Genomic DNA, 57,671 nt, shown 5'->3' with positions numbered 1-57,671 from the left:
TTGTCGCGACGTGGGTTCCTTTGATTTGTTGATTTAATGGAACATTCAATGTAATGTTGTCATTCGACCAAAGTGATCCGTCCGTCTCAGGTGATACATCAGTACCCAACCAAGATAGTAACCAAGAGTAAGGCGATCCAGCTGTCGACGTTAAAATATCTACTGCTTCACCACCCGCAAGCAATTCAATCGCGCTTGTCACGGGTGCCGTCGCCCCGACGTTATAGGTAGGTGTATTCACGATGCCTTCCGCTATCGATAATGATGCTCCAGGCAACGTGTTTTCCCCTCCACTCGTGAACGTATTCAGCTTGGCAGTAACCGTCCATTCAGACAACACGACACGCCGGTCTGTCACTTGTAAAAAGGGTTTTTCGTCAGTCGATTCAAAAATAGCATCACTTCCAAGAATTTCATGTGTCCCAAAGTTAAAATTCGGTGCATAATCTAATGTCAACGGTCCTGTATTACCGGTCGGTGTGTTTTCACCCTTACCTGGGTCAGGTGTGTACGAATCATCGGGATTGGCTGGATCCAGAATGTCAGGTGCTTTATTCGTCTCAAAAGTGATGGTCGCGGTTGAACTTCCTGACGACGTTTCTGCAAATACGAGGGACGGTCCACCTAGTAGTAGTGCACTAGCAAACAATGAAGTAACGGTTGACTGTTTTTTCATTCAAATCTCCCCTTCTCATGGTGCATTAACTAATGTCCATTGAATTTGCGTCTGATACGTAGTAGCTCGTGGTCGTTTCCCTGTCAAATCGAGAATGATTCCTTCACTTGGTCCATACGTCAAAATTGTTGATGTCGCTCCCATTTTCCCGGATGCAATTTCGCTATCAATGGTTTGTAACGTTTGATTTGTCGCACCGACTTTAAAGAGCAGCACGTCATCTAGTACATCACCTCCCTCGCTCGAGAGTGGTGCCGTCAACCTAGCGCGAAGTTTCCAATCATAATTCAAAGCATTTTGATGCGAGATTTCAATCGTCATCGCTGTTTTTCGATTGATTACACCTTCTCTCCCTTTGATTTCCTGTGTTCCAAAATCGAGAACTTCAGGTACTTTAAGGTTAAATACGGGACCGATTGTTAAAGTCGCCATTCCAAAACCACTATTTAAAACATCCAAATCGACTACACTACTCGTCAATGAACTTTCAAATGTATACACTGAATTTGTTCCGACCGGAAGTGGATTGACTTTGAAACTTAACGTAAAGATATCTTTTGATAAAAGTGAGAGTGCAAGCAAAGAACCGACTTTTGCATAAATTTGATTACCGTTTTGTTGAATCGAACTGGCCGGTACATTTGCAACCTTCGCGCCCAGCAATCCTGTATAGGAATAACTCAAACTGATTGTCCCTGCCTGAATCGATTGCATCACTTCCTGTGGGAGTTGAAAAATCACGTATTTGCTTCCTAATCCTAAACTCAAAACGGATTGCATATCCGCAGTCAACGTAATTTTCCTTTGCGCTGCTTCATAGGCGGCGGTCAGGTTGACCGATCCTACCAACGCGACATCGAGTGCTCCTCTTTGTTCTGCTTTTTCCGCTCCTTCGTCGACAGGTATTTCCTTATCCTCTAATGCAGGATTTTGTGACTTTGATGCAGTTGATGATTCATCCTCGGATTCTAGTGATTCTTTCTCTTCAGGTACTTGAGGATCTAGTGTCAGGGGTATGTCAGTCTCGGGTGTTGGGGACTCTTCCTCTTCTGGTGCTTGAAGTTCTGGTGTCGGGGGTATCTCAGTCTCGGGTGTTGGGGACTCTTCCTCTTCTGGTGCTTGAGGTTCTGGTGTCAGGGGTATTTCACTCTCGGGTGTTGGGGACTCTTCCTCTTCTGGTGCTTGAGGTTCTGGTGTCAGGGGTATTTCACTCTCGGGTGTTGAAGATGCTTCCGGTGACGCAGGCTCTGCGTGATCAAGTTCGTCGTTTTCTGGTGGCACGACCGCTTGATCCTCACCTTTTGCCCTATCGTCTTCTTCCTTTTTTGCTTCTTCGTTGGATTCATTTTCTGCTTCATTCAAGGTGTTTTCACAATAATCGACTACATCGATTGCATTTTGGTCAGGTGGCGGTTGTGCTTCGAGAATGCTTACACATTCTTTTAACGTCGGATTACCTTTAATCGTAATCGAAGTTGCATTCGCTAAAGCGTGTGTGCCTGACAAGAAAATAATAAGCACTAATATTGTTGGGATAGATTGGATTGGAGATTTTTTTATCAACCACTACCTCCCCCTCCTAACGACCGATTACGATTAACTCATTCACGACTTACTTCAACAATTACCTTATAAACACTAAAATAAACCAATTATTTTACAATTTAAAAGATGTATCTTTCTTATTTTTTTCCTGAAATATGTTTATATGCTTGATATAACTCATTTATTCTCTCGTATCACTTTATCAAAATTATAATTTACTGTTTAAAATCTTCAAAAAAATACACCTTCCCATCGGAAGGTGTATTCCATTACTTATTCCTTCTCTGTTTCCTGATCCGGAAGCGGCAACTGCACCATGCTGCCCGATCCACTCACAAGTGGTGACTTTCCGTCCCACTTCTTGACAGCTTCATATTGAATCATTTCGGCAGTCAACGTTTTTTGAAGTTCCTTCTGTGCTTTCGCCAAACCTTGCGCTTCAATCAAACGCGCATCTGCTTCCCCTTGTGCCTCGACACGAAGTCGTTCTGCTTCAGCTTTGGCAATCGCGAGATCCGTTTTCTTCTTATCTAGCTCTTGTGAAGCTTTAACACGAGAATCGATGGCTTCTTGTGTTTTTTCATCTGGTTTCGGAGCACCGAGTGCAACGTCCTCAATGATGAAACCGATTTTTTTAACGTCTTCTGCAAATTGCGTTTGGATGCTCGTTGAAACATTTCCTGACTCTTCACCGAACAATTCGAGTACCGTTACTTTCGAAATTTGCTCTCGTGACGCATCATATAAACGTTGTTTCAAATAGCCATCTGCGATTTCATCGATATCGATCGGTCCGAACTTATTGAATACTTTCGTGACTTGATCGGGAGAGACTGCAAAACTGTACGTAAAGTCGACAACAATGTTCTTCCCGTCTTTTGTCGCGAGTGTCATATTGTCGAGCGACTTCGTTTGTGTCCGAATCGGATACTCCGTCACACGTGTGATCGGTGAAACGACGTGCCACCCTTGCGAAAGTGTTTCGTCCTGGACACCGCTTGACGGTTTGTAGACGACACCGACTTGCCCCGGTTCAATCTGTTCGACGATGAACGGTGTCATGGCAAGGAGTGCAACGACGATGACACCGGCGATGATCATCGCTGGGTTAATTCTTTTCTTTGGTTTGATTTCTCTCATTATGAGTCCCCTTTGTCAATTTTGTCTTGGATATATTTATACAGTTCGATTCCTAACAAGGCGATGAGTGCGAAAAACAGTAAGGTAAACAATGTTGCCATGATTTCTCATCCCTCCTTCATCCTGCCTCTTTAACTTATACGGTTGATTTCAGAAAATGTTTCATGACCATGGTTGCTTATTTTTAGAATCTGTCTTAACATGTAAAGAACTTTGTCCTTGAAACGAGCCGTATCATTTTGTGGTACACTCGTAACAGCACATCACACACTAGAAACGAGGGTTCATCTCTATATGATTACAGTACAAAACGTCGGCCTCCGCTTTGCGGACCGCAAATTATTCGAAGACGTCAACATCAAGTTCACACCAGGTAACTGTTACGGTCTGATTGGTGCGAACGGCGCCGGTAAATCGACTTTCCTCAAAATTCTTGCAGGAGACATCGAAGCACAACAAGGCGATGTCATCATCACACCGGGTGAGCGTCTTGGCGTACTCCGTCAGAACCACTATGAATATGAAGAGTTCCAAGTCATCGAAACCGTCATGATGGGACACAAACGTCTGTATGAAGTCATGAAAGAAAAAGATGCAATTTATATGAAAGAAAACTTCTCGGATGAAGACGGCATGCGTGCCGCTGAACTCGAAGGAGAATTCGCAGAAATGAATGGTTGGGAAGCTGAGTCTGAAGCTGCGATGCTCCTTCAAGGTCTCGGAATCAAAGAAAGCCTGCACACAAAAACAATGGCTGAATTAACAGGTGGAGAAAAAGTTAAAGTCTTGCTCGCGCAAGCGTTGTTCGGTAAGCCGGATATTCTGTTACTCGATGAGCCGACCAATGGTCTTGATTTGAAAGCCGTCAAATGGCTCGAAGAATTCCTGATCGGGTTTGAGAACACGGTCATCGTTATTTCCCACGACCGTCACTTCCTCAACAACGTCTGTACGCACATGGCCGATCTCGACTACGGGAAAATTCAACTCTATATCGGGAACTATGATTTCTGGTATGAGTCAAGCCAACTCGCTTCACGGATGGCTGGCGACCAAAACAAGAAAAAAGAAGAAAAAATTAAAGAACTTCAAGCCTTCATCGCGCGTTTCAGCTCGAATGCTTCAAAAGCGAAACAAGCGACGTCACGGAAGAAGTTGCTCGATAAAATCACACTTGACGACATCCGTCCGTCATCACGCCGCTATCCGTTCGTCGGTTTCTCACCGGAACGTGAAATCGGAAACGATTTGTTGACGGTTGAAGGTCTCTCGAAGACAATCGATGGCGTCAAAGTCCTCGACAACGTCCGTTTCTCATTAAATAAAACAGACAAAGTGGCATTCATCAGCCAAAGCGATATCGCCATCACAACACTGTTTAAAATTTTAATGGGTGAAATGGAAGCAGACAGCGGGACATTCAAATGGGGTGTTACGACGTCACAATCGTACTTGCCAAAAGACAACTCGGAGTTCTTCGAAGGGTCTGACAAAACGATTCTCGATTGGTTGCGCCAATACTCACCAGCTGATGAAAGTGACACATTCCTCCGTGGTTTCCTCGGTCGGATGCTCTTCTCCGGAGAAGAAGTCATGAAAAAAGCGTCAGTCCTCTCTGGGGGAGAAAAAGTCCGTTGTATGTTATCGAAAGCGATGCTCAGTGGTTCAAACGTCCTCGTCCTTGACGATCCGACGAATCACTTAGACCTCGAATCAATCACAGCACTCAACGATGGCTTGATTGCTTACAAAGGTGCGATGCTCTTCAGCTCGCATGACCATCAGTTCGTCGAAACAATTGCGAACCGGATCATCGAACTCACACCAAACGGAATCGTCGATAAAGAAACGACGTACGATGAGTACCTCAACAACGATTCAATCCAACAACAATTGACTGCGTTATACGCACATTGATTTGTCGACTGTCCTCGTTAATCGGGGGCAGTTTTTTGTAAATACGTTTATATTTTTTTGTTAAGTATCATCTTCCTTACTTAAAAAGGTACGCCTATTCTCGCAGTAATCGAGAGTAAGCGTACCTTTTTATTCTTGGATTTGCTTCACTTCTTTTTCGAGCCGCTCGAGAAATCCTTTGACGATTTTCTCGTTTTCACGTTCTCCGCCTAACGATAAGAGACTGCGACCGACGAAGTTGACGCCTTCATTTTTCCCCGTGTAAATCAAACGGCAGCTCGTCGCATCGATTCGCTTCAGCGCAAACGACATCTCAAGGCGAAACATCTTCGCTAACGTAAAACCAATCGTATTTTGTTTATAGTCCGGTTCATTCGTATAAGCGAGATCGGTCACGATGTAGGTTTCAAGACGATTCCCTTGCATGTAGGTTTGCCGGTACGTCGATCCGACGACGCCCGGCTTACGTTCAATCACCTCATGCTGGACGACACCCGGAATGAGTCGTTGCAGTCGATCGTGATCAAACAGATGCCACGCCTGTTCAATTGGAATCGCAAGTACTTTTTCTTCACGCCACGTCACCATGACACCACCTCCTTTTAGTTTAAAAATACCCTGATGTCCGTCGTTCTAACGCTCGACTCCGGCACAATCAGGGTATTTTTCTTACTTCAAGTGGTTTTTGATGTTCACTTCACGGTTTGACGTTCTAACGCATGACCAAGGAATGTTGCGAGTTCCAGCATCCCGAACTTCCCAGCTGCCGCTTCAGCGTCCGAATTGTAATTCGTATTCGTATTGACGTCGTACGTATAAATCGTCCCGTCTGCATCCTTGATGAACTCAATCCCGGCGACCGCGATTTTATTTTCTTGCAGGAACGCTTCATACTGGGCGATGATCGGGTCATCGAACCCGTCGACAATTTGGAATTTCATCGGTGTCTCTGCCGCCTCTTCTCCGACCGGGCAGAACAAATCATCGATGACACAAGCATCCGCGGGGCAGAGCTCGAATCCTTCCGACGTATCGACACGGACCGCATAGACGAACTTACCACCGACGAATTCACAACGCGTAATGTAGGGTTCAGGTGCTTGAATGTACTCTTGAATCAACGTGATGCCGTCGACCGGCTCATCGAATGTCGGTCCGTCAAGATACGTCTCGAGTGCTTCAATCGAGTGGAACAATTGAACGCCGAGTCCTTTACCGGCACGATTGTGTTTCGTGATGAACGACGATACTCCGATGTTTTGAGCGGCTTGGACGATTTGATCACGTCCGACGGCTGCCGTCGTTTTCGGAACACGGATACCTGCTTTTCGTAAGGCGGTGTATTGGTTGACCTTACTGACCTCGAGTCGTAACGCACGGGTTCCGTTGAAAACGGTCCGGTCATGTTCTTCGAGCCAAGCGAGGACCCCTTCCGTCAATTCTGGTGCATAGCGGTGCCCGCGCGTATGGGACGAGGCACTCATCCGGCTGTAAAAAACGCCTTCCGGTGGTGTTTCATCGAGTGGGACGACCCCTTCGTTGAGGTGCCACTGTTCATACGGTAAGTTGAGTTCCTCGAGTCGCTTGATTAAATGATCCGTCCATTCCTGATTTTCGTGTAAGATATGAATTTTCGTCATTTTAGTTGACCTACCTTTCGTTTCGCTTCGACGCGTGGCATGACCTCGCGGGCAAAGCGTTCCATTTCTTCGAGTTGCGGAGAAAATTGAAGCAAGAGCAATGTCACGCCGACTGCTTCAAATTCAAGAATCCGTTCTGCGATTTGATCCGGCGTCCCAATCAAGTTCGGACGCAGTCCCCGGTTTGAGACGGAGTAATCATTTCGTTTGACCTGTTGTTCGAGTTGCGATTTACTGACGAAGTCGTCATACCCGGCATATCCGGCACCGTCTTCTTTAACGTTCGTAATCCGGTGCCATTCTTCGAGCGCTGCTTCTTCCGTCTCGCGACAGATGATGTAGGCCGCCAGTCCGAAACTCGCAAGCGGCTGCTTCCCGGTCGCCGCGCGGCGGGTTTTCATATCCGTAATTTTCGTCGCGACTTCATCGACCGTTCCTCCATGCATGACATAGGCATCACAGTGATTGACGATCGTCTGTTTCCCCGTCTCACTCTCACCACCAGCGTAGAGCTTGATTCCGGGACGCTGAACGGGTTTCGGGTGAAGCTCTGCCCGTTCCAGCTGATAGTAGTCCCCATCAAAACTATAGGGTGATGCGTCCGTCCATAATCCTTTCATGACCGTCACGAATTCTTCCGTCCGGGCATATCGTTCGTCATGGGCTGTAAATATCCCATTGTACTGACGGGCTTCTTCCTCCCACCAGGCCGAGACGACGTTGAGCGTGAAGCGTCCATTACTCAGCTGATCGATGTTCGCCGCCATCTTTGCTGTCGTCGCCGGATTATGAAAACCGGGCCGGACGGCTGTCATGATTTCCAACCGTTCCGTTGTCGCCGCGATGGCCGCTGCCGTCGTCCACGCCTCAAGACTCGGTTCGGCTATTCCTTTAATGTCGTTTAAGTTCAATTCTGCAATCAATGTCGTAGAAAAGCCAACCCGTTCTGCCGTCTGTGCGACTTGTTTCGCATAATCGAATGTCGCTGGCATTTGTTCATCCTCGACGTTTCGTAACCAACCCCCGAAGATTGGTAACCAAAATCCGTATTCCATCCCCTGTGCCCCCTTTTTGCATAAAAAATCGCTCTTTTCGTTTAGAAAAGAGCGACGAATGTCTACTGTCGGCTCTTATCTTCAAAGGAATAAATTCCTCTTGGAAGTAGCACCTTCCGCTCATGCGGGGTTGCTGAAGTGTCGTCGGGCCAGTCCCTCGACTTCTCGTGATAAGAATAATTGAAATTAGCGTACATCTTTTAGCAGAGTAAAGCAACCTTTAAACCTTCTTTTCCTATCGGAATTAAAAAACATTTGGAAAATCACTCTGTTTCTTGATACTTCTTTGTCTAGAAGCTAAAAACAGGAATTGCACATCGGTTTAAGATGGCAATCCCTGCTTTGTATGGTGCTGTTCAAAATCAATTCATTCTGGTGATACGAACGGTGAGTCGTTGTGATTTGCATCCATCATGGCTGTCCGGTGACCAGTCGTCGAAACTTCTTCCCCACGCACGCGATCGTAGAACTTCGCGATTGTGACGCTGAAGTACGGGCCAATCCAGAGGAAACCGATTCCGATCGTAACAATTCCGAGCAAGAACCAACCGATGAACGAAAGGACGAGGAAAAACGCCTCTTTTTTATGTCCATCCATCATTTGGCGTGAACGCGTAATGGCATCAAGGATGCCAATCGATGGTTCGTCCCGAATGATGTAATACGTCAACATGTAAGAGAATGACTTAATGATTCCTGGAATGATGAAAAGTAAGAACCATAGCCCTAAGAAAAAGGTTTGGACGATTGACACTCCAATGGCTTTCAAGAACATTTTGTACGGCTCAAACAAATCGGCGACTTTCGTCTGCTCGTCTCGGGCGACAGATAGGGTGAGCCATGACCATCCCATTGCAACCGGTAAGGTCAACACCGTCAAGAGCATACCAATCAAGTCGATAAATTGGAAATCCTCTTCGGGTGAGGACGCAAATCCGTTCGGAACGCCTTGAATGATTAAGAACAACAACATCATTAATGCCATGAAGCCCCATCGTCCCTGCAACGACTCGCGCGCTGCTAATTTTAATTGTTTTGACATCGAAAGATCCTCCTCAAAAATAAGTGCTACCTTTCTTTACGGTTTATTTTTGAGGAGGTTTCACTTTTTAACGCTCGTCTTTTAGTAAACGTTGGACCATTGCTTTTTCAAGTTGTTGCTGGCACGCCGTATACAAAGAGCGTCGTCCATCGAGTCGTTCAATCGCAAACGGAATATCGTGCTTTTTTGCTTGCACGAGAACATGTGCCGCTGCTGCGTGAGAAACCCGACTTTTGACGACGACGATCGCGTCCGTCTTTTTCGCGAGACAGGCGATTTTTTTCGCGGCTTGGGCGTCACCGCCAAGATGGATTAATTCGACTCCCGTCTCCGCAAAGAAGTCGCGGTAGACGGCGCGCTGTTGCTCATTACCGACGATGACGAGACGCATGCCGTCGTAGGAAGCAAAATCGAGTGCCGTTTTATCGACGAATTCGATTGGTTGACCTGGTAATGTCGTCGTATCGAGACGTTCGAGTTGCTGGACTTTCTTTTCCCGGAGGCGCCGCTCTTTTTTGACTTTCTTCGCCTTCGGTTTCCGTTGCATCATCTTGTCGTAGCGTCCTGTTTTCGCCTGTTTGTTTGCAGGTGACGCAGTGGCGGACTCGGGCGAACCACTCGATACGTCGCGTGCCGGTAATTCCGTCATGGTCGGTACTTCGTAATGAAATGCGTGTTTCCAGACAATCGTCAATGTCTCCGGATGACCTTTCCACATGACGAGGTCGACGAGTTGACCTGCTTTCAGTTGGAAGAACCGCATGTCTTCGAGTGGTGTCGTGTAATAGAACGGTTTTCCCGTCTCATCTTGCAGTGGACCGTCAATCGTCGCTTCGATGATGCCATGGTTCTTGACGATACACTTTTCAAAAACGATTCGCTCTGCAAGTGGTTTTACTTGATCCGTCGCGACGACGGCTAAGATTTCAAGCGACGTCCGGCGCTCATCTTGATGTAGGACTTGGACACGGACTTCCATCCCATGCTCCAGGTTCCAGTCACGGATTTCTGTTTCTGAGACATGACTGTTTGGCCATTCCCGTAACGAGCCGCCCTTTAATTGCCGTTCGAACGTATAGGAATACCGTTGTTCGACAGTCCGTTCAACTTCTTCCTTCCGTTCCTGGATCATTTTGATCGGGAGGCTAGATGGTGTTTCCGGACATTCTACTAGTTTCGTCGTTGTTTGACGTGGCGCGTAGTACTGCGACAGCTGGACCCATTCATCGATTCCGTTGATTTCTTCAAGTAACAAACCCCAGTCGTCTGCTGTCTCGACGATGTTCAGTTTGCTTGTAACTAACGCCTTCGCTCGTTCGATTACGTGATGCATCATGTTAAAAACCCCTTTGCTATTTTTTCCAACTATAGCAAGGTCAAGATGCTTCACCCGTGTAAAAAAACAACCGGGTATTTTTTTATTACGGGTTACGATTTAACTTCGACTGCGGAGTCGCCACTTCGGTATTTTTCGACGACGACAATCAAGACGGTAATGATGACGAGTAAGAACCAAGACGATAATTTGCCAAAATCGACAAGTGCCCACCCCTCTTGCTGATGCGGATAGACCCAGCCCTTAAAAAAGGTGACGATGTTTTCCGCCAGCCAAATGAACCAGGCAATTAGTAAAAATGATAAGACAAGCGGGAGACGGTAAATCGTATCCTCTAGTCGGAAGTAGACCCACGATTTAAAGAAGACGACGATGACGAGTCCCATCAAGAACCACCGTAAATCGAGCATCCAGTGGTGCGTAAAAAAGTTTAAGTAAATCAAACTCCCGACAGCAAGTGCGAGGGTCGGACGTGGAAAGGACGTAAACCGAAGATCAAGTCGCCGAAACGCCTGACAGATGTAACTCGCGACACTGGCATACATGAAACCTGCGTAGAGCGGAACACCAAACACTTTCGAAACAGCGTCTTCCGGATAACTCCACGAGCCGACGTGGACTTTAAACAGCTCAAGTCCTAATCCGATGACGTGAAAAATAAGAATCAGCTTGAACTCTTCTTTCGTTTCATAACGAGTCACGAGTAAGGCGACTTGGACGAACAGACACCACAGTAACAGGATGTCATAACGGGCAATCGGTTCACTCGGCAAATAACGTGATAAGGCGAGTGCAGCAAAGATGGCTACTGGAAAGATACAACAGAGCGCTTCAAGATATGTAAAACGGATGAGATGGCGGATCAATCGCATCGACGTCCCTCCTCTTCTTTCTTTAAGTATACGAGACGTTCGCCGTACCTCCCTCCTTCTCAAGTTGGACATTCGACAATTTGTTGCTTCTGCTTTAGTCCACGAACGTGATACAGTTAACGAATACGTATCTTATTGAATCGAGGTGACACGCAACGATGTTCAAACGTTTCCATACGTCCTGGTTGCTGCGCGCAACGTTGAAGTGGTTCTTATTTTTAAGCGGTCTCTTTTTACTCGCCGTCGGTTCCTCCATCATGATCACCGCTAACCTCGGTGTCTCGACTTGGGATGTCCTGCATCTCGGTCTTCAAAACAAAACACCTTTGTCAGTCGGGACGGTCATTCTTCTCGTCGGTCTGCTGCTCGTCCTCGTCAAATACTTACTCGACCGGATTCGACCGCAAGTCGGGACACTCGTCAATGCAATTTTCGTCGGTGTCTTCATGAACCTCGTACTTGGTTCTCATTTGCTTCCGTCGTTCTCAACTGTCTGGTTGAACGCCTTATGGCTCATCTTCGGTATTTTCATCATCGGCATGGGGGCAGGGCTATACGTCGCCGTCGGATACGGCGCCGGTCCACGTGACGGATTGACCTTGACGTTAGCCGAACGCTTCGGAACCTCAATCCGGATGATGCGGACAATCATGGAGATAACGGCATGTGGTCTTGGTTGGTTACTCGGTGGTCCCGTCTTTTTCGGGACGATTCTATCGATTTTTTTGATTGGACCGTTTCTTCAATTTTGGTTAGTCTATTTCCGCCGGATGATTGCCGCAATCGATGCTGGGGTCGTTCGACCGAACGAACAAAAAATCAGCTGAGCCGCTTGACTCGATATCGTTTCGAAAGAAATGGTATCTTTTTTTTGTGGATGAAGCAGATTAGTTGCACCTGTAAAAAATACACGTTATATTCGTTTACATATCAATCTTTGATACGTCAAAGGTTTCTTGGGACGAAGGGAAGGATGTGATGATTTGAGTATTTCTTGTACGGAAAAAGGACGCCTCATTTATGCGCTCGTCTCGGTCAATAAGACGATTGCGCAAAAATTTGATTTATGTACAGATGGCTTCAGTCAGACTCGGATGGACTTACTAGCCCAACTCGAGGTCGGAAAGACAATTAGTCAAAAAGAATTGCAGCAACGCGTCAATGTCGACAACGCTGCCGTGACGCGACATTTAAAACATCTCGAAACGAACGGAATGATTCAACGTGTCCGTTCGGAGAGCGATAACCGTGTCATCCTCGTCTCATTAACTGCAGAGGGTGCCACGCGTATCACACAATTGCGCCAGCAAAAAGATGACTTCTTGGAAAGTCTGTTAACCGGCTTTACTGAAGAAGAACAAGATCAACTCGCACAAATGATTCAGCGCATTGAAGATAACGCGTTAACATTACCTAAAACTACTGCACGATAAAAAAGGAGAGCTTACTCATGACAACACAAACATCTACTGACTTTATGGAAATCGTAAAAGGCCGTCGTTCAATCCGCAACTACGACACGGACGTAAAAATCTCAAAAGAAGAAATGACACAAATTCTTGAAGAAGCAACACTCGCACCGTCTTCCGTCAACATGCAACCATGGCGTTTCCTCGTCATCGACAGCGAAGAAGGAAAAGCGACGCTCGCTCCACTCGCGAAGTTCAACCAAGTCCAAGTCGAGACATCATCTGCTGTCATCGCTGTCTTCGGTGACATGAATGCCATCGATCAACTTGAAAACATTTACGATACGGCCGTCGCACAAGGACTTATGCCGCAAGAAGTCCGCGACCGTCAAGTTCCGGCAATCAAAGGTATGTATGAAAACGTTCCTGCTAGTGCACTTAAAGACAGCATCTTGATCGACTCAGGTCTTGCTTCCATGCAATTGATGCTCGTCGCTCGCGCACACGGTTACGATACGAACCCGATCGGTGGATACGAAAAAGATCAAATCGCTGAAGCTTTCGGCATGGATAAAGATCGTTATGTACCAGTCATGCTCCTTTCAATCGGGAAAGCTGTTGATGCAGGATACCCATCAGTCCGTCTTCCAATCAACGATATCGCAGACTGGAAATAAGTTCGATTCGCTTCATCAAAAAATAGAGAACACAACAAGGGAGATTGAATACTATGACAACTCAAACAACTACTGACTTTATGGAAATCGTAAAAGGCCGTCGCTCAATCCGCAACTACGACACGGACGTAAAAATCTCAAAAGAAGAAATGACACAAATTCTTGAAGAAGCAACACTCGCACCGTCTTCCGTCAACATGCAACCATGGCGTTTCCTCGTCATCGACAGCGAAGAAGGAAAAGCGACACTCGCTCCACTCGCGAAGTTCAACCAAGTCCAAGTCGAGACATCATCTGCTGTCATCGCTGTGTTCGGCGACATGAATGCGGTTGATAGCATCGATACAATCTACGACATGGCTGTTGAAAAAGGGCTTATGCCGCAAGAAGTCCGCGATCGCCAAGTACCAGCAATTAAAGGATTCTACAGCCCAGAAGATACAGACACACTTCGTGACAGCATCTTGATCGACTCCGGTCTTGTTTCCATGCAATTGATGCTCGTCGCTCGTGCGCACGGTTACGATACGAACCCAATCGGTGGGTACGAAAAAGATCAAATCGCTGAAGCTTTCGGCATGGATAAAGATCGTTACCTCCCTGTCATGCTCCTTTCAATCGGGAAAGCCGTTGACGCAGGATATCCATCAGTCCGTCTTCCAATCAACGACATTACAGATTGGAAATAAGTAATCCGCACGACGAAGAGAGCACCTCGTTTTAACGGGGTGCTTCGACTGTAGACAAAGTTCTATCGGGAGATAAAAGCGTCTTTTTTCGTTGCTTTCCTCGGGCGAGGCGTGACAGGGAAGCGCAAACGGATTGCCTCTCGATATAACATGTTCACGCTTCATAAGCGTTTGTCTTCACGCTGAGCACCTCGTTTTACGGGGTGCTTTTTGCTATATCTCCTGTCCCTCCTTTGCATTTAAATTCAGTTCCAGTCAATCCTTTTGTATACTGAACGAAAAAGGAGCGGATGCAGGTGTATGACGTAACGATCATCGGCGCAGGTGTCGCCGGAATTTTTCTGGCACACGAACTCGTACAGGACGGACAATCCGTCTTAGTGATTGACGCCGGAAAACCGTTAGCCGAAAGAACCGTGACAGACGCTTACCTCGGCTTTGGCGGACTCGGTAAATCAGAAGGAAAATACAATTATTCAACAGAGTTCGGGGGCGAACTGGAACAAAAGTTAGGTCCGGAAGCGACACTTCGCTTAATGCAACAAGTCGATGCTGTCCTGTGTCAGTACGGAGCACTGGAGGTCCCTTTGTATTCCACTCATAATGCGTCATTTGCGGCGCGTGCTGAAGACGCTGGTTTACATACAATCGAGACGTCCGTCCGTCATCTCGGAACTTCACTTACGAAACAGGTGCTCGCCCGACTGGAGGACATGTTGATGCAGACGGTCACGTTCCGCTTTTCGACGCAAGTCGAACAGATACAGAAACAAGCGGATACTACATTCACACTCAAAACAGCGTCAGAGACGTTCTCGAGCCGACGAGTCGTGCTTGCGACCGGACGTTCCGGAACGGACTGGATGCGCCAGCAGCTAAAGCAGCTCGGTCTGGTGCAAACGAAAACACGACTCGACCTCGGGATTCGGATTGAAATGGATGAAGCGCCTTTTCGGACTGTATTACAGGACACGTTCGAAACGAAACTGGCATACGCATCTGACGCTGGAACGGCCGTCACCTACTGCATGAATCCGACCGGTCGGATCATCCGCAAATATCAAGAAGGTCTCGTCATGCCGGACGGACAAAATTTCCGCGAACAGACGACGGGGACGGCAAATGTAAACTTCACGTTGTTTTTACCACGCTATTTCGATACGTTGACCGCAGCGAATCAATTTGCGACTTCAGTCATCGGACAAATCAACCAGGGGTCGGACCGGATTGTCGTCCAACGTCTCGGTGACTTGCTTGCCGGTGTAGCTTCTACAGCAACCGGAATCGCTCACAATCAAGTCGTCCCGACGCTCGAAGCAACACCAGGAAACCTGCTCGACGAGGTCCCGGACACAGATCTCACCGTGTTACTCGGATTTTTCGAGCGGCTCGAACGTTTGCTCGAAACTCCGCTCTCCCCTGATACATTGCTTTACGGAATGGACGGGAAGTTTTACGCTCCGGTCCTCGCGACCTCCCGCGACTTCGAAACAGACATCACGGGACTGTATGCAATCGGGGATTGTTCCGGCGCGACCCATTCGCTTTCGCAAGCAGCGGCGAGCGGTCTCCACCTCGGACAAGTCTTACAGCAAAAAACAGCCGTTTCGGGAGAGTAAAGCTCTCTCAAAACGGCTGTTTTTCATTCAGTTCTTATTTTTTAAACGCTTCATATACTTTCAGTTGTTTCCCTTTGACCTTCGTCGTCTTCATCGCGCGTAAGACGAGTGGTCCTTTACCGTTCAGAATCTCGACATACGTTACCGTATCTTGAATCGTGATGATCCCGATATCCTGAGCAGTCATCCCTTCGATTTTCGCAATCGTTCCGACAAAATCAACGGCCCGAAGTTTCTTTTTCTTCCCGCCATTGAAATAGAGCTTCATGATGTCAGCGTTCAGTTGTTGTGTTTTTGATGTGCGGACATCCGTCGTCGTGATTTTCTCTTCGAACGCATCTGCCGTCCGAATCAATTCACGTTCCGTCGGTGCTTGACGTTTTTCGATTGCTTCGCCACGGTACTGTTCGACTTCACGAAGACGGCGCATATCCGCTTCCGTCACGAGGCTGATTGCTTTCCCCATTGCGCCCGCACGCCCTGTCCGACCCGTCCGGTGCACATAACTTTCTTTTTCGACCGGCATGTCGTACTGGATGACGTGGGTGATGTTTTCGATGTCAATTCCACGTGCTGCGACGTCTGTCGCGACCAAGTAACGGAATTCGCCTGCACGGAATGCCTTCATGACCGCAAGGCGCTCGTCCTGTTCCATCCCGCCGTGAATTTTCTCGACCGGGTACTCCATCGCCGTCAGTCCTTGGGCGACAAAATCGACATGTTCTTTCGTCCGGCAGAAAATCATACAACGGTCCGGATTTTCGACGACCGTGACGTCTTTCAGGATTGCAAATTTCGTCTTATCGGTTACAGAAATATAACTGTGATCGATTTGAGCGATTTCGGTTGCATTTGTCGTGATTTCGACCTCTTTCGGCGACTGCATGTAACGTTCGCTCAGCTTGTGAATGTCTTGCGGGAACGTCGCTGAGAACAACATCGTCGTCCGTTGTGTCGGCAGTTGTTTTAAAATCGTATCGACTTGCTCGAGGAAGCCCATGTTCAGCATCTCATCCGCTTCATCCAGGACAAGGTATTTGACCTTTTCAAGCGAAAGTGTCCCTCGCTCGAGGTGATCGAGCACACGACCTGGTGTTCCGACGACGATATGGGTCTTCTGTTTTAATTCCGTGACCTGACCACGGAACGGCTGTTTCCCGAAAACGGCTGTCGCTTTAATCCGCTTGTAACGCCCGATGTTCATCACGTCTTCCGTGACTTGCAGCGCCAGTTCACGTGTCGGTGTCAAAATTAGCGCTTGTGGTTTATTTTCTTCCCACTCGACGAGTTCACAGAGTGGAATGCCGAACGATGCCGTTTTCCCGCTTCCTGTGCGTGATTTGACGATGATATCTTTTTCAGACAAGGCGACCGGAATGACGGCTTGTTGGACATCCGTCGGAGTATGGTAACCAAGTTGTTCAATCGCTTTTAAAATTGGTGAACTGAGTTGAAAATCAGTGAATGGTTTTTTTTGCATGTGAATCCCTCATTTATTATATAGTTTCGAATTGACCGTACATCTCATGACCTCTCATTATGCGCTACTTTCCGCAGGACGTCAAAAGAGCTTCCCGTCAGAGTGACAGGAAGCTCCACTTGCTTATTTTGCTGCGACTTTATCTTTTTTGATTTGTTTACTGCGTAACTGTCCACATGCTGCATCGATGTCTGTCCCGTGCTCGAGACGAACACCACAGTTGAGACCGTTCTTTTTCAACGTATCGTAGAATGTCGAGATATCTTCTGACGTACTCCGTTGATATTGACCATGCTCATCAACCGGGTTGTACGGAATCAAGTTGACATACGTCAAGTGACGTTTGTCTTCGAATAATTTCGCAAGTTCGATTGCTTGTGCTTTTTGGTCATTGACTCCACGAAGTAAGATGTACTCGATCGTAATTTTACGATTCGTCGTCTTCACGTAATAATCGATGGCAGGCATCAATTTTTCGAGTGGAATCGCACGGTTGATTTTCATGATTTGTGTGCGCAACTCGTTGTTTGGTGCGTGCAATGAAATCGCCAAGTTCACTTGAAGTTTTAAATCTGCGAATTTGTAGATTTTATCAGCAAGACCACTTGTCGAAACAGTGATGTGACGTGCACCGATCGCAAGACCGTTGTGATCTTTGATGACGTTCAAGAAGTCGACCATGTTGTCGAAGTTATCAAACGGCTCACCGATACCCATGACGACGACGTGGCTGACACGTTCTTCTTTACCGACAGCATCGAGGTGATGTTGGACGTTCATGATTTGTTCGACGATTTCACCAGCTGACAAATCGCGGCTCTTCTTAATCAATCCACTCGCGCAGAAGCTGCAGCCGATGTTACAACCGACTTGTGTCGTCACACAGACAGAGAGTCCGTATTTGTGACGCATGAGGACTGTTTCAATCAAACTGCCGTCATACAACTTGAAGAGGAACTTGATTGTTCCGTCCGCTGATTCTTGTTTAACTGATTCTGTCATCGAGCCAATCGCAAAACTCTGATCTAACAACTCAAGGCAATCCTTGTTGACATTCGTCATTTCAGCGAAAGTAGTGACACGTTTACGATAAAGCCAATCCCAAACCTGCTTCGCACGGAACGGCTTGTGACCTTGATGCGATAACCAGTCTGTCATCTGCTCAATTGTTAATCCATAAATGGATGGTTTATTCATTAGTGAGACCTCATTTCTTTTTCCAGAACTATAACATTCCTTTATCTTAGTAAAAATCGGGCACTTACGCAACGTTCAAATCCTAAATGTTCACTTTCTGTAGATTTCGAAAGGCTGTTTCGCTTTGTTTTGTCAAAAAAATGCCTCAAATCGATAAATTCCGTTTTCGAAAACTGATAAAAGCAAAACTACTGAACATCAGACAGATTAGCACAAGTAGAAGGATGTGCAACAGTAAATGTTCTGTCCCCGCCAGCAATCGTCAAGTATCAAACAAACTGAAGATCGATCCATAACGCATCCAGTCCGTTTTTTCACTTAAGCCCGCTCCAATCGTCAAGACAATCGAGAAGACGAGGACACCGGCAGCGACGGAAAAGGCACGACGCTCATCGTCAAAGAGTGTCGTGATAAACAACGTGAAACCAGCAACCGCATACAGCAAAAACAAAGCATTGACTTGCAGTCGCAATAAAGTCATACCATCAATCGAGATACCAGACATCGTCCAGTCCGCCATCAGTAAAACGAGCCCATTCAATAGAATGAGACAGGTACTCGCAATCAGCATGACGATGAGCGCTGCTGCCGTATATTGAATCCGCGTGATCGGGGATGCTAGATATAAAATCAATTCGCCATTGTCGATCGGACGGGCAAGTAACCGTGCCGCGAGGGACAACATATAAAACGTCGCAATAACTTGAAAAATCAAGCCGTAATAATTGCCGGCTAAGAGATCGAGCAGATTATTGAACGTCACCTTGTCATATTGGAATGCCTGTAACAATTCTTTTGGGAGAGCTTCGAGTTTTGCCTCGAGCAGACCGGTCTTCATCATCGATGGATACAAGGCGGCGAGCAACAATAAGTACAAACTGGTACCAAGTGAATAGGCAACGATCGGTTTGACGTTCTGCTTGAGTAAAGACCAGACGACCACGCTCATGATTCGTCACCCTCCCCGTAATAGTGCAAAAAGACATGCTCCAAATCATCAGCCGCCGTCTGAATCGAACGAATATCGTACGCAGTCAGAAGACGGAGAACTTGATTCAGTGTCAATTGGTCACTTGTCAAAAAGGAGACACGTTGTTGTTTTTGCGTCGCCCCGACTTGAATCGCAAATTGTTCCGCCTGTGCAGCAAGACCGAATTCGACCGTATACTGTTTCCGGCTCAACCGGATCAGTTCATGGATATCGGATTCAACGATGATTCGTCCGTCTTTTATCAACGCTGCCCGGTCGCACGACTTCTCCATCTCCGGGAAGTGGTGCGAACTCATCAAGATTGCTTTTCCGAGGCGACGTTCTTCCTCTAACCACGTCAGAAATCGTTCCTGCATCAATGGATCGAGTCCACTCGTCGGCTCATCAAGGAGATAGACCGGTGCGTCCTTCATGAAACATCCGACGAGTGCGAGTTTTTGTTTTGTACCTTTAGACATCTTCCGCACCTTCGTTTTCGGATCGAACGGAAAGCGCTCAAGTAAATCCGCTTGACGCTTCCGGTCCCCACCATGCAATTGTTGCATCAACTGTAAGATGTGGTCTCCCGTAAAGTCTCCCGGCAAACTGATTTCTCCCGGCAGATAACCGACGAGTCGTTTCACTTCTTTTGTTTCAACCCAGCAATCAAATCCACCAATCGTCGCATGACCGGAGTCAGCAGCAATCAAGCCCATCAATTGACGAAGTGCCGTTGATTTCCCTGCCCCATTCGGACCAATGAAACCAAAGACCATTCCTGGCTCGACAGAAAAACTGACATCGAATATTCCTTTACCCGACGCGAACGCTTTCGTGACATGTTCGAGATGAATCACTTCAACCGCCTCATTTCTTTTTTAGGAAATGGCTACAGTTAGTTATACCTGTTCTGTCATCGTGTCGGACGTAGCGAATCGATAAATCACAAACCGTTCATCATGATTTTTTTCGAATAAATCGCGTAACCGGACTTCCTCGATTTGTTCGAACGCCGTCTGGTTCTCTAAAAAATACCGGTATTCATCTGCCGGATAATAAAGAATCAAATCGATGGTCCGGGGCGCCTGCTCGACCGACTGTAAGATGTGGTTGACGACCTTGATAAAAATTTGAACGGAAAAAGGGTTAAAAAAATAAAATTTTGTCGCTTCTACCGGAATCGGATAACTTTCTGCATAGACATGTTCAAATTGAAGACTCCCGCGCCGTTTTTTAACTTTTTTTAAGTAATTCATCTGATTCGTCAGTGCATCCTCATAAAACTGACCGTTCATCTCGATTCCGATGACGGAACAGTCAAACCGATCGTGAAGATAAAAGTTCAGTCGTCCCTTCCCGCACCCAAAATCAATCACCGTATCCTCAGGATGAAACGGATAGACCGCGCATAGCTCATCCAGGGCTGCATATGGGGTCGGTTCATAACGGTTATAGTGACTGAAGGCATTGTAGAGGTGCTGGACATCAATCGTTTTAATGTGGAGCCGCGTTTCATATTCTTGTTCATTCATAGTTCAACTTCCTTCTTTCAAGCATTGTTTTCTCCATCGTACTATACTAAAGAGGTACGTAATTCGATAAAAGGGGATGTTTTTATGATCGTCGTAACGAACCGGATTAAAGTCAAAAAAGGGATGGCTGCTGCACTAGCACCTCGCTTCACACGCCCGAGTGGTCTCGACTCGATGGACGGATTCATTCGTGTCGAAGTTCTATTAACGCAAAATATCGAAGAACATGACGAAATGAACGTCAACATGTACTGGGAAGACATGAAGCACTTCGAAGCATGGCGGAACAGTGATGACTTCAAGGAATCGCATAAGCGTCCTGCGCAGCAAGAAGGCGAGGCACAGGAGTCACCGATGCTCGGCAGTGAAATCATCACCTATGAAGTCGCTTCTGTAAAAGAAAGTACACGTTAATCGATACGACTTAAATCCCCGAATCCTTAAATCGATTCGGGGATTTAATTTTTCAAACGTTATTTTGCAATTAACCTCGCACAATATTTAACAAGGGTTAAATTGTATATCGTTCCATTTATTGTTATTATATGTCCAATACTAGAGAGAGAAGACATATTATGATTGATTCCTTAACGATTTTTGAACAAGTCATTCGAGATTTGCCTGTCGACCGGTCGTTGACACGAGAAGATATTTGTACAGAAGATTTTTTATTGCAAACGGAACATGAGTTATCGGTCTATTATTCCCCAATCGGTGACTACATCAATCCTTTCGCAAAAGTCATTATCGTCGGAATTACGCCAGGACTTGAACAGATGCGAATCGCGTTCGAAGAGATGGCCGATGCCTTACACCATGGTGTTTCGTTAGAGGAAGCGGCAAAAATCGCCAATTATTCAGCTAGCTTTTTCCGGTGTGATGCGTCGAAATCTCGTAACGATGCTGGACGAACTTGATTTTGCGACAATGCTGTCGATTCCGACGACCGCTACTTTATTTAATGAACACCAGGAATTACTCCATGCGACCTCCATCTTAAAACATCCTGTTTTCTATCGCGGGAAAAACTACAGTGGTCATCAACCGAAGATAGATCGTATCCCTTTACTCCGACACTATGCGTATGAACACTTCGCAGCAGAATTGAATCAATTAAACGAACCTGCCCTGATTATTCCGCTCGGCCGAATCGTTGAGGCGACGGTTCGGACCTTACTTCATCAAGGACGGATTCGAAAACATTTTCTTTTATCGGGTTTTCCTCATCCCTCTGGTGTTAATGGCCATCGTAAACGTCAATTCGAAGACAACCGTTCCTACCTCAACCAACAATTGATTCACTACTTCACGCGTTCGGATTAAATCAAAAAAAGAGTCCCTGTCGTACCAGCTTCGCGCTGAGACGTCAGGGACTTCTTATCGACCGATATGCACAGATGTGAACACGAATTTGTCATACCGGTGCCGCGAAAATGAATATTCAAATGGTTTTCCGTTCCCTAAAAAAACGACTTGTTCCACTTCGATGACAGGATCGGTTTCGAGATTTCCAAGATATTTTTGATCCCATTCATTCGGTTTATCTGCACGGATCATTTTGTGCGAGCTCGTAATCGTATAACCAAGTTCTTCTTGAATATAGCGGTAAATCGATTGATCGAGAATCGCCTTCGTTAAACCTGTAATCAAGGAGGAAGGCATAAATGTATGCTCAATCACGTAAGCCTCTCCTTCGACGTAGCGGACACGTCTAATTTCATAGACCGGATCCGTTTGCTCAATCATCAAATGTCGTGCGACTTCCTTCTCCGGAAAGCGCACCTCAAATTGAAGTACTTCGCTTTTAACAGCCCGTTCCCCAAGCAATTTGGTCAATCCTTGCGATTCTTTGTTCAGAACGTTAATACGTCCTTGTGAAAAATTCGATGGTAAAATAAACGTCCCTTGTCCCCGTTGTCGGTAAATAATTCCTTCTAAGACGAGAATCTCAAGTGCTCTCTTCATCGTCATCCGGCTGACTTCGAATTCTTCTGCTAAGTTGATTTCGTCCGGCATCGCCTGATCGACATCATATCCCCCATTTAGGATTCGTTTGCGAAGTTCATCAGCAATTTTCTCATATTTCGGTTGTTTCTTTATAGACATGACTTCACCCCATGTATAGACATATAAAAATAATATAACAAAAAAAGATGATCAGGACTAGACATCCTAATCATCTTTTCAATTATTTCGTAAATCCTTGCTCTTCAATCAATTGTTTGAACCAATGGCCGCTTTTCTTGACCGTTCGTTTTTGGGTCGCGAGATCGAGTCCGACAAAACCGTAACGGTTTTTATAGGCATTGCTCCAAGACCAGTTATCCATGAACGTCCATAAGTGATAACCTTTGACGTTTGATCCTTCCTTCAGCGCACGATGCATCCATTGCAAGTGAGAGGCGATGAAATCGATGCGATAATCGTCCTGAACACTGCCGTCCTCGTCCCGGTAACGTTCCTCCCCTTCTACACCCATTCCATTTTCAGAAACAAAACACTTGATGTTCCCGTAATTCTCTCGCAGGTTCGTCAAAATATCGTAAATTCCCTTTTCGTAGATTTCCCAGCCACGATATGGATTCATTTTTCTTCCCGGCATCTCGTAATAATCGAACAGATGCTCCGGCATGAAAGGTGCATCTGGATGCGGAAGGTGCTCTTTTACTTTGATGCGTCGTGGTTGATAGTAATTAATTCCGAGTAAATCAACGGTATTTTTCGCGATGAGTTCCAGGTCACCTTGAACGACCTCGGGCAAAGCACCTTGTTGTTCCAATAAATCGACCAATTCGGCCGGGAACGTTCCGAGTACGGAAGGATCCAAGAAGGAACGATTGAACAATACGTCGGCTACTTGGGCCGCTTTCACATCCCCAGCATTTTGGCTTCGAGGATAAGATGGCGTTAAATTCAAGATGATGCCAATTTCACCCGTCTGCTCTGTTTCTTTATAGGCCTGTATTGCAAGTGCACTCGATAAAATCGAATGATAGGCCACTTGAACGGCACGCTTGAAATCAACAACGTTCGGGTAGTGGAAGTCGTATAAATAGCCACCTTCTACCGGGACGATTGGCTCATTATGCGTAAACCATTTACTGACACGATCTCCGAATAGTGAAAAGCACGTTTTAGCATATTCTGTATAGGCGGTGACGACGGCACGACTTTCCCAGCCACCGATGTTTTGCAGTGCAAGCGGCATATCAAAGTGATATAGATTTACGAACGGTTCGATGTCCGCTGCAATCAATTCGTCAATCACACGATTATAGAAATCAATGGCAATCGGATTCATTTCCCCCTGCCCCTCAGGAAAAAGACGTGACCAGGAAATCGAGATTCGAAACGAGTTGTGTCCGAGTTCTTTCATCAACGCAATATCTTCTTCATAACGATAATAAAAATCAGAGGCTACCGTTGCATTTACACCATCGAAAAAGCGATTCGGTTCTTGTTCGTACCAATGATCCCAAATGTTCGGTCCTTTTCCACCCTCAAATGCTGCCCCTTCCGTTTGTGTCGCTGAAGCTGCTGTTCCCCACCAAAAATCTGCAGGGAATGTATACTTTTGTTCTTTTGCCGTCGTAACTTCCGTTTGATTCATCTCATCCACGTCCTATCTCTATTTTTGAATTCAACCTACATGTTGATTTTCATCTCCGGCAACATTCGCTTCTTCTCGTTCTTTTTTCATATTCAAGCGGTCAATGAAGACTAGGAATGGGAACCACACTGCCATGATAATGGCGAAGTTGACGAGTTGTAACAATCCGCCCGCCAGTGAATTCGTTGCCATCATGCCACTGATAAACATCGGCACCGTCCAAGGCACAGCAACTCCTGTTGGCGGCGGAACGATTCCTGTCGACATCGCAAAATAAGTAACGGTTACGGTAATCAACGGTGCAAAAATCCAGGGAATCATGATGAGGGGGTTCATGACGATTGGTAACCCGAAAATGATTGGTTCATTGACGTTAAAGATTCCGGGTCCGATCGATAACTTACCGATTTGCTTCAACTGTTTTGAGCGCATGAAAAGGAGGATTGCGACGACGACAGCCAGTGTCGAACCGGAACCACCAATTCCAACTGTATAAATTTCAATGAATTGTTTACTGATGATATTCGGGAGTTCTCCATTCGCCGTATAGGCGTTTAAGTTTTCAAGTGACAAAGTGTTCCAGATCGGATCCATGACCGAATTGACGATAACTTGACCATGCAGGCCGAAAAACCAAAACAATTGAACAAAAAAGATGGCGATTAATGTCGGAACCAAACCGTTCCCAAGATTCACGAGTGGTTTTTGAACTAAATTAAAGATTAAATCGTGGAGATTCGTGTCTAAAAGCGAGGTGATAGCGATGTTAATGCCAAGGAAAATGGAAAGTGTCAAAAGTGCAGGCACAAGAGCTGAAAATGACTTAGCCACAGCAGTCGGCACACCAGCCGGCATTTTAATCGTCCAGTTTTTTTGAACGACAAATCGATAAATTTCTCCTGCTAAGAACCCTGTCATCATTGCAAGGAACATGCCTTTTGCACCGAGACGGTCAAGTGGAATGACATTTCCGACAGGATCAGCAACATTTTCGACTGCTACAAAGAAAGGTGTTAAAAGTAAAAAAGAAACAAGGGCGATTACACCACCAAAAACAGCTTCTACATCATAGCTTTTCGAAAGATAATATCCGATACCGAAGACGACGAATAGTGACATGATTCCCATCGTCGCCGAGGGGGCGTTTCCTAATGAAGTTTTAAAAGCATCCAATACTCCAGGCGACATAAATTTATCTAAGAATGGTAAATTCGCAATAACAACGATTAATGAACCGAACATCGTAATCGGAAAAGCGAGCATGAACGCGTCACGTAACGTCTGAAGATAGCGGCTATTGTTTAAATATGCCGCAATCGGCATCAGAAAACGACTCAACAAATCGAACCACTTACTATTACCAGCCATTTCAATCCCTCCTCTTATTTTTGAGAAAATTTATGTTCCATCATTTCAACTAATCCTGACGTCAAATCAAGCATCGTTTGTGTCGACATCAAATGATCTTCTGCATGCAAAAGCAGTAAAGACAATGTCGTCGGCTCACCGCTCGCTTCTTTTTGGACTTGACCGAAATGAATCTGGTGCGCTTCTTGCAACTGTTCTCGGGCATCTGTTAATAACCGCTCAAATGCCTCAAATGATTCTTCCTTGTACACTTCGATTGCTTCACGAATCGTACTTCGCGCATTTCCACTATGCAAAATCATCATGAATGCTACTTGTTCCATCGTCTGTTCATTTGTTTTCATTTCTTCACCCCATCAACTTAACGGCTTGTTCATAGGCCGCTTTTCCGTCGGCCATTCCGTACGCCATCATATCGATGACTTCGACTGGTTTATCTGTCGCTTGTTGAAATTTTGATAATAAAAAGCGCATTTGTGGACCAATCAATACAACATCTGCTCCATCCATTTCTTTTAAAGCTTGGTCTTGACCGACTGCCCAAATTGTCGCCTCTTCACCAAGTGATTGGGCATGTTCCTGCATCTTAGTGACGAGAATACTCGTCGACATTCCTGAACTACACGCCAACATGATTTTTTTCATTTCAACCATTCCTTCCGCGTTTTGGAATCGCTTACAACTTTGATTATACGGATTTTAACATCCATGTCTATACTTGATTTTTATTTTGTTTATTTTTATTTTTAAAAAGTGTAGTGTTGTAATCGAAAACAACTTGGAGGAGGAACAATCATGGAAGAACTGATTTGTTTTGAGCCGATTTTACAGGAGCGGATATGGGGTGGATGTAAGCTTGGTGCATATGGATTTGATACGTTAGGCAAACAAAACATCGGTGAAGCTTGGACCTTGGCTGATCACCAAAACGGGCAAACCAAAGTGAATGCCGGACGTTTTTCCGGTGATGCACTACGGGATTTATGGTCAAATCACCCTGAAATCTTTGGGATGGACACAACGGAAGCTTTTCCTTTACTCATTAAGTGGATTGACGCTGCGGATGATTTATCCGTTCAAGTCCATCCTGACGATCATGATGCCTGTCGCCTAGAAGGACAGCCTTACGGGAAAAATGAATGCTGGTATATCGTCGATTGTCCGGCAGACGCCACCATTATTTATGGGCATGACTTCAAAACAAAAGCTGATTTGTTGCGCGCTGTCCGTGAAGACGATTTAACTTCCGGCTTAATTGATTTGCCTGTTTCACCCGGCGATTTTTTTTACGTTCCAGCAGGTACTGTTCATGCTTTAACCGAAGGGTGTCTTGTCATCGAAATCCAGCAGAACTCTGATACCACGTACCGGTTGTACGATTACGATCGAATTGACCATTCGACCAACAAACCGCGTCAACTCCACCTTAAAGAAGCACTCGAAGTCATTCAATTTCCTCATTTCCAGTACGAGGAGCCTTATGTACCGACCTCTTTTTGTTCAAGACTACTGACAACCAACGCCTATTTTTTTGTCGAGGAATGGGCCATCCATGACATGATTACGATTGCACCACGAACTTCCTTCCAAGTCATCACTATCATCAGTGGCACGCTGATCATCAACCAATTGCGTTATACCGCCGGAGACACGGTTCTGATTCCGGCAAAAGTAACTTGTACCGTTTCTGGAAAGGGGAAACTTCTATTGACTGGTCCAAATCCAACACCGAAACAACGACTTCACATCGGAATTGATCTTGGTGGGACTCACACGCGTGTTGCCGCAATCAATCAGCACCATGTCGTAAAACAATATCGATTTTTGACAGAGGCGGCTGCTGGCCCGGACTATACAATTAAACATTTAAGACAAGCCATCCAAAAGCTACTTGAAGAATTTGAAGTCGAACGAATTGGTATCGCAGCGCCTGGTCCGCTTGATGCAGCAACGGGTCGGCTATTGTCACCTCCAAACCTGCCGGGTTGGGACGATGTAAATTTAGTTCGCCCGTTAGAAGAGTTCTTCAACATCCCGGTTTCCCTTGAAAATGATGCAAATGCCGCCGCGCTCGGCGAAGCATTGTTCGGGGCAGGACAAGACTATACATCCATCTATTACATGACAGTCAGTACAGGAATCGGTGGTGGATATGTCTATCAAAAGACGTTGATTCGAGGCGCACACGGATATGCTGGTGAAATCGGAAATACGATCATCGATGCTTCTGGACCGGAACATCACGTCTTGAACAAAGGCTCACTCGAAGGATTAGCAAGCGGTACGGCTCTTCAGACGCGGGCTGATTCATTAAATGAATCTTCTATTGCACAACTTCTTGGCAATACACAGGAAAGGCTTCGTTTCGTAAATCATTTAGCAACAGGCGTAGCGAACATCATTCACACACTTGATCCGGAAGCCGTCATCATCGGTGGCGGTGTTACGGCTTCCGCCGATTTATTTTGGGAAGAGCTCTTACAAGCCGTCAATGCCCGTCTCTACCCGACGTTACGTCAAAAAACAATCATTCGCTCAGCTGCATTGGAAGGAAATGCCGGTGTCATCGGTGCTGCCCATTTAAATCGGATGAACGCCGAATAACTTCATTGTTCCTTTTGAACAGACTTTACTACTTTTTTTAAAAACAGACTTGAAACTTTTTTCTGAAATATGATAAGGTTTTCTTATTAAAAGAATATGACTATTCTATCGATGAGGTAGAGGCGCGGTCTTAATGAGTATTTGATCTGAGGATGACAACGAGGACGATCAAGGAAAGGTAATGCTGCCGAAGTATCGTCAAGTGTCTGACTTGATGGTACTGGTCGAATTGGGAAATACCCGTTCGATTGCCATACGTGTTTTGTATGGAGCGCTCCAATTCGGCTAAGAAAGACGCATCCAGCAAGGGTGTCGGCTTTGTTGCCGGTGCCCTTGCTTTTTTATATGCAATGGGTCTCATCTTCTAAAAAAAGAGGAGGAACCACACAATGGTCAATTATTCAGATTCAATCGTTGCGCTCATTCCAGCTGTCATTGCAATCGCACTTGCAATCGTGACGCGCAAAGTCGTTATTTCACTTGGTGTCGGTATTTTGATTGGTGCTTTATTGCTGCATAGCTTTAATCCAATCGATACGGTCGTCTATCTCGGCAAAAACATCTTTAGTCTATTTTGGGCGGATGGGGCGTTAAATGAATGGAACGTCTTATTACTCATCTTCTTACTATTACTCGGTGTTCTATCGACGCTTATCCAAACATCGGGCGGTGCACATGCCTTCGGTGAATGGGCAACAACACACGTCAAGACAGCGCGCGGCGCTCGCCTCGCAGCATTTGGTTTAGGTATTTTAATCTTCATCGATGATTACTTCAACAGTCTTGCTGTCGGGAATGTCAGTCGTCCGTTAACGGACCGTCGTGGCGTCTCGCGTGCAAAACTTGCTTATATTATTGACTCGACGGCTGCTCCAGTCTGTGTCATCAGCCCGCTTTCAAGTTGGGGAGCGTTCATCATCTCAATCATCGCGGGTATCTTGACGACACATTCGATTACGGAGTATTCCGCATTCAGTGCTTTCATGATGATCGTGCCACTCAACTTCTATGCGATTTTCGCTCTATTGCTGACGCTTTACATCGCGTACACAGGGATTGCGGTCGGACCGATGCGGACGCATGAACTTCGTGCATTAAAAGGTGAACTTTTCGACGCAAGTAAAGGAACACCGATGGGGATGGCAGAGGAAGTCAAAGAACACGAAGGTGGAAAAGTACGTGACCTCGTCGTTCCGATTATCGTTCTCGTCATTGCAACGGTTTCCGCATTACTCTTTACCGGTGCTCAGGCACTCGCTGCTGACAATCGTGCATTTACGTTGATTGGTGCATTTGAAGCGACAGACGTAACACGTTCACTCGTTGCTGGTGTCGTCATCAGTTTAGTCGTTGCTTTCCTGATGTTGATTGGTCGGAAAATCCCGGCGCGCGAATACGGACACAGCATCTGGGCTGGGATGAAATCCATGTGGCCTGCTGTCGTCATCTTATTATTCGCTTGGACAATCATCGCTGTTATCGGTGACATGAAAACAGGTGAGTACTTAGCAAGCTTCGTCAGTAAGTCGATTTCTGCTTCGTACCTCCCCTTCTTATTGTTCTTGATTGCAAGCTTAATGGCATTCTCGACAGGTACAAGTTGGGGAACATTCGGTATCATGCTGCCGATCGGTGCTGACCTCATCATGGCGGTCGAACCGAATCTCTTACTTCCGACGCTCGCTGCCGTTCTTGCCGGATCCGTCTTCGGAGACCACTGTTCACCAATTTCCGATACGACGATTCTCAGTTCGACAGGTGCCGGTTCGCATCATATCGATCACGTCACGACACAACTTCCGTATGCGTTGGTTGGTGCGGCGACATCGGCAGTCGGCTACCTTGTGCTCGGTTTAACCGATTCATCAATCATCGGCTTCATCGGTGCACTTATCGCCTTCTTACTCGCACTCGTCGTCCTGAATGTCGTCTCGAAGCGCGGTAAAGTACCAACTGAACTTCGCGCTGAATAATAAAAAATAACGCTCAGCTTAGCCTAGACGAGAAAAAAAGAAGGGATTGCCATCTACCGTGATGTGCAATCCCTTTTTTTAAGTTGTAGACAACATGGTATGGAGAAATAAAAAGCGTCTTTTTTTCGTTGCTTTCTTCGGGCGAGGCGCAAGCCGTTGCTCCTTGATCCTTACGGACAACGAGCAGGGTCTTGCCTGCCTCTGAAAGTGCGTTAAAAACGCACTTTTCCCCGTAGGAGTCAACGAAACGTGATGCTTTTTAGGTAATACCGTGAGAGAAATACAGGAAAGCACGAACGAATTGCAATTCGATATCGCATGTTCACGCTTCATAAGCGTTTGTCTACACGCTGAAGCGATCATTCTTACACCATCAAGGCACACACTTCATTTGCAAACGCAACTGGATCTTCGATTGGCAAGCCTTCCATGAGCAACGCTTGTTGGTACATTAATTTCGTATAGCGTTCAAATTTCGGACGGTCTTCTTTAAAGGCCGTTTCAATGGCTTGGAAGACGTCATGTGACGTGTTCAACTCCAAAATTTTCACGGCTGAAACATCTTGGTTGTTCGGCATCGACTTAAGAATTTTCTCCATTTCAATCGAAACGGCACCATCCGTCGCGAAGCAGACCGGATGTGATTTTAAGCGTGACGAAGCTTTGACTTCTTTGACTTGCCCAGCGAGCACTTCCTGCATTGCTGTAAACATCTCGACTTGTGTTTCGGTCGTTTCTGCTTGATCCGCTTGCTCGATTCCAAGATCACTGCTCGTAACCGATTTAAATTCTTTTCCTTCATAGTTGAGCAACATTTGAATCGCGAACTCATCGATTTCTTCCGTAAAGTACAGAATGTCGAACCCTTTGTCTTTGACAAGCTCCGACTGTGGCAACTTATCTAAACGGTCCGTACTTTCCCCTGAAGCATAGTAAATGTATTTTTGATCTTCCGGCATCGCCGCGACGTATTCAGCGAGCGTGACCAGCTTCTTCTCTTTTGCCGAGTGGAACAGGACAAGATCTTTGACCGTCTCTTTATGCATGCCGTAATCATTGTAGATTCCAAACTTCAATTGACGACCAAAGGCTTGATAAAAGGCTTCATACTTCTCGCGATCGTCACGAAGCAGTCCTTCAAGTTGCGTCTTAATCTTACTTTGAATGTTTTTTGCAATCAATTTGAGTTGGCGGTCGTGCTGCAACAACTCACGTGAAATATTGAGTGACAAGTCTTCCGAGTCGACCATCCCTTTGACGAAGCTAAAGTGGTCCGGCAAGAGGTCACTGCATTTTTCCATGATCAAGACGCCGTTCGCATACAGTTCAAGCCCTTTCTCGAACTCTTTCGAATAATAGTCGAAGGACGGTTGCTCCGGAATGAATAAAATCGATTGATAACGGACGGCACCATCTGCACTGATATGGATGTGCTTGACTGGTGTATCAAATCCATATCGTTTTTCTTGATAGAAGTTCGTGTAATCCTCGTCCGTCAACTCCCGTTTATTTTTCCGCCAAATCGGCACCATGCTGTTGATTGTCTTGACGACCTTCACTTCTTCCATCTCGTCCGATCCTTCAATCGGTTGACGTTCCGTCTCTTCCATCTCAATCGGATAGCGGATGAAGTCGGAATACTTTTTGACGATCGTCCGCAAACGATGTGTATCTAAATACTCATCATAATTTTCATCTTCTTCGTTCGCTTTGATGTGCAGCGTGATTTCCGTCCCGACTACAGCTTTTTCGACTTCTTCAATCGTATAACCGTCGACACCGTGCGACTCCCACTTGTACGCTGTTTCGCTACCGAATGGTTTCGTGATGACCGTGACCACATCCGCGACCATGAATGCCGAATAAAAGCCGACACCGAACTGTCCGATGATGTCGTGTCCGTCTTGCGCGGCATTCTCCGCCTTAAAGGCAAGTGACCCACTCTTCGCGATTGTTCCGAGATTCGCTTCGAGCTCGTCTTTCGTCATCCCGATTCCCGTATCACGAATGACGAGCTGTCGTGTCGTTTGGTTTGGTTCAATCGTAATCTTATAGGCATCCTTTTCGAATGTCAGTGTCTCGTCCGTCAATGCTTTGTAATAAATCTTGTCTATCGCGTCACTAGCGTTCGAAATCAACTCACGTAAAAAGATTTCCTTATGTGTGTAGATGGAATGAATCATCATTTCGAGTAAACGTTTCGACTCTGCCTTGAACTGTTTCGTTTCCATTTCCGATGCCCCCTAGTTCTTCTTTAGCACTCTAACAATAAGAGTGCTAATACAAATCTATTATTACGGATTGGAAAAATAGTGTCAATCCCCTTCTTCGAGTCGGCTGCGGATATATTTTCCGATTTTACGTAAGCTTTCCGCCGACCCGTATGTGCCATGACTGACACCATGGCAGTCCGGCCGATTCCCGAGTCCGATGAACTGCTCACTCGGTTTAAAGTGAAGACCGATGATTGGAACGGAAAATTGTTCCGAATACCCGAGTTCGAAGACGGCATCCGGATACCCCGGGACCGGCTCGGGCGCTTGCCATGTAGCCGTCTGATCGATTGTCCGGTAACGTTCCGTATGTTCCCGTCCGAGGAGAATGATGCCGCGTAACGAAAAGAGACGAATCAATTTCAAAAGGAACGTCTGACCAAATACGGTTTCTTCCAGTTCATGTCGCTGAGCAATCGTTCCCATGTACCGTTTCGTCGGAAAGGGAAAGAAGTCCGTATGGATGACCGGCTCTCCGGTTCCGTAAAAAGAAGCTTCGAATCCATTCAGAAAACCTTCCAATTTTCCTCCCCCCTCTCGTCCGAACCACGATTTATAAATGTCCGGCTGTTTGAAATAACGATTATAGGAATCAATCATTTGATTAAATCGTTGGTCCGTCCGGTACTCCGTAAGCGGCGCATCGACTTCTCTTAGGACGAATGGTCCTGTCGTCTCATAGCGTAACGTGCCATCCCGGTTCAAAAACTGGCCTGCCGACGGATTCGTCGCAATCGTAAGCCAGCTACGCTCGCTTACGTCACCAAACCATAAGACCGGTGTCGTCCGGTCAATCAACTCATTCTTAAATACATCTTTCTCTAACTCGATTTGGTACAGAATCGCTTCATCGAGTAATTTTTTTGCATATTCACGTTGTTCGGATGTCAGCGTTCTCATTCCTTTCCTGTCGGGTTTTCACTTTTCATCTGTTCCCGTTCTCATGGATTGCTAGACAGTTCAGTAGGTTTATCCTCCAAAGTCAAGGGAATGATTCATAAGGTGAACAACATTCGGAGCAAGAGTACTTAGAAGGAGGAAATTACACATGGGTCGATTAGAGAATAAAGTAGCAGTTATTACAGGTTCAGCTACAGGAATTGGTCAAGCAACGGCACTCGTCTTTGCCGAACAAGGGGCGAAAGTCGTCTGTGCTGACGTCAATCTTGAAAAAGCACAGGAGACGGTCGAAAAAATCAAACAGGCTGGTGGACAAGCGGAAGCGATTCACGTCGACGTCACGCAAGTCGATAGTGTCGAACAGCTCGCGACACAGCTGAAAGACACGTACGGAACGATTGACGTTCTGTTCAACAATGCCGGGATTGATCAGCAAGGCGGAAAAGTCCATGAATATCCGATTGAACTGTTTGACCAAATCATCGCGGTCGACTTACGTGGTACATTCTTGACGAGTAAATTCTTGATTCCTTTAATGCTTGAGAAGGGCGGATCGATCATCAATACGTCATCGATGTCAGGTCGCGCTGCCGACTTAAACCGCTCAGGTTACAACGCAGCAAAAGGTGGAATCACGAACTTTACACGGGCGATGGCAATCGATTATGCGCGTGAGGGCATTCGTGTCAACTCGCTCTCACCAGGTACGATCGAAACACCACTCATCGACACGCTCGTCGGTGGAAAAGACGAAGACCAAGGAAAACAATTCCGTGATGCCAATGCATGGATCACACCAATGGGTCGTCTCGGGAAACCACGTGAGATGGCAACGGTTGCCCTCTTCCTCGCTTCCGACGACAGCTCTTACGTGACAGGTGAAGACATCACAGCAGACGGCGGGATCATGGCCTACACATGGCCTGGCGAGATGTTGATTGATGATAAATGGAAAACGGATGCTGAATAACGATCCATTTGACGCATGAAACATCGCAACATCTAAATAAAGAGGAGGACGATTTCGAATCGTCCTCCTCTTTTTCGTATGTCCTTCGACTTATTAAATCAACAATCTGCGCCTTTTGACCACAGTCCTTTGACGCATCCTCTTAAAAACGGCCCATTTGATTCTAAGAAATACCGCGATTTTAAATTTTCTCCTCGCTTGTTTATCTCTCGGATAGCTTTTTTTCGGGGAATACTCTAGTGAATGTAAATCAAGGAGGAATCAGCATGACGCAACAACAACAAATCGAATCACTGCAACACTGCCTGCAAATTCCGAGTGTCAATCCGCTCGACGGGGAACGAGACGTCGCGACTTTTGTCTATGACTACTTGACCACTCACGAAATCGAAACCGAATGGATTGAGGTCGCGCCAAAACGAATCTGTCTCGTCGCGACCCTTCCGGCAAGCGAGGTAGCCACCGAACCAAAAACAATCGGTTTCTCGGGTCATCTTGATACCGTACCTGTCCAAACGACCGGTTGGACAAAACAACCTTTTGGTGGTGAAATCAGCGACGGACGGATTTACGGTCGCGGGGCATCCGATATGAAGTCTGGTGTGATGGCAATGGTCAATGCGATGATTGAGTTAAAGGACTGTGCGGACCGCCCGAATCATCTCAAACTACTTATTACATCTGATGAAGAAAATGGTATGACAGGCGCGAAGTATTTGACGGAACGTGGTGACGCCGACGATTTAGATGCGCTGTTGATCACGGAGCCGACAAGCGGAATGATTGGGTATGCTCAAAAAGGTGTCGTCGGAATCGAAGTGACGTGCGTCGGTAAAGGGGCTCATAGTTCCGCGCCGCAACTCGGAAAAAATGCCATCGATGATCTGTATCGTGTCATTCAGGAAGTGAAGTCGGACCGTTTCACGATCACCGACAATCGCCACCCGCAACTCGGTCCTGTCGTCGCCTCGATCACGTCGATCCAAGGCGGAGAAGGTCCGAATGTCATCCCGAGTAACGCTTCCTTTTACATGGACATCCGGACGATTCCCGGATTCGGACGCCTCGAGATTTTAGAAGCTTTTGCGCAGATCGAACAACGGCTGCGTAAGGAAGATCCGACGTTCGCGATGACCCTGCGTGTCATCAAAGAGATTCCTTCATGTGAGACGGATGCGAATGCACCGTTCCTCGAAACGGTTGCACGACACATGGAAACCATCACGGGTCATCCGGCGCGGCGCGTTGCGATTCCGGGTGGGACGGACGGAGCCATGTTCAGCCAAGCCAACCGGACCTTCCCGATTGCCGTCGCTTCGTTCCACGACTTCCGTTTCGCCCATCAAGTCGATGAATCGATTCCCTTGTCGGAGTATTTCCAGACGATTGCGTTATGTAAGCAACTCGCACTTGAACCCCTAGCCTGAACGAAAAAAACCGCTCAAGCCTTCTCTTTCGAAGACTCGAGCGGTTTTTACGTATAGACTCCGATACTCGCAAGCGCTTGTCCGAGATAACTCTGATCACTTTGCAACGCTATTGTCTGTTGACCCTTCCATCCGATTTCAATCGTGACGTGACCGAGACGATGATAGGTCAACGTCATGTGAAAATCTGCTTGCGTATAGGTCGCAGATCCACGAAGTTGCTCATGGACCGTTAAAAAATCATGCGCAAAGGAATCATATTCAGCGAACGACATATTTAATCGATGACTGGTCTGGTTGTCCGATTGCGATAGGACGACATCGATTTCCAGTATTTCTTCCAGACGATTGACCTGTAAAATACGCCATTCGACCTTCTCTTCATAACCGATGAAAGCAATCGTATGTTCCAATCGTTTCCTCCATTCTGTTTCCTATCATCGTAAGCGACAATCGTCTTTTTTGTCGACCTAACCAAAAACATCCTTTCTTCCGCTTCTGCAGAAGAAAGGATGTTCGTTTACATCAATGCCCGCTATCGATTGTATCGATGTGACGGATGTGCTTAAGATTGACCCCGATGATGACGACAGAGAGTAAGACAAATCCGCTCCCGACGTAAAACGGCAAGTTTGCGTTAAAGATTTCAGCCAATTTACCGGCCATGAATGGCGCGATGGCTGCCCCAAGGAAACGTAAAAAGCTGTATGCAGCAGATGCGGTCGAACGTTCGACCGGTGCCGCGTCCATGACGGCTGTCGTAATGAGTGTGTTGTTATTACCAAGTACCGCCCCGGCAAGAATCACACAGACGATGACGACAGCTGGTGTTTCCGTAAAGATCCCCATCAATAGTAAGAGAACGGCGAACAGTAACAGCATCAATACCATCGCTTTAATCGTTCCAAGCCATTGTTTTAACTTCGGCGCTGTCAAGACAGACGTGATTGCGAGCAACATCCCCCAACCCAGGAAGACGAAACCGAGACCTTGTGCCGGCAGTTTCATGACGAACGGCGCATAGGCCATGATTGTAAAGAAACCGACGTTATAAAGTGCTGCAACAATCCCAAGTGTCAACAGTGAACGATGTTTCATCGCTTGGAAAGGTGCGAGCAAGGAAATCTTTTGCCGTGGTGCCGTCGTTGTTGCGACCGGTTTCGGCATCAAGAACAACAGGACAAGGAAGGCGATGACCATGATTGTCGCGACACCCATGAAAGGTGCGCGCCATGTGATCGAACCGAGTGTCCCTCCGAGAAGCGGCCCAATTGAAATCCCGAGACCGACGGCTGCTTCATATAAGATGATCGCTTTTGCTGTCCCGCCTGACGAAAGGGAGACGATGGCTGCAAGTGCCGTTGCGACGAACAAGGCATTTCCAAGCCCCCAGCCGCCACGTAAGGCGACAAGCGTCCAAATGCTATCGGCTTGCGCTGCAAATCCAGCGACGAGCGCGATGACGGCAATTCCTAACATCAATGTTCCCTTTTGACCGATCCGTGATGAAATCGCACCTGTGATCAGCATCGCGAATGCCATGACGGCATTATAACTTGTAAATAAGAGCGTAACTTCACTTTTTGAGGCTTCTAAATTATCAGCGATCGTCGGTAAAACCGGGTTGACGAGCCCCATCCCCATGAATGCCGTGATACTCGCAAAAAATACTGCCCAAACAGCAATCGGTTGGTGGAATAATCCATGCTTGCTTTCTTCTAACACCGTTTCCGGCGCAAGCGTCGTTGTTTTATTGGCAAGTGCCATATCGTCCCTTCTTTCTCTTATAAGAACCGTTTAAAGGAGTGACGGATGACGTCGCCCCGACTGATGATTCCGACAAGCTTTCCTTGTTTTAAAATCGGTAATTTTTTAATCCGTTTCGAACCGAGCGTCGCTGCGATTTCTTCCATCTCCGTTTCAACATCTGCCGTGACGACTTTCCGGCGTGCCATCTCCATGACCGGACGGTTCAGAATGTGACGCACCCGCGCGTCATAATCTTCTTCATCCCCTTTGATGACATCTACATATAAAAACGTATCGACGATGATGTCTTTGTGCTTTCCAATCGCCCGCATGATGTCACCATCACTGATGTACCCAACGACTTCGCTCTCGTCATTGATGACGGGAACACCGCTGATTCCGGATTGGATGAAACGTTCGACGACATGGCGGATGACGTCTGTTTCGTGGACTGTGATCACTTCTTGTTTCATCGATTCATAAGCTTTCATCGGAATTCTCCTTTTGTGTGTGTTCTGAATAAATAAGTTGTATGATGCAATTAAATAACAGAAATGATTGTATAATACAACTAATGGACTGTCAAGTTTCCTGACCTCTCATTGACAGGGGCTAAGTCCTTGCGTAATGATGGGAAACATGAAGCACTTAGGAAAAGAGGGGATTAACATGTCTGATCAGGCACTCGAAGTGATTGAACTAGAACTTGCGATTCTGATTCGTCGTTTGACGACAGCGACGGCCGATAACCGAAATTTAGATCGCGCGTCGTATTTGTTACTGCGTCAACTGTCCGAGTCTGGTCCAGTCGGGGTGAAGACATTGGCACGCGAATTGCAACTTGACGTCTCTACCGTCAGCCGGCAAGCGGCAGCACTCGATCAAAAGAAATTGGTCGAAAAAGTACGCGATGAAGCAGATGGCCGTGCTTTCTTCTATCACATCACTTCACTCGGACAGGAAGAACTGACGATTTACCGGACGGCACGCCTCGCGAGCATCGAACGCTTACTGACAGACTGGTCAGGTGACGATGCGGAAGCATTTGGACGCCTGCTCCAACAATTTAACCGTGAACTGCGGGAACGGTGATCCAATCGTCTTAAGACGTCATGAACGAGAAGAATAGGGATAAAAAACGCCGATGATTCCGTATGAAAAACGGGATCATCGGCGTTTCTTGCGCAGAGGGCGGAACCGTCCGGCACTGCGATTGATTTCAGCTCGATTTTTGCAACCTTACGTTCCTTCGATGGCGGCATGAATCCGTTCAATTTGTTCCGGTGTCGTCCGGCAACAACCGCCGATCAGGCGTGCCCCTGCCGCATACCACTCACTGGCAACTTCATCAAAAGCTGTACACACCGATTCACCAGACCATGTTTTCTTGACGGGATCATACTGTTCCCCCGAATTCGGATAGACGATGATCGGCACGTCCGTCAGTCGCTTCAATCCCGTTACGAAATCTGTCGTAATCGACGCCGGAAAGCAATTTGCACCGAGCGCAGCGAGTTGCGGATGGCGGCCGACTGCTGCGACACAATCCGCAATCGTCGTCCCTTCACTGATGTGTTCCGCATCGCGAAGGGAAAAAGCGAGCCAGGCCGAGTGTTCCGGAAATTCTTCTAATATCCGAAACAAGACGGTTGCTTCTTGAAGCGACGGAATCGTTTCGAAGGCCAGTAAATCTGCTCCTGCCGCAATCAACGCCTCGATTCGGGGACGATGAAAGTTCTCAAGGGTCGCATCATCGACACCGTAGTGTCCGATATATTCTGATCCATCGGCCAAATACGCCCCGTACGGACCGACTGATCCGGCAATCAACGATCGTGTCCCTGCTCCGGCGACTTCTTGACGTGCATGTTGCGCCAAGTAGACCGTCTGCTTGATCAGTTCGATCGCTGCATCCGTCCCGATTCCCCGTTGTTTAAACCCTTGCAAACTTGCTTGATAACTCGAGGTGATGGCACAGTCCGCACCGATTCGAAAATAGTCAGCATGGACGCGGTGAATCTGTTCCGGCTCTTCGACCAAGACCCGTGCCGACCAGAGAGGATCGGCGAGATCACTCCCATGCCGCTCCAGTTCTGTCGCAAGTGCTCCATCAAGTAAAATAAACGGTTTTTCGTTAAGTAAGGCTTCAACTGGATTTTTCTGTTTTGACATCTTCCACACTCCGTTTCTGTGATTTTTTCGTCAGGTAATGCACGAGATAACAAAGTCCGATAAAGGGAATTCCAAAATATAAGGCAACACGCTGCGTAGGATCAAAGGCAATCCCGATCAGCGACAATAGGCAAATCAAAAAGGAGACAATCGGGACGACTGGATAAAATGGTGTCCGGTACACCAAGTCTTGCAAATCGTGTCCTTCTCTCAGGTAACGCCGCCGAAAGAAGTATTGCGAAGCACTGATGCTCATCCAGACAACGACGACAGCAAGTCCTGAAATCGAGACGAGTGCGATATAGACGCTTTCTGCTGCGTAGACACTTGATAGCAGTGCAAACAATCCGCCGAGCATACTGAACATGACAGCGCGTGTCGGAACACCGTTTTGACTCAATTTAGCAAAGAACGGTGAAATCATCCGTTGATCAGACAACGACCACAACATCCGTGACGCGGCGTACAACCCGGAGTTCGCTGCGGAAAGGATCGCCGTCAAGATGACGAAGTTCATGATGTCCGCCGCAAATTGAATCCCGATCCGTTCGAAGACGGCAACGAACGGACTCTCGAGCACACCGTTCGCATCCGTCGGTAGTAAAATCGCCAGGACGATGATCGTGCCGACAAAAAACACGACCAGCCGGACAATCGTCGTCCGGATGGCAAGAGGAATCGTCCGCTTCGGATCAACCGCCTCGCCTGCCGCAACACCAATCAGTTCTGTCCCCGAATAGGCAAAGTTGACGGCGAGCATCGTCATCAAAATCGCAAAGGCCCCGTTCGGGAAGAGTTCCCCTTCCGTCAGCGGTCCGAACAACGGAGCTGCTTCTCCTGACGCCAGTGGAATAAAGCCGACGATTGCTGCTGCCCCTAAGACGATGAAGGCGATGATCGTCATGATTTTCACGGCAGAAAACCAAAATTCGACTTCGGCGAACACGCGCACTGTCAGTACATTAATCACTAAAATGATGATGACGAACAATCCGCTGAACAACCAGACCGGCACGTCAGGGAACCAGCGTTGCATCAATAAACCGGCTGCCGTAAACTCGGAACCGAGCGCCACCGTCCAGGTCAGCCAGTAGAGCCAGGCGACCGTATAGCCGGTTCCCGGTCCAATGTACTTTGTCCATAACTATGAAAGGCACCGGTTTCCGGCATATGTACAGCGAGTTCCCCTAAACAAAGCATCACGAGATAGACGACGAGTGCTCCGAGTAAGTAGGATACAATCGTTCCGATCCGCCCTGCTTGCTCCAATGTGTACCCCGTACTCAGGAACAGCCCCGTCCCGATGACGCCACCTAACGACAGCATGACGATATGACGGGATTCCATCTTTCGTCGAAATGTTGTTTTTTGCTCCATCCTCCACCACTCCTCTTTCTCACTCAATAAAAAAAACGCACTCCTGTACAGACAGGGTGCGTCGGTCGACAACATGAAGAGCGCTTATCGATCGGGTACAACACCCGCAGGAATTAGCACAGTATCTTTCGACCTGTTGCTGAGGCTTCAAAGGGCCAGTCCCTCCACCTCTCTGGATAAGAATGTAATTTTTCATAACAGTAGCAGTCCTTTTTTGAATTGTCAACACAATTCAGATAATAGAATTCAAAAAAACGTCTCCTACCGCATTGGCATGAGACGTCTTATTGTTATTTTTTTACGAAGAGATTAGCTGTCTTAAGGGCCACCCGAACCGCTTTACGGTTCAATGTACCTTCTTGATGTTTAACCACCTTCGTCTGCTTGTTGAGTTTATCTTGTAACGTTTTAATCTTTTTGTCTTTATCTTTATCATGTTTTTGAATCGCAGCAATTTTTTTCTCTTCTTCCGGGAAGAATGATTCAAAACGTGCGATTGCTTCTTCCATACTGATTCCTGTAATCGGTTTAACCGCTGGGAGGAGTTCTGTTTTCGCCATTTCACGATCAAACGGCACGTTCTCTGGATAGTTCGTGTCTTGATAGATATGCTCCAAGTCGTTCGTGTTCAAGAAGTCAAGAAAGTTGTCGAAGTTTTTCACTTGAATCCGCGCCGGGCTTTGGAAGTCTGCTGTTTCGACGACGTCCGAAAGCCGTGTGTCTGCCGTGATGTCATTTGCCCAGATGTGAGTCAATTGATGGTAATCTGTTAATTCACGCATCCTTGCATCTTTAGGAATCAAAATACTTGGTGTTCCAGCGAGTGTCGCTGTGATGTTTCCGTGGAGACGTGCACCAAAGCTCAAGTCAGCTTCTTTGAGGAAGTCGAACCACGTTTGAGCGTTTAAGAAGAAACGAACACGGTCATTCATATACACCGGGTGTGACATTCTAGCTGCATAATTCATATCTGAAAGGTCTCCAAACGGATGAGTTCCAGTGTACGTCAACTTCAATTCTTTCATCCATTGTGGGATGAAATAGTGATTTGGATACTCTTCCATTCCACGTGTGATAAAATCAAGGACATTTTTGGGTGAAAAACGTGATGAATTGACACTAACCATCGAATCTTTCGTGATGTTTGTCTCACGAATGTGAAGATTACGACCGAATGCATACATCGATGGGCAACCGATGACTTTATGATCGATGCCTTCACGGAAACCAAGGCGTGTCAGGTATTTCGACGTGATTTCACCACGAAGTCCAATGATGCTTGAACGTTCGAGGACTGCGCTGACGAATGCTTTAACATCCTCGTCGAACGGGAATCCGCCTTTTAAGTCCGGCTCGAATGGTGCGCGTAGACCAACACCGATGACGACGACCGGAATTTTCAATTTTTTAATCAATCGTGTGTATTTTCGAAGGGACGATGCGAACTCTTGACGGAATGCATCTGCAAGTGGAATGACGTAAAGATCAAATTTTTCGTTGATCTCATCTGCACGTTCTTCATCATAGTAGTAATAGTCAGGCGTGATCGTCGTTCCTTCCGTCATCAATGTTCGGAAGATACTGTACTGATAGATCAAATTCCCAACGTTCCCTCCGATTGAATTTTCTCTCATTATATACTCAGCATCAAACTGTTCAAAGGGTGTCATACCTGCACGAATAATAATACGCTTCATGTCAAATTATCCCCTCTCACAAATCCAAAAAAACATTAACAACTTATATTTTAGAGATATCTAAATCATATCCCTTACTTATACTTAAGTCTATTTTAATTAAAGAGATAGAGTATCATTTAAAAGAATATTCTTATCATTTAAATTTTATTTAATATTTTCCCCACTTGTAATCAGAGTCAGTCAAGAAAAATTTACGAACATAACATTTTCTAGCTACATAAATAGCTTCTCTTAAGATAAACGATAGAGTCACCTTGGAGAAGCTATTTGTAATTCTCGATTTCGAAGCCCTTCAACAGCTTAAATAGTAATTGATAGCTGTTCATATACCTTTAAATTCGTAAGAATCATCCGTAACGTCGGGTACACCGCTGGCTCCGTTCCTTCTATTAAACTGCCAAACAGATGGTCTGCTTCGACCATGCCTTGTTTTTCCATATCCCGTTGCAACGACGACTTCATATCCGGTGCCATTTGGTGAATCCGTTTTTCCTGCTCCTGTTCGATATGTTGCACGAACGTTGCCCCTTGACTTTCCATGGCTTGTTTTGCTTCTTGTAAGACATTCCGGATGACACGATCCCCGGCTGCGTCGTCGCGAATCGGACCGATCGGTGCCCGAAATAGCGAAGTCACTCCGGAAAAAGTCGTAATGAAGAGATACTTTTGCCACATATCTTGCATGATGTGGTCTGATGCTTTAATCGATGCTTTCGTCCCTGCAAGTGCTTCCTTCACCTCAAACAAGCGATCCGTCCAGTCCCCTGTTCTTGGACCAAACACGAGTTGATGGGCAGGACTCGTCTGAATGACGCGTCCATTCGTGTCAAGCGTCGATTCAATGAAGCATAAGCCTCCGAGGACACGCGTCTCGCCAAATTTAGCGACGAGTTGTTCGATATGCCGCATCCCGTTCAAGACAGGTAACACATATGTATCAGGTCCGACGAACCCTTCGAGATCCCCGATGACATGCTCCAGGTGGTACGCTTTCGTCGACACGATGACTAGGTCAAACGTCTCTTTTGTTCCAACTTGGATTAAACGCGGCGTCAACGACACGTCTCCGTGCGGACTGTCAATCTCAAGACCTGTTCGCTCTAACTCCTTTGCCCGACGCTCACGGACAAGAAACGTCACGTCTTCCCCTTTTTCTGCTAGGCGTCCCCCGAAGTACCCTCCGACAGCTCCTGCACCCACGACTAAAATCTTCATCATATATCCTCCTTTGTCTTAAAGATCAACATGTTTTTCTCAGAAAATTGTTTTCTACATCCTATCATACTGAAGGTAATGCGAATGTAAACCAAACGAAATAAAGCGTTTTCATTAAAGCGCTTGCATTTTATATTCAGTCGTTTATACTACTTGTATACAAGTATACTCATAAAACAAAGCAGGTGATTTTTATGTCTGATTTTTTATACCCGATTAAATGGTTATCAAAAGCATCAACTGGAGATCGTGTCGCCCACGAACTCCGGATGCGTATCATTTCCGGAAAGATTGAGCAAGGGACCGTCCTTTCTGAAAATAAATTAGCGACGGATTTTTCCGTCAGTCGCTCGCCCGTTCGCGACGCTCTAAAAGTTCTCGCTGCTGAACGGATCATCCGGCTTGAGCGGATGGGTGCCGTCGTCGTTGGTTTGTCGGAAAAAGACATCCGCGAGATTTATGACGTCCGCCTGTTAATCGAAACGTTCGTCTTCGAACGAATCGTCCGGATGGACCGTCAAGAACTCGTCCGTGAACTGAGCAAGATCCTTGAGATGATGAAAGTCGCGATCAAGTTTAATGATGCCGACGAATTTTCGTATCAAGATGTTCTGTTCCACGAGACGATCATCCGGTCGATTGATCACAGTTATGTCAGCATGATTTGGCAAAACTTAAAACCGGTCATGGAAAGCTTCATCCTTTTATCGATGCGGACTCGCTTCGAAGGACAGATGGAGGATTTCGACCGGATCATCGCCAACCACGCACTTTATATCGAAGCCATCGAAACAGGAGACCGTGAACGGATGGTCACGTCTCTCCACCAGAATTTCGACGATGTCCAAGAAGTCGAAGATTTATGGCAATCGCAACAGATGATGACGAAAGGAGTCGAACCACATGACTGAATACATGCTAGGAATCGATATCGGGACGACGAGCACGAAAGCTGTCCTCTTTACGACAAAAGGAGAAGTTGTCGGCCAGACGAACGTCGGCTATCCGCTCCACACGCCAAACCGCTCGACTGCTGAACAGGATCCGGAAGAAATTTTCCACGCCGCTCTTGAAACAATCCGTCTGCTGACGAAGCAGTATCCGGACCAAAAACCGAAATTCGTCGCTTTCAGTAGTGCGATGCACAGCTTGATTGCCATCGACGAGGACGACCAGCCTTTGACTGCCTGCATCACCTGGGCGGACAGTCGGAGCGAAGCCTGGTCGAACCGGATTAAGGAAGAGTACGGAAATGATGTCTACCACCGGACCGGTACACCGATTCACCCGATGTCCCCTCTCGCGAAAATCTTTTGGCTCGTCGAAGACCGGCCGGAGATTGCCGAGCGGACGAAAAAATACATCGGAATCAAGGAATTCGTCTTCCAGCGTCTGTTCGGACGTTACGTGATTGATCATTCGCTCGCATCGGCGACAGGATTGTTCAATATCCACGACATGAAGTGGGACTCGAAAGCCTTAGAGATCGCCGGCATCGATGCTTCAAAATTGTCGGAACCTGTCTCGACGACGACACAGTATTCGGACATTAATCCTGAATATGCAAAACAAATCGGACTTGATCCGGCAACACCTTTCATGATCGGTGCCAGTGACGGGGTCCTGTCAAACCTCGGTGTCAACGCCATCCGTAAGGGCGAGATTGCCATCACGATCGGGACGAGCGGTGCGATCCGGACTATCATTGACCGGCCGCAGACGGACGAAAAGGGACGGACATTCTGTTACGCACTGACTGAAAAGCACTGGGTCATCGGTGGTCCGGTCAACAATGGCGGGATGGTCTTACGCTGGATTCGTGATGAGCTCGCATCGGCTGAAGTCGAAACAGCGAAACGACTCGGGATTGATCCGTATGCGGTGTTGACGAAAATCGCTGAACGGGTCCGTCCGGGTTCAGACGGACTGTTGTTCCATCCGTATCTATCGGGCGAACGGGCACCTCTTTGGAATCCGGACGTCAGTGGCTCATTCTTCGGATTGACGTTGTCACATAAAAAAGAACATATGATTCGTGCCGCGTTAGAAGGTGTCATCTACAACCTGTACACTGTCTTCCTGGCATTGATTGAATGTATGGATGGTCCTGTCACACGGATTCAAGCAACCGGGGGGTTCGCGCGATCTGAAGTGTGGCGTCAGATGATGGCCGACATCTTTGAGTCGGAAGTCGTCATTCCAGAAAGTTTTGAAAGTTCATGTCTCGGGGCTTGTATTCTCGGATTGTATGCGACTGGGGAAGTCGATTCATTCGAAGTAGCTGCTGAGATGATTGGGGAAACACATCGTCATGTACCGAATGAAGAAGCGATGCACGAATACCGTCAATTGCTACCGATCTTCATCAGCTTGGCACGGACGCTTTCAGCCGACCATCGGCGGATCGCAGAGTATCAACGTAGCTTGATTCAGCAAGAAAACTAATTTATCTTTTGGGGGAAGTCACATGCCGTTAGTCATCGTTGCCATTGGGATCATCACATTACTCGTTTTAATCATGGGGTTGAAATTAAACACGTTTGTTTCATTAATCATCGTCTCGTTCGTCGTCGCTATACTACTTGGAATGCCGCTCGACCAAATCGTCACGACGATTGAAGCCGGTCTCGGCGGAACACTCGGTCACCTTGCGCTGATCTTCGGACTCGGTGCAATGCTCGGGAAATTAATTGCTGACGCCGGTGGTGCACAGCGGATCGCGATGACACTCGTCGCGAAATTCGGGGAAAAGAACATTCAATGGGCAGTCGTCGTCGCTTCATTCATCATCGGGATCGCGTTATTCTTCGAAGTCGGACTCGTTCTATTAATTCCAATCGTCTTTGCGATTTCACGTCAGCTTCGCGTCTCGATTCTCTATCTCGGGATTCCGATGGTCGCAGCACTTTCTGTTACACACGGCTTTTTACCACCTCACCCCGGTCCAACTGTCATCGCGGGTGAATACGGGGCAGATTTAGGGCAAGTCTTACTTTACGGTTTCTTAGTCGCTGTTCCGACGGTCATCATCGCCGGACCGCTCTTTACGAAAGTCGCAAAACGTCTTGTGCCGGAATCATTCAAAAAAACAGGTAACATCGCCTCACTCGGCGAACAAAAAGAATTTGATTTAAGCGAAACACCTGGATTCGGAATCAGTGTGTTCACAGCAATGCTACCGGTACTCTTGATGTCGATCGCCACGATTTTGACATTGTTACAAAAAACACTCGGCTGGGATGGCAATGCGGTCCTTTCTGCCATCCAGTTCATCGGGAATGCTTCCACAGCAATGTTGATTTCGTTACTCGTCGCAGTCTATACGATGGGACTTGCACGTAATATCCCAATCAAGACCGTCATGGATTCATGTACGACAGCGATCACACAAATCGGAATGATGTTACTCATCATCGGTGGTGGCGGTGCCTTCAAACAAGTCTTAATCGATGGAGGCGTCGGTAAATATGTCGCTGAACTCTTTGCTGACACAACACTTTCACCGATTTTACTCGCGTGGTTGATTGCCGCGATCTTACGGATTTCACTCGGTTCGGCGACGGTCGCTTCACTGACGACAGCTGGACTCGTCATCCCGCTCCTCGGTCAATCAGACGTCAACCTCGCCCTCGTCGTGCTTGCGACTGGTGCTGGTAGCTTAATCGCTTCGCACGTCAACGATGCCGGGTTCTGGATGTTCAAAGAATACTTTGGTTTAACTATGAAAGAAACTTTCGCGACGTGGACGCTGCTTGAGACAATCATTTCCGTCTTCGGACTTGGATTCGTCCTCCTCCTCAGTCTCGTCGTCTAAAAAAAGGAGTCGTTACACTATGCTAAATTCAATCGGAGTCATCGGCCTTGGTGTCATGGGACGCAACATCGCCATGAACATGGCGAGCCATGATGAAAACGTCGCTATCTATAACTACACGCCAGACTTAACGGAACAACTCGTCGCAAACCGCGAAGGATTACCGCTTCATCCGTACTATGACGTCGAAGCCTTCGTCCGCTCACTCGAGCGTCCACGCAAGATTTTTGTCATGGTCACGGCGGGAAGTGCCATCGATTCCGTCATCGATTCGCTTATCCCGCACCTTGAGAAGGGCGATATCATCATGGACGGTGGGAACTCCCACTTCCTCGATACGGAACGTCGCTTCGACCAACTAAACGAGCATGGCATCGAGTACATCGGTGTCGGTGTCTCGGGTGGGGAAGTCGGGGCCCGGACCGGTCCTGCCATCATGCCGGGCGGAACAAAAGAGGCGTACGATCAAGTCGCGCCGATTTTGACAAAAATTGCAGCACAAGTGAACGGCGACCCATGTTGTGTCTACATCGGACCTAAAGGGGCCGGACACTTCGTCAAGATGGTCCATAACGGAATCGAGTACGCTGACATGCAGTTGATTGCAGAAGCTTACAGTTTCCTCCGTGTCCGTCTCGGACTCGATGTCGAAGAAATTGCGGACATCTTCTCCTCATGGAACGACGGCGAGTTAAAAAGTTATCTGATTGAAATCACGGCTGAGATTTTACGGAAAAAAGATGACGAGACGGGTCTTCCCTTGATCGACGTCATTCTCGATCAAGCCGGTCAAAAAGGAACGGGCAAATGGACGAGCTTGCAGTCCATTGATAATGGGATCGCTTCCTCTATCATTACGGAGGCACTCTTCGCCCGTTATCTCTCTGCCGTCAAAGCAGAACGTGTCGCTGCCGCCTCTGTCCTCGGTGGACCGGAAGCCCGTGCAGCGCTCGACAAAGACGTCTGGATCGAACGCATCCGCCAAGCACTCTACATGGGTAAAATCGCTGCTTACGCACAAGGCTTCACCCAGTACCGGACTTCATCCGAACTGTATGACTGGAACTTACGTCTTGAAGAGATTGCCTTGATTTTCCGTGGCGGTTGTATCATCCGCGCCGAGTTCCTCAATGTCATCAGCGAGGCTTTTGCAACGGACGCATCACTCGACAACTTAATGCTCGCACCGTACTTCGCAGACAAGGTACAGGCGTATCAAACGTCGCTCCGCCAAGTCGTCGCAGAAGGTGCGCTCACAGGTCTTGCGTCACCGTGTCTCAGCACGTCACTGACGTATTACGACAGTTACCGGACAGCGAATTCAAATGCCAACATCCTGCAAGCACAACGTGATTATTTCGGAGCCCATACGTATGCCCGGACCGATCGCGAAGGAATGTTCCATACTGAATGGCAATGACTTATACAGCTCTATCTCCCTGTTTCATTCAGGGAGATAGAGCTCTTTTTTTGTTCACAATTCATTTCTTGAAATAAGAATTTACAGGTTAAACCTTGACAAAAGAGACGCTTTATATGAAATTAGTATTAGATTAGAATTATTCTAGTGTGATAAGTACAGTTATTCTTAACGACTAGAACAGATTCTTAAATAGAACCCAACAGGAGGATTTTTATCATGTCTTTAATCGGAAGTGAAGTAAAACCATTTAGTGCATCAGCATTCCACAACGGAGAGTTCGTCGATCTTACAGACGCTAACCTTCGTGGAAAATGGAGTGTCGTTTGTTTCTACCCAGCAGACTTTACATTCGTTTGCCCGACTGAGCTCGAAGATCTTCAAAACCAATACGCAGCACTCAAAGCGCTTGACGTTGAAGTGTACTCCGTTTCAACAGATACGCACTTTACACATAAAGCTTGGCACGAAACTTCAGAAACAATCGGTAAAATCGAGTACGTCATGATTGGTGACCCGTCACACGTCATCTCACGTAACTTCGAAGTCTTAAACGAACAAGATGGACTTGCTGATCGCGGGACGTTCATCATCGATCCGGACGGCGTCATCCAGACTGTTGAAATCAACGCTGGTGGAATCGGCCGTGATGCAAGTACACTCGTCAACAAAATCAAAGCAGCACAATACGTGCGCAACAACCCAGGTGAAGTTTGCCCGGCGAAATGGGAAGAGGGTTCTGCAACACTCACACCTAGCCTTGACCTCGTAGGGAAAATTTAAGGAGCGGATTTGAGATGGCTTTAGCAGCAGATATTAAAGCACAACTCGCTCAATACCTTGATTTGTTAGAAGGAGACATCGTCCTCGCCGTCAGCGCCGGGACGGACTCCGTCTCACTCGAGATGAGCGAACTCGTCGAAGAAATCGCGAGTATGTCACCACGCATCAGCATCGAACAGGCGACGCTCGCCCGGACACCGAGCTTCAGCGTCAACCGCGCTGGTGAAGTAAGTGGAATTACGTTCGCCGGGATTCCGCTCGGTCACGAGTTCACGTCACTCGTCTTGGCTTTGCTCCAAGTCAGTGGTCGTGCGCCGAAGATCGATGCGCCTGTCATCGAACAAATTAAAGGCATCAAAGAGACGTATCACTTCGAGTCGTACATCAGCCTCAGCTGTCACAACTGCCCGGATGTCGTCCAAGCCTTGAACGTCATGAGCGTCCTCAACCCGAACATCAGTCACACGATGATTGACGGTGGAGCGTTCAAAGAAGAAGTCGAGCAAAAAGAAATCATGGCTGTCCCGACGGTCTTCGTCAACGGCGAAGCATTCGGGAACGGACGGATGTCACTCGAAGAGATTCTTGCGAAGCTCGGTACGGGTACAGATGCAGCCGATTTCGCTGACAAAGATCCGTACGACGTCCTCGTCGTCGGTGGCGGTCCTGCCGGTTCAAGTGCCGCGATTTACGCAGCACGTAAAGGCATCCGGACCGGGATTGTCGCAGAACGTTTCGGCGGACAAGTCATGGATACGATGAGCATCGAAAACTTCATCAGCATGAAGTACACGGAAGGTCCGAAACTCGTCGCGAGTCTTGAAGAGCACGTCAAGGAGTATGGCATCGATGTCATGAACCTGCAACGGGCTACTCGCCTTGAGAAAAAAGACCTCGTTGAGCTGGAACTTGAGAATGGTGCGGTCCTCAAAACGAAAACGTTGATTTTGTCGACAGGTGCACGCTGGCGTAACGTCGGTGTCCCAGGCGAACTTGAGTTCAAGAACAAAGGTGTCGCGTACTGTCCACACTGTGATGGTCCACTCTTCGAAGGAAAACGCGTTGCGGTCATCGGCGGCGGAAATTCCGGTGTTGAAGCGGCCATCGACCTCGCAGGTCTCGTCAAACACGTCACGGTCCTTGAGTTCGCACCTGAACTGAAGGCAGATGCAGTTTTACAAAACCGACTCGCAAGTCTTCCGAACGTCACGGTCGTCGCAAACGCCCAGACGAAGGAAATCACGGGGACGGATAAAGTAAACGGCATCACGTATGTCGAGCGTGAAACAGGCGTTGAACAACACGTTGAGCTGGAAGGCGTCTTCGTCCAAATCGGTCTCGTGCCGAACACGGACTGGCTTGGTGATACAGTGGAACGCAACAAATTCGGTGAAATCCTCGTCGACCGTCATGGTGCGACGAATGTCCCTGGTGTGTTCGCAGCAGGTGACTGTACCGACAGTGTGTATAAACAAATCATCATCTCGATGGGCTCAGGTGCGACAGCTGCACTTGGTGCCTTCGATCATATGATTCGCAATTAATCGTTTAAACGTCTTGCTTCGGCAAGGCGTTTTTTTAATTTAAATATTATGTTTTCATCGATGTACGATTCTTATTTCCATTGCTTTCCTCGGGCATTGCTCCTTGCCTAGCGGACAATGAGTAGGGTCTCGCCTGCCTCTGGCAAGTCGCGTTAATAACGCACTTCAGACTGTAGACAAAGTCATATCGGGAGATCAAGCGTCTTTTTTTCATTGCTTTCCTCGGGCGAGGCGCAAGCCGTTGCTCCTTGGTCCTAGCGGACAATGAGCAGGGTCTTGCCTGCCTCTGAAAGTGCGTTAAAAACGCACTTTTCCCCGCAGGAGTCAACGAAACGTGACACTTTTTAGGTAATACCGTGAGGGAAATCCAGGCATGCAGACGGCTTAGAGCGCAATCCGTCTCGAATCGCTTTTAAAGCGAAAAGCAATCGATCGCGACCCTGCAGCTTTGCTGTAGCGGCGTGACCGAATGCCGCTTTGAAGACGAGGCGAGACAGGGGAGCGCGAACAGATTGCCTCTCGTTATCGCATGTTCACGCTTCATAAGCGTTTGTCTACACGCTGAGTGCGTTAATAACGCACTGTTCCCGTAGGAATCAATGGAAAATAAATCTTTTCCGAGACCATTTGGCTGAAGCACTATGTGAAACACAGATCTTTTAACGCGTATCCTGAATGGTATTGCTCCAACGCGAAAAACAAGCAGAAGCGAATTTGAACGAATACATACGCCGTCTTCCCTCTTCAGTATAAAAAGCAACGGTTCAACTGACCCCTATAAATTGTTCGATATTGACACTTTTAGCTAGTCCAGTATTTTGATAGATTTAAGCTATTCAAAATCTATCATAAAGAAGGTCTGACTCATGCAAAACGCAACACCGTATTCAAGCACTCGTACCCGGCAACTCGTCATCACGTCGATGTCGATTGCACTTGTTTTTGTCGCAACATTCTTTATTAATATTAAATTGCCAATCGCAGCGAACGGCGGACTTGTCCATATGGGGACGGCCATGTTGTTCATTATCGCCCTCTTGTTCGGACCGCGAACTGCCATGATCGCCGGAGCAGTCGGAATGGGACTCTTCGATATCGTATCAGGCTGGACACTTTGGGCTCCGTTCTCGTTCGTCGGACGTGGTCTGCAAGGTTTCGTTGTCGGTTATATTGCCTGGACATATGGTCGTAAAGCAACGAATGTCAGCGTCAACGTACTCGCAATGATTGCTTCTGTTCCATTTATGCTTGGCGTTTACTATATCTGTGAAGGGATTCTTTATAGTAACTGGATCGCTCCTGTTGCTTCAATCCTAGGTAACCTCGTTCAAAACGTCGTCGGAATCCTCGTTGCGATTCCGGTCAGCGCAGCTTTAAAGAAAACAGCATTTTTCCGCCAGCGCGGATAATCCATATGAAAAGCCCTGTCTCCTAACGATTAGGAAACAGGGCTTTTTCATTTTGTCGTTTTTAATGAATCGGTTGTGCGGCTGTTAGTTTAAGTGTTTCGGTTGTTTCCGCATGGATTTCGTCAAACAGATCCGGGTGCGCAACAAGCGATGTTCCGTATGACGGAATCATCTCCTTGATTTTAGCTGTCCAACCGTCGATTTGATCCGGGAAACATTTTTCGAGCACTTCGAGCATGACCGGTACAGCGGTCGAAGCTCCCGGTGACGCACCGAGTAAGGCCGCAACGGACCCATCCGCCGCACTGACGACTTCCGTTCCGAACTGGAGCGTCCCTTTTCCTTGTGGTGTATCTTTGATGACCTGAACGCGTTGTCCCGCGACGACGACATCCCAGTCTTCAGTTTTTGCGTTCGGAATGAATTCACGTAGCTCGTTCATCCGTTGTTCTGTCGAAAGCAGCACTTGTTCAATCAAATATTTCGTTAAGCCCATTTCTTTTGCTCCGGCAGCAAGCATCGTCAAGACATTGTTCGGTTTGACGGACGCGAGCAAATCGAGATTCGAACCGGTCTTAAGGAATTTCGGTGAGAACCCGGCAAACGGTCCGAATAACAGTGATTTCTGCCCGTCGATGTATCGTGTATCCAAATGCGGGACCGACATCGGAGGTGCTCCGACTTTCGCTTTCCCGTACACTTTTGCATGGTGCCGTTCCGCGATGTCCGGATTTTTACAGACGAGGAACAGACCGCTGACCGGAAATCCGCCGATTTGTTTTGATTCGGGAATCCCTGTTTTTTGGAGCAATGGCAGACTGCCGCCACCGCCGCCGATAAAGAGGAACTTCGCCGTATGATGTTCAATCCGGTTGTCCTGTTCGTTTTTGACTTTGACTTCCCAGCCGCCGTCGACTCGTTTCAAGTCTTCGACGCCGTGCCCATAATTGATTTCAACGCCCTGTCCTGCGAGGTGCGTGAATAAAATCCGTGTCAGCGCACCGAAGTTGACGTCTGTCCCCGAATCAATTTTTGTTGCAGCGATCGGTTCCGGTGACGTCCGCCCTTCCATGATGAGCGGAATCCATTGCTTCAGCTGCTCCGGATCATCAGAAAATTCCATCCCTTTAAAGAGTGGATTCGCTGATAGCGCTTCCAATCGTTTTTTCAGAAACTCGACGTTTTCCGCTCCTTCGACCATACTCATATGCGGAATCGGCATAATGAATTCTTCTGGATTCGGTAAGACGTTTTCTTTGACGAGATGCGACCAAAACTGGCGTGACAGTTGGAATTGTTCATTTACTTTCACGGCCTTACTGATATCGATCGTTCCGTCTGCATTCTCTGTCGTATAGTTGAGCTCACATAACGCGGCATGACCCGTGCCCGCATTGTTCCACTCATTCGAACTTTCTTCCCCTGCGTTCGGTAACTTCTCGAACACTTTAATTGTCATGTCAGGCGCGAGCTCTTTTAATAAGACCCCTAGCGTCGCACTCATGACTCCTGCACCAATCAATATTACGTCTGTTTGTTTAGGCATACTGCTCATGATATCCTTCCTATCCCCGTTGATATTATGGACCTGCCATGAAAAATAGAGCGCTCTCATGACGACAACTTACCTTTCCATTATAACCCTATCACAGGTCGTTCATATATTAAAATATTGGGTGTTTCCGACTTAAAATAGATGCACTTTCCCTGAATCGCACGCGCACATCCTGAGACATACTTTCAGAGAAAGCGGATATATACTCTAGTAGAAGAAAAAGGGGGAATGATTCATGGCGACACGCTGGATTTTTGGCAATCAGCTGAACCACACGTTACCGCTTCTGCAGGAAGCGGATCCGAAACACGATGTCATCCTGATGGTCGAAGCAACGTCCCGCTCGACCTGGAAAATGTACCACAAACAAAAACTGGTGCTGATTTTTTCAGCGATGCGTCATTTCGCAGACGAACTCCGGAATAAAGGGTTTACGGTCGATTACCGGGAAGCGGATTCGTTTGACGAAGCATGGAAGCAGCACCAGCAACAATACAAACCGACGCACCTGCTCTATACAGCCATCACAGACGAACCGATGCGCCGTGCCATGAAAAAATTCCAGGAAAGTCTTCCGAAGACAATCACCGTCGATGTCTGTTCCGACGTTCCGCTCTTTTTGCTGACACAGGACGAAGCCGTCGCCATGCTCGGGGACAAACCGTGGAAGATGGACCGGTTCTATCGTCAACTCCGAAAAGACCGCCTCCTGTTAATGAACGGAACCAAACCGCTCGGCGGAAAATGGTCGTTTGACGCCGATAACCGAAAACCGGCGAAGGACGGCGTCGATTTTAAAGCACCGATCCGGTTCCGGCCGGATCAGATTACGCGTGACGTCATCAACAAAGTCGAGACGACGTTTGCCGATCATCCGGGGCAGCTCGATGCGTTCCACTGGCCGGTCACACGACAGGAAGCACAGCGGGCACTCGCCCGTTTCATCGACGAACGGCTTGAGACATTCGGAACCTATCAGGACGCGATGCTGACAGGAGAGGATACGTTATCACACTCTCTCCTTTCCTCGTCGATCAATATCGGGTTGCTGTCACCGGACGAAGTCATCAAAGCCGTTGCCGCTGCGCTTGAAGAACAGGAGGCGCCGCTCAATGCCGTCGAAGGGTTCATCCGCCAGATTCTCGGGTGGCGTGAGTACATGCGGGCCGTCTATCTGAGTGAGATGCCCGGTTATGAACAGGTCAATGTCCTCAAACACGATCGTGACTTGCCGGACTTCTTCTGGGACGGTCAGACGACGATGACCTGCGTCGCCGAGTCGCTCCGCCCTGTCATCGAAACGGCGCACAATCATCATATCCAGCGGCTGATGGTGCTCGGAAACTTTGCCAATCTGTTTGAGATTTCGCCGCAACAAACGGCGGACTGGTTTAATGAAATGTACATCGACGCCTATGACTGGGTTGTCCTTCCGAATGTACTCGGCATGGCCTTGCATGCCGACGGTGGTCTCCTCTCGACGAAACCGTACATCGCGTCGGCGAACTACATCCATAAGATGAGCGACTACTGCGGGAACTGTCCCTTTAATCAGAAGGAGGCCCTAAGTGACGAGGCCTGTCCGTTCAATGCCTTGTACTGGGACTTCATCGCGAGGCACGAGGAACGCTTCTCCGGCAATCAACGGATGACGATGATGTACCGGCAGTGGGCCAAGCGGGACAAAGCGGATCAGCAGGCCATCCGTAAAAAAGCGACGGCATTGAAGAAACAGTTGGCGGACGGACAGTTTCATCGCTGAGTCTGCCACTGCGACAGCTCGACAAAGACCCGACTCCCTGTCTTCTTCGGCAGGCAATCGGGTCTTTGTCTTTCAGCTCAGGAGCGCGGGTGAAAAAAAGTGAGCGCGCCTTTGTCAGACGCTGCTCTGTTTTTTTCATCACGCACTGTGCCGTTCTGCTTTTTGATGTTTTTTCGTCCGCAACTGATACAGGACAAACAATCCGATGAACCAGACCGGTGTCAGGAGTAAGGCCGGACGGGTTTCATCCGCGACGAGCATGACGACGAGGATCAGTCCGAACAATCCGAGGACGAGGTAGTTGACGAACGGTGTCCACGGTGCCTTGAACGTTGACGCCGCATGCAGTTCCGGTTGTGTTTTCTTATATTTCAAGTGACAGACGAGAATCACACCCCAGACCCAGATAAAACAGATCGCACTGATTGTCGTGACGATGCTGAAGGCTTGTCCCGGGATCAATTTACTGAGTAACGCACCGCCCGACACGACGAGTGTCGAAATGAACAAAGCATTCGCCGGGACATGGTTTTTATTGAGCTTCGAAAAATTAGCCGGTGCCTGTTTTTGATTTCCGAGATTATAGAGAATCCGGCTTGTCGAGAACATTCCGCTGTTACAGGCTGAGGCAGCAGACGTCAAGACAACGAAGTTGATGACGCCGGCAGCAAGCGGGATTCCAATCAAGCTGAACGTTTTAACGAACGGACTTTCCGTCGCATTTAGTCCCGTCCACGGATTGATCATCAGGAGAACCAGTAACGCCCCGACGTAGAAGAACAGAATCCGTAACGGAATCTTGTTGATGGCAGATGGAATGTTCTTTTTCGGATCGGCTGTTTCCGCTGCTGAGACCCCGATTAATTCAACTCCGACATAGGCGAAGACGACCATCTGGAAGGACAACAGGAAGCCGGTCACACCGTTCGGGAACATTCCGCCGTGTTGCCACAAATTACTGACGGTTACAGGACCTGAATCGGTTTGGAAACCGATGATCAGTAAGACGATCCCGACACCAATTAAACCTAAAATCGTAATGACCTTAATCAAGGCGAACCAAAATTCAAGTTCCCCAAACAGTTTGACTGTCAGTAAATTAAAGCCGAGTAAAATCAGGAGCGAGATCACAGCCGGAATCCACTGCGGAATATCGAACCAGTATTTCACGTACACGCCGACCGCAATGACGTCCGCCATCGCCGTCATGATCCAGCAGAACCAATACGTCCAGCCGGTCACGAACGCGG

The 57,671-nt window shown here is 47.4% G+C and carries 51 protein-coding genes, 1 pseudogene and 3 riboswitches (2 of these 55 cut by a window edge); of the genes and pseudogenes, 22 read left to right on the top strand and 30 right to left on the bottom strand.

What is annotated here, in order from left to right; genetic code table 11:
• The 3 genes from KNP94_RS07100 to KNP94_RS07090 form a co-directional block, all read right to left on the bottom strand.
• Positions 1 to 676, bottom strand: partial view of a WxL domain-containing protein gene (locus KNP94_RS07100; RefSeq protein ID WP_088838226.1) — the 5' portion only. It extends 32 nt beyond the left edge of the window; only the first 676 of its 708 coding nucleotides appear in the window; the start codon lies at positions 674 to 676; the stop codon falls past the left edge of the window.
• A 15-nt stretch (positions 677 to 691) separates the two neighbouring features.
• The gene (locus KNP94_RS07095) at positions 692 to 2,239 is read right to left on the bottom strand and encodes a hypothetical protein (protein ID WP_215115495.1); all 1,548 of its coding nucleotides are present in this window, start codon (positions 2,237 to 2,239) and stop codon (positions 692 to 694) included.
• A 255-nt stretch (positions 2,240 to 2,494) separates the two neighbouring features.
• Positions 2,495 to 3,361 (bottom strand): prohibitin family protein, encoded by an 867-nt coding sequence (locus KNP94_RS07090; RefSeq protein WP_088838228.1) that lies wholly within the window; start codon positions 3,359 to 3,361, stop codon positions 2,495 to 2,497.
• Between the two features lie 294 nt (positions 3,362 to 3,655).
• Between KNP94_RS07090 and KNP94_RS07085 the strand changes: the two genes are divergently transcribed.
• Positions 3,656 to 5,278, top strand: a complete 1,623-nt coding sequence (locus KNP94_RS07085; protein ID WP_088838229.1) for an ABC-F family ATP-binding cassette domain-containing protein — start codon at positions 3,656 to 3,658, stop codon at positions 5,276 to 5,278.
• A 129-nt stretch (positions 5,279 to 5,407) separates the two neighbouring features.
• Here the strand turns inward: KNP94_RS07085 and KNP94_RS07080 are convergent, their stop codons facing one another.
• The 6 genes from KNP94_RS07080 to KNP94_RS07055 all read right to left on the bottom strand — a co-directional run bounded on the left by KNP94_RS07080 (position 5,408) and on the right by KNP94_RS07055 (position 11,223).
• Complete coding sequence (locus KNP94_RS07080; RefSeq protein WP_088838230.1) at positions 5,408 to 5,866, bottom strand: SRPBCC family protein; 459 nt, start codon at positions 5,864 to 5,866, stop codon at positions 5,408 to 5,410.
• A gap of 104 nt (positions 5,867 to 5,970) precedes the next feature.
• A complete protein-coding gene (locus KNP94_RS07075; RefSeq protein WP_088838231.1) occupies positions 5,971 to 6,918 on the bottom strand; it encodes an ATP-grasp domain-containing protein in 948 nt (315 codons plus the stop codon).
• Positions 6,915 to 7,973 (bottom strand): LLM class flavin-dependent oxidoreductase, encoded by a 1,059-nt coding sequence (locus tag KNP94_RS07070; protein ID WP_215115494.1) that lies wholly within the window; start codon positions 7,971 to 7,973, stop codon positions 6,915 to 6,917. Before KNP94_RS07070 ends, KNP94_RS07075 begins: the two co-directional genes overlap by 4 nt.
• 72 nt (positions 7,974 to 8,045) lie before the next feature.
• Positions 8,046 to 8,150: riboswitch (SAM riboswitch) on the bottom strand.
• Between the two features lie 190 nt (positions 8,151 to 8,340).
• The gene (locus KNP94_RS07065) at positions 8,341 to 9,015 is read right to left on the bottom strand and encodes a DUF975 family protein (protein WP_214770235.1); all 675 of its coding nucleotides are present in this window, start codon (positions 9,013 to 9,015) and stop codon (positions 8,341 to 8,343) included.
• A gap of 67 nt (positions 9,016 to 9,082) precedes the next feature.
• Positions 9,083 to 10,351, bottom strand: a complete 1,269-nt coding sequence (locus KNP94_RS07060; RefSeq protein ID WP_215115493.1) for a DUF2325 domain-containing protein — start codon at positions 10,349 to 10,351, stop codon at positions 9,083 to 9,085.
• Between the two features lie 92 nt (positions 10,352 to 10,443).
• Entirely contained in the window at positions 10,444 to 11,223 is a 780-nt protein-coding gene (locus tag KNP94_RS07055) for a DUF817 domain-containing protein (protein WP_215115492.1), read from the bottom strand.
• A gap of 158 nt (positions 11,224 to 11,381) precedes the next feature.
• Here KNP94_RS07055 and KNP94_RS07050 point away from each other — a divergent pair, with 158 nt between their 5' ends.
• The 5 genes from KNP94_RS07050 to KNP94_RS07030 all read left to right on the top strand — a co-directional run bounded on the left by KNP94_RS07050 (position 11,382) and on the right by KNP94_RS07030 (position 15,617).
• Complete coding sequence (locus tag KNP94_RS07050; RefSeq protein WP_214770241.1) at positions 11,382 to 12,050, top strand: YczE/YyaS/YitT family protein; 669 nt, start codon at positions 11,382 to 11,384, stop codon at positions 12,048 to 12,050.
• A 156-nt stretch (positions 12,051 to 12,206) separates the two neighbouring features.
• The gene (locus KNP94_RS07045) at positions 12,207 to 12,656 is read left to right on the top strand and encodes a MarR family winged helix-turn-helix transcriptional regulator (protein ID WP_239456778.1); all 450 of its coding nucleotides are present in this window, start codon (positions 12,207 to 12,209) and stop codon (positions 12,654 to 12,656) included.
• A gap of 17 nt (positions 12,657 to 12,673) precedes the next feature.
• Entirely contained in the window at positions 12,674 to 13,309 is a 636-nt protein-coding gene (locus KNP94_RS07040) for a nitroreductase family protein (protein WP_088838238.1), read from the top strand.
• 53 nt (positions 13,310 to 13,362) lie between these two features.
• Positions 13,363 to 13,998 carry a nitroreductase family protein gene (locus KNP94_RS07035; protein WP_029332098.1) on the top strand — a complete coding sequence of 212 codons (636 nt, stop codon included), beginning with the start codon at positions 13,363 to 13,365 and terminating at the stop codon, positions 13,996 to 13,998.
• Between the two features lie 296 nt (positions 13,999 to 14,294).
• Entirely contained in the window at positions 14,295 to 15,617 is a 1,323-nt protein-coding gene (locus KNP94_RS07030; RefSeq protein ID WP_215115491.1) for an NAD(P)/FAD-dependent oxidoreductase, read from the top strand.
• A gap of 34 nt (positions 15,618 to 15,651) precedes the next feature.
• Here KNP94_RS07030 and KNP94_RS07025 read toward each other — a convergent pair whose 3' ends face one another.
• The 5 genes from KNP94_RS07025 to KNP94_RS07005 form a co-directional block, all read right to left on the bottom strand.
• The gene (locus tag KNP94_RS07025; protein WP_215115490.1) at positions 15,652 to 17,097 is read right to left on the bottom strand and encodes a DEAD/DEAH box helicase; all 1,446 of its coding nucleotides are present in this window, start codon (positions 17,095 to 17,097) and stop codon (positions 15,652 to 15,654) included.
• Positions 17,098 to 17,220: 123 nt separating this feature from the next.
• Positions 17,221 to 18,294 (bottom strand): dual-specificity RNA methyltransferase RlmN, encoded by a 1,074-nt coding sequence (gene rlmN, locus KNP94_RS07020; RefSeq protein ID WP_088838241.1) that lies wholly within the window; start codon positions 18,292 to 18,294, stop codon positions 17,221 to 17,223.
• Positions 18,295 to 18,556: 262 nt separating this feature from the next.
• A complete protein-coding gene (locus KNP94_RS07015; protein WP_251132609.1) occupies positions 18,557 to 19,243 on the bottom strand; it encodes an ABC transporter permease subunit in 687 nt (228 codons plus the stop codon).
• Positions 19,240 to 20,121 (bottom strand): ABC transporter ATP-binding protein, encoded by an 882-nt coding sequence (locus KNP94_RS07010; protein ID WP_215115489.1) that lies wholly within the window; start codon positions 20,119 to 20,121, stop codon positions 19,240 to 19,242. Before KNP94_RS07010 ends, KNP94_RS07015 begins: the two co-directional genes overlap by 4 nt.
• Positions 20,122 to 20,163: 42 nt before the next feature.
• Complete coding sequence (locus KNP94_RS07005) at positions 20,164 to 20,796, bottom strand: methyltransferase (RefSeq protein ID WP_215115488.1); 633 nt, start codon at positions 20,794 to 20,796, stop codon at positions 20,164 to 20,166.
• An 84-nt stretch (positions 20,797 to 20,880) separates the two neighbouring features.
• Here KNP94_RS07005 and KNP94_RS07000 point away from each other — a divergent pair, with 84 nt between their 5' ends.
• The 3 genes from KNP94_RS07000 to KNP94_RS15890 all read left to right on the top strand — a co-directional run bounded on the left by KNP94_RS07000 (position 20,881) and on the right by KNP94_RS15890 (position 22,119).
• Positions 20,881 to 21,210: a heme oxygenase gene (locus KNP94_RS07000; RefSeq protein ID WP_029332105.1), complete on the top strand. Its 330-nt coding sequence runs from the start codon at positions 20,881 to 20,883 to the stop codon at positions 21,208 to 21,210.
• 161 nt (positions 21,211 to 21,371) lie between these two features.
• Positions 21,372 to 21,713, top strand: coding sequence for a hypothetical protein (locus tag KNP94_RS15895; protein ID WP_251132608.1), 342 nt, complete (start codon positions 21,372 to 21,374; stop codon positions 21,711 to 21,713).
• Positions 21,676 to 22,119: a hypothetical protein gene (locus KNP94_RS15890; RefSeq protein ID WP_251132607.1), complete on the top strand. Its 444-nt coding sequence runs from the start codon at positions 21,676 to 21,678 to the stop codon at positions 22,117 to 22,119. The genes KNP94_RS15895 and KNP94_RS15890 overlap by 38 nt, the downstream gene beginning before the upstream one ends.
• 54 nt (positions 22,120 to 22,173) lie before the next feature.
• Here the strand turns inward: KNP94_RS15890 and KNP94_RS06990 are convergent, their stop codons facing one another.
• From KNP94_RS06990 to KNP94_RS06970, 5 genes are all read right to left on the bottom strand, one after another.
• Positions 22,174 to 22,902 carry a GntR family transcriptional regulator gene (locus KNP94_RS06990; RefSeq protein ID WP_088838246.1) on the bottom strand — a complete coding sequence of 243 codons (729 nt, stop codon included), beginning with the start codon at positions 22,900 to 22,902 and terminating at the stop codon, positions 22,174 to 22,176.
• A gap of 82 nt (positions 22,903 to 22,984) precedes the next feature.
• A complete protein-coding gene (locus KNP94_RS06985) occupies positions 22,985 to 24,406 on the bottom strand; it encodes a glycoside hydrolase family 1 protein (RefSeq protein WP_088838247.1) in 1,422 nt (473 codons plus the stop codon).
• Between the two features lie 30 nt (positions 24,407 to 24,436).
• Positions 24,437 to 25,774, bottom strand: a complete 1,338-nt coding sequence (celB, locus tag KNP94_RS06980) for a PTS cellobiose transporter subunit IIC (RefSeq protein WP_088838248.1) — start codon at positions 25,772 to 25,774, stop codon at positions 24,437 to 24,439.
• Between the two features lie 14 nt (positions 25,775 to 25,788).
• Positions 25,789 to 26,118, bottom strand: a complete 330-nt coding sequence (locus tag KNP94_RS06975; RefSeq protein ID WP_088838249.1) for a PTS sugar transporter subunit IIA — start codon at positions 26,116 to 26,118, stop codon at positions 25,789 to 25,791.
• A gap of 4 nt (positions 26,119 to 26,122) precedes the next feature.
• The gene (locus KNP94_RS06970; RefSeq protein ID WP_088838250.1) at positions 26,123 to 26,419 is read right to left on the bottom strand and encodes a PTS sugar transporter subunit IIB; all 297 of its coding nucleotides are present in this window, start codon (positions 26,417 to 26,419) and stop codon (positions 26,123 to 26,125) included.
• A 150-nt stretch (positions 26,420 to 26,569) separates the two neighbouring features.
• Between KNP94_RS06970 and manA the strand changes: the two genes are divergently transcribed.
• Entirely contained in the window at positions 26,570 to 28,378 is a 1,809-nt protein-coding gene (manA, locus tag KNP94_RS06965; protein WP_215115487.1) for a mannose-6-phosphate isomerase, class I, read from the top strand.
• Positions 28,379 to 28,487: 109 nt separating this feature from the next.
• Positions 28,488 to 28,663, top strand: a riboswitch (Lysine riboswitch).
• A gap of 104 nt (positions 28,664 to 28,767) precedes the next feature.
• Positions 28,768 to 30,351 (top strand): Na+/H+ antiporter NhaC family protein, encoded by a 1,584-nt coding sequence (locus KNP94_RS06960; RefSeq protein ID WP_088838252.1) that lies wholly within the window; start codon positions 28,768 to 28,770, stop codon positions 30,349 to 30,351.
• Between the two features lie 365 nt (positions 30,352 to 30,716).
• Here the strand turns inward: KNP94_RS06960 and htpG are convergent, their stop codons facing one another.
• Both htpG and KNP94_RS06950 read right to left on the bottom strand, forming a co-directional pair.
• Positions 30,717 to 32,582 (bottom strand): molecular chaperone HtpG, encoded by a 1,866-nt coding sequence (gene htpG, locus KNP94_RS06955; RefSeq protein WP_215115486.1) that lies wholly within the window; start codon positions 32,580 to 32,582, stop codon positions 30,717 to 30,719.
• Between the two features lie 84 nt (positions 32,583 to 32,666).
• Complete coding sequence (locus tag KNP94_RS06950) at positions 32,667 to 33,524, bottom strand: hypothetical protein (protein WP_215115485.1); 858 nt, start codon at positions 33,522 to 33,524, stop codon at positions 32,667 to 32,669.
• Between the two features lie 148 nt (positions 33,525 to 33,672).
• On the opposite strand from KNP94_RS06950, the gene KNP94_RS06945 reads away from it, so the two are divergent.
• Together KNP94_RS06945 and KNP94_RS06940 are read left to right on the top strand one after the other, a co-directional pair.
• Positions 33,673 to 34,494, top strand: coding sequence for an SDR family oxidoreductase (locus KNP94_RS06945; RefSeq protein ID WP_088838255.1), 822 nt, complete (start codon positions 33,673 to 33,675; stop codon positions 34,492 to 34,494).
• 266 nt (positions 34,495 to 34,760) lie between these two features.
• Positions 34,761 to 35,921, top strand: a complete 1,161-nt coding sequence (locus tag KNP94_RS06940; protein ID WP_214766286.1) for an ArgE/DapE family deacylase — start codon at positions 34,761 to 34,763, stop codon at positions 35,919 to 35,921.
• A gap of 47 nt (positions 35,922 to 35,968) precedes the next feature.
• Here the strand turns inward: KNP94_RS06940 and KNP94_RS06935 are convergent, their stop codons facing one another.
• From KNP94_RS06935 to KNP94_RS06925, 3 genes are all read right to left on the bottom strand, one after another.
• Positions 35,969 to 36,334, bottom strand: coding sequence for a hypothetical protein (locus KNP94_RS06935; protein ID WP_215115484.1), 366 nt, complete (start codon positions 36,332 to 36,334; stop codon positions 35,969 to 35,971).
• A gap of 112 nt (positions 36,335 to 36,446) precedes the next feature.
• A complete protein-coding gene (locus KNP94_RS06930) occupies positions 36,447 to 37,688 on the bottom strand; it encodes an MFS transporter (RefSeq protein WP_088838259.1) in 1,242 nt (413 codons plus the stop codon).
• A gap of 17 nt (positions 37,689 to 37,705) precedes the next feature.
• A complete protein-coding gene (locus tag KNP94_RS06925; RefSeq protein ID WP_029332115.1) occupies positions 37,706 to 38,161 on the bottom strand; it encodes a CBS domain-containing protein in 456 nt (151 codons plus the stop codon).
• Positions 38,162 to 38,339: 178 nt separating this feature from the next.
• Here KNP94_RS06925 and KNP94_RS06920 point away from each other — a divergent pair, with 178 nt between their 5' ends.
• Entirely contained in the window at positions 38,340 to 38,762 is a 423-nt protein-coding gene (locus tag KNP94_RS06920) for a MarR family winged helix-turn-helix transcriptional regulator (RefSeq protein WP_215115483.1), read from the top strand.
• A 147-nt stretch (positions 38,763 to 38,909) separates the two neighbouring features.
• Here the strand turns inward: KNP94_RS06920 and mmuM are convergent, their stop codons facing one another.
• The 4 genes and pseudogenes from mmuM to KNP94_RS06900 form a co-directional block, all read right to left on the bottom strand.
• A complete protein-coding gene (gene mmuM, locus KNP94_RS06915) occupies positions 38,910 to 39,842 on the bottom strand; it encodes a homocysteine S-methyltransferase (RefSeq protein ID WP_215115482.1) in 933 nt (310 codons plus the stop codon).
• A pseudogene (locus KNP94_RS06910) lies at positions 39,817 to 41,219 on the bottom strand (amino acid permease). The gene mmuM and the pseudogene KNP94_RS06910 overlap by 26 nt, the downstream one beginning before the upstream one ends.
• An 81-nt stretch (positions 41,220 to 41,300) precedes the next feature.
• Positions 41,301 to 41,402: riboswitch (SAM riboswitch) on the bottom strand.
• A 107-nt stretch (positions 41,403 to 41,509) separates the two neighbouring features.
• On the bottom strand, positions 41,510 to 42,916 hold the full coding sequence (locus KNP94_RS06905; protein WP_215115481.1) for a polysaccharide pyruvyl transferase family protein: 1,407 nt from the start codon (positions 42,914 to 42,916) through the stop codon (positions 41,510 to 41,512).
• 303 nt (positions 42,917 to 43,219) lie between these two features.
• Positions 43,220 to 44,134 (bottom strand): ketopantoate reductase family protein, encoded by a 915-nt coding sequence (locus tag KNP94_RS06900; RefSeq protein WP_215115480.1) that lies wholly within the window; start codon positions 44,132 to 44,134, stop codon positions 43,220 to 43,222.
• 194 nt (positions 44,135 to 44,328) lie between these two features.
• Here KNP94_RS06900 and KNP94_RS06895 point away from each other — a divergent pair, with 194 nt between their 5' ends.
• The 7 genes from KNP94_RS06895 (at position 44,329) to KNP94_RS06865 (ending at position 53,104) form a co-directional block, all read left to right on the top strand.
• The gene (locus KNP94_RS06895; protein WP_088838264.1) at positions 44,329 to 45,045 is read left to right on the top strand and encodes a GntR family transcriptional regulator; all 717 of its coding nucleotides are present in this window, start codon (positions 44,329 to 44,331) and stop codon (positions 45,043 to 45,045) included.
• Complete coding sequence (gene gntK, locus KNP94_RS06890) at positions 45,038 to 46,579, top strand: gluconokinase (RefSeq protein ID WP_214808483.1); 1,542 nt, start codon at positions 45,038 to 45,040, stop codon at positions 46,577 to 46,579. The genes KNP94_RS06895 and gntK overlap by 8 nt, the downstream gene beginning before the upstream one ends.
• A gap of 22 nt (positions 46,580 to 46,601) precedes the next feature.
• Positions 46,602 to 47,948: a GntP family permease gene (locus KNP94_RS06885; protein ID WP_029332123.1), complete on the top strand. Its 1,347-nt coding sequence runs from the start codon at positions 46,602 to 46,604 to the stop codon at positions 47,946 to 47,948.
• 19 nt (positions 47,949 to 47,967) lie between these two features.
• Entirely contained in the window at positions 47,968 to 49,368 is a 1,401-nt protein-coding gene (gene gnd, locus KNP94_RS06880; RefSeq protein ID WP_215115479.1) for a decarboxylating NADP(+)-dependent phosphogluconate dehydrogenase, read from the top strand.
• Positions 49,369 to 49,587: 219 nt separating this feature from the next.
• Positions 49,588 to 50,151, top strand: a complete 564-nt coding sequence (ahpC, locus tag KNP94_RS06875; protein ID WP_028105377.1) for an alkyl hydroperoxide reductase subunit C — start codon at positions 49,588 to 49,590, stop codon at positions 50,149 to 50,151.
• A gap of 14 nt (positions 50,152 to 50,165) precedes the next feature.
• Complete coding sequence (gene ahpF / locus KNP94_RS06870; RefSeq protein ID WP_214848517.1) at positions 50,166 to 51,695, top strand: alkyl hydroperoxide reductase subunit F; 1,530 nt, start codon at positions 50,166 to 50,168, stop codon at positions 51,693 to 51,695.
• 866 nt (positions 51,696 to 52,561) lie between these two features.
• Positions 52,562 to 53,104 (top strand): ECF transporter S component, encoded by a 543-nt coding sequence (locus KNP94_RS06865; protein ID WP_215115478.1) that lies wholly within the window; start codon positions 52,562 to 52,564, stop codon positions 53,102 to 53,104.
• A 61-nt stretch (positions 53,105 to 53,165) separates the two neighbouring features.
• Here KNP94_RS06865 and KNP94_RS06860 read toward each other — a convergent pair whose 3' ends face one another.
• Positions 53,166 to 54,659 (bottom strand): malate:quinone oxidoreductase, encoded by a 1,494-nt coding sequence (locus tag KNP94_RS06860; protein ID WP_214766276.1) that lies wholly within the window; start codon positions 54,657 to 54,659, stop codon positions 53,166 to 53,168.
• A 235-nt stretch (positions 54,660 to 54,894) separates the two neighbouring features.
• On the opposite strand from KNP94_RS06860, the gene KNP94_RS06855 reads away from it, so the two are divergent.
• Entirely contained in the window at positions 54,895 to 56,421 is a 1,527-nt protein-coding gene (locus KNP94_RS06855) for a cryptochrome/photolyase family protein (protein WP_215115477.1), read from the top strand.
• Between the two features lie 138 nt (positions 56,422 to 56,559).
• Here the strand turns inward: KNP94_RS06855 and KNP94_RS06850 are convergent, their stop codons facing one another.
• Positions 56,560 to 57,671, bottom strand: partial view of an amino acid permease gene (locus KNP94_RS06850; RefSeq protein ID WP_088838270.1) — the 3' portion only. 259 nt of this gene lie beyond the right edge of the window; the window shows 1,112 of its 1,371 coding nt (coding positions 260-1,371); its start codon lies off the right edge, out of view; the stop codon is at positions 56,560 to 56,562.

Source organism: Exiguobacterium sp. s80 (genome assembly GCF_018618725.1).
GTDB lineage: Bacteria > Bacillota > Bacilli > Exiguobacteriales > Exiguobacteriaceae > Exiguobacterium_A > Exiguobacterium_A oxidotolerans.
The sequence above is the reverse complement of the archived record's forward strand: the minus strand, read 5'-3'. Positions and strand labels throughout refer to the sequence as shown.

What these genes read in the sequence shown, in the direction of transcription:
- KNP94_RS06960 (WP_088838252.1), top strand. Translation starts at nt 28,768, where the DNA reads ATGGTCAATTATTCAGATTCAATCGTTGCGCTCATTCCAGCTGTCATT.
- KNP94_RS07090 (WP_088838228.1), bottom strand. Translation starts at nt 3,361, where the DNA reads ATGAGAGAAATCAAACCAAAGAAAAGAATTAACCCAGCGATGATCATC.
- KNP94_RS07015 (WP_251132609.1), bottom strand. Translation starts at nt 19,243, where the DNA reads ATGAGCGTGGTCGTCTGGTCTTTACTCAAGCAGAACGTCAAACCGATC.
- KNP94_RS06925 (WP_029332115.1), bottom strand. Translation starts at nt 38,161, where the DNA reads ATGAAAGCTTATGAATCGATGAAACAAGAAGTGATCACAGTCCACGAA.
- ahpF (WP_214848517.1), top strand. Translation starts at nt 50,166, where the DNA reads ATGGCTTTAGCAGCAGATATTAAAGCACAACTCGCTCAATACCTTGAT.
- KNP94_RS07025 (WP_215115490.1), bottom strand. Translation starts at nt 17,097, where the DNA reads ATGCAAAAAAAACCATTCACTGATTTTCAACTCAGTTCACCAATTTTA.
- KNP94_RS06930 (WP_088838259.1), bottom strand. Translation starts at nt 37,688, where the DNA reads ATGGCACTTGCCAATAAAACAACGACGCTTGCGCCGGAAACGGTGTTA.
- KNP94_RS06855 (WP_215115477.1), top strand. Translation starts at nt 54,895, where the DNA reads ATGGCGACACGCTGGATTTTTGGCAATCAGCTGAACCACACGTTACCG.
- KNP94_RS07040 (WP_088838238.1), top strand. Translation starts at nt 12,674, where the DNA reads ATGACAACACAAACATCTACTGACTTTATGGAAATCGTAAAAGGCCGT.
- ahpC (WP_028105377.1), top strand. Translation starts at nt 49,588, where the DNA reads ATGTCTTTAATCGGAAGTGAAGTAAAACCATTTAGTGCATCAGCATTC.
- gnd (WP_215115479.1), top strand. Translation starts at nt 47,968, where the DNA reads ATGCTAAATTCAATCGGAGTCATCGGCCTTGGTGTCATGGGACGCAAC.
- KNP94_RS15890 (WP_251132607.1), top strand. Translation starts at nt 21,676, where the DNA reads ATGCGTCGAAATCTCGTAACGATGCTGGACGAACTTGATTTTGCGACA.
- KNP94_RS06900 (WP_215115480.1), bottom strand. Translation starts at nt 44,134, where the DNA reads ATGAAGATTTTAGTCGTGGGTGCAGGAGCTGTCGGAGGGTACTTCGGG.
- KNP94_RS07070 (WP_215115494.1), bottom strand. Translation starts at nt 7,973, where the DNA reads ATGGAATACGGATTTTGGTTACCAATCTTCGGGGGTTGGTTACGAAAC.
- KNP94_RS06885 (WP_029332123.1), top strand. Translation starts at nt 46,602, where the DNA reads ATGCCGTTAGTCATCGTTGCCATTGGGATCATCACATTACTCGTTTTA.
- gntK (WP_214808483.1), top strand. Translation starts at nt 45,038, where the DNA reads ATGACTGAATACATGCTAGGAATCGATATCGGGACGACGAGCACGAAA.
- KNP94_RS06990 (WP_088838246.1), bottom strand. Translation starts at nt 22,902, where the DNA reads ATGTCTATAAAGAAACAACCGAAATATGAGAAAATTGCTGATGAACTT.
- KNP94_RS06940 (WP_214766286.1), top strand. Translation starts at nt 34,761, where the DNA reads ATGACGCAACAACAACAAATCGAATCACTGCAACACTGCCTGCAAATT.
- KNP94_RS06970 (WP_088838250.1), bottom strand. Translation starts at nt 26,419, where the DNA reads ATGAAAAAAATCATGTTGGCGTGTAGTTCAGGAATGTCGACGAGTATT.
- KNP94_RS07055 (WP_215115492.1), bottom strand. Translation starts at nt 11,223, where the DNA reads ATGCGATTGATCCGCCATCTCATCCGTTTTACATATCTTGAAGCGCTC.
- KNP94_RS06950 (WP_215115485.1), bottom strand. Translation starts at nt 33,524, where the DNA reads ATGAGAACGCTGACATCCGAACAACGTGAATATGCAAAAAAATTACTC.
- manA (WP_215115487.1), top strand. Translation starts at nt 26,570, where the DNA reads ATGGAAGAACTGATTTGTTTTGAGCCGATTTTACAGGAGCGGATATGG.
- KNP94_RS06920 (WP_215115483.1), top strand. Translation starts at nt 38,340, where the DNA reads ATGTCTGATCAGGCACTCGAAGTGATTGAACTAGAACTTGCGATTCTG.
- KNP94_RS07080 (WP_088838230.1), bottom strand. Translation starts at nt 5,866, where the DNA reads ATGGTGACGTGGCGTGAAGAAAAAGTACTTGCGATTCCAATTGAACAG.
- KNP94_RS07000 (WP_029332105.1), top strand. Translation starts at nt 20,881, where the DNA reads ATGATCGTCGTAACGAACCGGATTAAAGTCAAAAAAGGGATGGCTGCT.
- KNP94_RS07050 (WP_214770241.1), top strand. Translation starts at nt 11,382, where the DNA reads ATGTTCAAACGTTTCCATACGTCCTGGTTGCTGCGCGCAACGTTGAAG.
- KNP94_RS06985 (WP_088838247.1), bottom strand. Translation starts at nt 24,406, where the DNA reads ATGAATCAAACGGAAGTTACGACGGCAAAAGAACAAAAGTATACATTC.
- KNP94_RS06895 (WP_088838264.1), top strand. Translation starts at nt 44,329, where the DNA reads ATGTCTGATTTTTTATACCCGATTAAATGGTTATCAAAAGCATCAACT.
- KNP94_RS07005 (WP_215115488.1), bottom strand. Translation starts at nt 20,796, where the DNA reads ATGAATGAACAAGAATATGAAACGCGGCTCCACATTAAAACGATTGAT.
- KNP94_RS07035 (WP_029332098.1), top strand. Translation starts at nt 13,363, where the DNA reads ATGACAACTCAAACAACTACTGACTTTATGGAAATCGTAAAAGGCCGT.
- mmuM (WP_215115482.1), bottom strand. Translation starts at nt 39,842, where the DNA reads ATGTCAAAACAGAAAAATCCAGTTGAAGCCTTACTTAACGAAAAACCG.
- KNP94_RS06860 (WP_214766276.1), bottom strand. Translation starts at nt 54,659, where the DNA reads ATGAGCAGTATGCCTAAACAAACAGACGTAATATTGATTGGTGCAGGA.
- KNP94_RS07065 (WP_214770235.1), bottom strand. Translation starts at nt 9,015, where the DNA reads ATGTCAAAACAATTAAAATTAGCAGCGCGCGAGTCGTTGCAGGGACGA.
- KNP94_RS06975 (WP_088838249.1), bottom strand. Translation starts at nt 26,118, where the DNA reads ATGAAAACAAATGAACAGACGATGGAACAAGTAGCATTCATGATGATT.
- rlmN (WP_088838241.1), bottom strand. Translation starts at nt 18,294, where the DNA reads ATGAATAAACCATCCATTTATGGATTAACAATTGAGCAGATGACAGAC.
- celB (WP_088838248.1), bottom strand. Translation starts at nt 25,774, where the DNA reads ATGGCTGGTAATAGTAAGTGGTTCGATTTGTTGAGTCGTTTTCTGATG.
- KNP94_RS06865 (WP_215115478.1), top strand. Translation starts at nt 52,562, where the DNA reads ATGCAAAACGCAACACCGTATTCAAGCACTCGTACCCGGCAACTCGTC.
- KNP94_RS07075 (WP_088838231.1), bottom strand. Translation starts at nt 6,918, where the DNA reads ATGACGAAAATTCATATCTTACACGAAAATCAGGAATGGACGGATCAT.
- KNP94_RS07060 (WP_215115493.1), bottom strand. Translation starts at nt 10,351, where the DNA reads ATGATGCATCACGTAATCGAACGAGCGAAGGCGTTAGTTACAAGCAAA.
- KNP94_RS15895 (WP_251132608.1), top strand. Translation starts at nt 21,372, where the DNA reads ATGATTGATTCCTTAACGATTTTTGAACAAGTCATTCGAGATTTGCCT.
- KNP94_RS06945 (WP_088838255.1), top strand. Translation starts at nt 33,673, where the DNA reads ATGGGTCGATTAGAGAATAAAGTAGCAGTTATTACAGGTTCAGCTACA.
- htpG (WP_215115486.1), bottom strand. Translation starts at nt 32,582, where the DNA reads ATGGAAACGAAACAGTTCAAGGCAGAGTCGAAACGTTTACTCGAAATG.
- KNP94_RS06905 (WP_215115481.1), bottom strand. Translation starts at nt 42,916, where the DNA reads ATGAAGCGTATTATTATTCGTGCAGGTATGACACCCTTTGAACAGTTT.
- KNP94_RS07085 (WP_088838229.1), top strand. Translation starts at nt 3,656, where the DNA reads ATGATTACAGTACAAAACGTCGGCCTCCGCTTTGCGGACCGCAAATTA.